The organism is Thauera aminoaromatica S2 (genome assembly GCF_000310185.1).
GTDB classification, from domain to species: Bacteria; Pseudomonadota; Gammaproteobacteria; order Burkholderiales; family Rhodocyclaceae; genus Thauera; species Thauera aminoaromatica.
The window spans coordinates 1-53,894 of sequence record NZ_AMXD01000011.1 but is presented as its reverse complement, the minus strand read 5'-3'; the positions used below and the strand labels follow the sequence as shown (position 1 = coordinate 53,894).

Sequence of the window (53,894 nt, the reverse complement as noted above, 5' to 3'; positions counted from 1 at the left end):
GCCAGCGCTGCAGCCGCCCCTGCGGCCCGAGCAGCGCACTGCCCCAGCGCGCGCCGGCGAGTGCGCCGAGCAGGCCGCCGGCCGCGTTGCCGCCGAGGTCGAGATTGCTCGCCACCCGGCTGGGCAGGTAGTTCTGCAGCGCCTCCAGGCCGAAGCTGAACAGCCCGGCGAGCAGCGCGGCGACGAGCGCCTTGCGCGTGAAGCGCCACTGCGCCGGCAGCGCCGCCGCCAGCAGCAGCCCGAGCGGCAGGTAGCCGAGGATGTTGAAGAGGAGATCTTCGAGGATGAAGTACTTCGGCCATGGCGCCCACAGCCAGTCGAACGCCGGCAAGCCGCTGTCGCGCCAGCCGGTCAGCGGATGCAGGCAGGCATAAGCGACCAGCAGCGCATAGGCGAGCGCGAACGCGGGAGCGAGGGAGGAGGGCGACCGTGCGGCCATGCGCCGCATTGTGCCAGCTGGGCCGGATCGCAGCACCCCGGGACGGGGTGTCCATGCGCTCGAGCTTTGGTGCCACGCTACAGGGTCCTCCGCAGGGGCGATGCTAGTCGCGACTCCGGCGGCGGCACTGCGACTAGCGTCCTTGCCTGCTGCACGCCTGCGATCGCGGCTTGCGCCGCTCCCACGAGAATGCGCCACGCCTCCGAGGCCTCTTCGCCGTAGCGATGCAAGTCGCGATGCCGGCGCTGGCGCGCTGGTGCCGCACCGCGCTGGTGCGCTCCGGGCGCAAATGGTGCGCGACTGCGCCTGCACGGAAGGGGCAGTGCCAGCGGAAACGGCGGAAGCCAGGCGTCGCGCGGGCTTGCACGCTTCTTGCTGACACCCGGTGTCGCCCCACTACGCTCCCTGCGAGGCCGCCGTGTCCATCCACGTCAAGCTCAACCACGTCACCCGTTACCGCTACGACCGCCCGGTCGCGCTGTCGCCGCAGGTCGTGCGCCTGCGCCCGGCGCCGCACTGCCGCACGCCCATCCATGCCTACGCGCTGAAGGTCGACCCCGCCGGCCACTTCATCAACTGGCAGCAGGACCCGCAGTCGAACTATCTCGCCCGCCTCGTCTTCCCCGACAAGGCTACCGAACTGCGCATCGAGGTCGATCTGGTGGCCGAGCTGTCGGTCATCAACCCCTTCGATTTCTTCCTCGAACCCGCGGCGGAGAAGATCCCCTTCGCCTACGAGGACGCCCTGCGCGTCGAGCTCGCGCCCTACCTGGCGAAGGCGCCGGCTGCCGCGCTGGGGCCGAAGTTCATCGACTGCCTCGAATCCATCCCGCGCGCGCCGCGGGCCAGCGTGGATTTCCTGGTCGCGCTCAACCAGCGCCTGCAGCAGGACATCCGCTACCTGGTGCGCCTGGAGCCGGGCGTGCAGACGCCGGAAGAGACGCTGACGCTGGCGAGCGGCTCGTGCCGCGACTCGGCCTGGCTGCTGGTGCAGTTGCTGCGCCACCTCGGCCTGGCGGCGCGCTTCGTGTCCGGCTACCTGATCCAGCTCGTGCCCGACGTGAAGTCGCTCGACGGCCCCTCGGGCACCGCGGTGGACTTCACCGACCTGCACGCCTGGTGCGAGGTCTATCTGCCCGGTGCCGGCTGGGTGGGCCTGGATCCGACCTCCGGCTTGTTCGCCGGCGAGGGCCACATCCCGCTCGCCTGCTCGCCCGAGCCCTCGTCGGCGGCGCCGATCACCGGCTTCACCGATGAATGCGAATGCGAGTTCGAGCACCACATGAAGGTCGAGCGCGTGTGGGAGGCGCCGCGCGTCACCAAGCCCTATACCGACGAACAGTGGGCGGCGATCGAGGTGCTGGGCCAGCGCATCGACGCCGACCTGAAGGCTCACGACGTGCGCCTCACGCAAGGCGGCGAGCCCACCTTCGTGGCACTCGACGACCGCGACGGCGCGGCCTGGAACAGCGACGCGCTCGATCCGCAGAACCGTGACGCCAGCAAGCCGAGCAAGCGCACCCTGGCCGAAAACCTGATGTTCCGCCTCAAGGACCACTATGCGCCGCACGGCCTGCTGCACTTCGGCCAGGGCAAGTGGTATCCGGGCGAGCAGTTGCCGCGCTGGTCGCTCAATTGCTACTGGCGGCGCGACGGCGAGCCGATCTGGCGCAAGCCCGAGCTGTTCGCGCGCGAGCTGTCGGGCACCGCGGTGGACGAGGCCGTGGCGGCGCGCTTCCTCGCGCGCGTCGGCGAGCGCCTCGGCGTGGATACGCAGTGGATGATGGCGGCCTTCGAGGACGCCTGGTACTACCTGTGGCGCGAGCGCCGGCTGCCGGCCAACGTCGATCCGCACGATTCGCGGGTGGACGATCCGCTCGAACGCGCGCGGCTCGCCAAGGTCTTCGACCAGGGGCTGAGGCAGGTCGTCGGGCACGTGCTGCCGCTGGTGCGCGATCACGTCGGCGCCGATCGCTGGCAGAGCGGGCCGTGGTTCCTGCGTGCCGAGCGCCTGTACCTGATCCCCGGCGATTCGCCGATCGGCTACCGCCTGCCGCTCGATTCCCAGCCCTGGGCGGGCAAGGGCGACCTGCCCTCGATCCACCCCGCCGACCCCAACCAGCCCTTCCCGACGCTGCCCGCGCACGCCGAGCTGCGCCAGCAGCTGCGGCCGACGGGCACGACGCTCGGCGCCGACAGCGGCCTCGGCTTCCCCTTCGCCGCCCACGGCGGCGGGTGGACGCCGAGCCGTGTCGAACATGCCGGCTTCCATGGGGTGCAGGGCGAGGCCGCGGTGCCGCGGCCCGGTACGTCCGCGCTGGATCGCCGCGACGAGCGCACCGACCCCGCTCGCCGTCCGGCACCCTTCGAGTCCGCCGCCTGGATCACTCGCAGCGCGCTGTGCGCCGAGCCGCGCGGCGGCCTGCTCCATCTCTTCATGCCGCCGACTGCCGCGCTGGAGGACTACCTCGAGATCGTCACCGCCATCGAGGACACCGCCGCCGAATTCAAGCTGCCGGTGGTGCTCGAAGGCTACGAGCCGCCGTCCGACCCGCGCCTGGCGCACTTCCGCATCACCCCCGACCCGGGCGTCATCGAGGTCAACATCCACCCCGCGGCGAGCTGGGACGAACTCGTCGAGCGCACCGGCACCCTCTACGAGGAGGCTCGGCAGGCGCGCCTGTCGACCGAGAAGTTCATGCTCGACGGCCGTCATACCGGCACCGGCGGTGGCAACCATTTCGTGCTCGGCGGTGCCACGCCGGGCGACTCGCCCTTCCTGCGGCGGCCCGACCTGGTGCGCAGCCTGTTGAGCTACTGGCACAACCACCCCAGCCTGTCCTACCTGTTCTCGGGGCTCTTCATCGGCCCGACCTCGCAGGCGCCGCGGGTGGACGAAGCGCGCCACGACTCGGTGCACGAGCTCGAAGTCGCCTTCCAGCAGATGCCGGAGCCGGGCATCCAGGTGCCGCCGTGGCTCATCGACCGCCTGCTGCGCAACCTGCTGATCGACGCCAGCGGCAACACCCACCGCGCCGAGTTCTGCATCGACAAGCTCTACAGCCCCGACAGCGCCACCGGGCGGCTGGGCCTGCTCGAGCTGCGCGCCTTCGAGATGCCGCCGCACGCGCGCATGAGCCTGGCCCAGCAGCTGCTGCTGCGCGCGCTGATCGCGCGCTTCTGGCAGCAGCCTTATGCCCCGGGTCGGCTGCGGCGCTGGGGTACCGAGCTGCACGACCGCTTCCTGCTGCCGCACTGGGTGGCGGAGGATTTCCGCGACGTCGTCGGCGAGCTGCGCGAATTCGGCTACCCGCTCGAGTTCGACTGGTTCGCGCCGCACTTCGAGTTCCGCTTCCCCAGGTACGGCGAGTTCGCCGCGCGCGGCGTGCGGGTCGAACTGCGCATGGCGCTCGAGCCCTGGCACGTGATGGGGGAGGAGGGGGCGCCCGGTGGCACGGTGCGCTACGTCGATTCCTCGGTGGAGCGCCTGCAGGTCAAGGTGTCCGGGCTCAACGACGACCGCCACGTGCTGACCTGCAACGGCCGCGCCGTGCCGCTGCAGCCCACCGGCACGGTGGGCGAGTTCGTCGCCGGGGTGCGCTACCGTGCCTGGCAGCCGCCGTCCTGCCTGCACCCGACCATCGGCGTGCACGCGCCGCTGGTGTTCGACCTGGTCGATGGCTGGATGCAGCGCTCGATGGGCGGCTGCGTGTATCACGTGGCGCATCCGGGCGGGCGCAACCACGAGAGCTACCCGGTGAACCCCTACGAGGCCGAAGGCCGCCGCCTGGCCCGCTTCACCACCACCGGCCACACGCCGGGCCGCGTCGCACCCGCGCCCGCCACGCGCAACGCCGATTTCCCCTTCACCCTCGACCTGCGCCGCCAGGGCTGACCCGCCATGCAGGTCCAGCCGCACCGCCCGCCCGCGCTGCTCGCCCGCTACGTCGCGCGGCCCGACCGCTACGACGAGCTCTGCCAACGCATCGGCAGCGTCGTGGTGCTGCGGCCGCACTGGCGGGACTTCTTCCACGGCCTCGCCGCCATGCCCGCCGACGAGCTGTCGGCACGGCGGGCCGCGCTCGGCCGGCAGATCCACGAGAACGGCATCACCTACAACGTGTATGCCGATCCGCGCGGCTTCGCGCGCCCGTGGGAGCTCGACCTGCTGCCCTACATGCTGCCCGCGGCGGAGTGGGCGCAGATCGAGGCCGCGGTGATCCAGCGCGCCACCCTGTTCGACCGCATCCTCGCCGACCTCTACGGCGAGCAGACCCTGCTCGAGCAGGGCCTGGTGCCGCCCGCGCTCATCTATGGCCATAGCGGCTTTCTGCGCCCGCTCGTGGGCGCGCGGCCGCCGGGCGGGCGCTTCCTGCACCTGTACGCGGTGGACCTGGCGCGTTCGCCCGACGGGCGCTGGTGGGTCGTCGCCGACCGCACCCAGGCGCCCTCGGGTGCGGGCTACGCGCTGGAGAACCGCAGCGTGGTCGCGCGCGTGCTGCCCGAGCTCTACCGCGCCGCCGGCGTCGAGCCGCTGGTGCCCTTCTTCGAGGGCTTCCGCGACGGCCTCGTCGAGCTCGCGCCGGCCGACGGCGCGGCGGCCGGGGAAGATCCCCTGATCGTGGTGCTCACGCCCGGGCCCTACAACGAGACCTACTTCGAGCACGCCTTCCTCGCCCGCGAGATGGGCTTCCCGCTCGTCGAGGGCCAGGACCTCACCGTGCGCGACGACAAGGTCTGGTTGCGCACGCTCGAGGGCCTGCGCCGGGTGCATGTGATCCTGCGCCGGGTGGACGACCTGTGGTGCGATCCGCTCGAACTGCGCGAAGACTCCGCGCTCGGCGTCGCCGGCCTGGTGGCGGCGGTGCGTGCCGGCATGGTGACGGTGGCCAACGCGCTCGGCAGCGGCATCCTCGAGACCGGGGCGTTGCTCGGCTACCTGCCGCGGCTGTGCGAGCACCTGCTCGGCAGCAAGCTGCGCATGCCCTCGGTGGCGACCTGGTGGTGCGGCGAGCCGGCGGCCTGCGAATACGCGCTGAAGCACCTGCGCGAGCTGGTGATCAAGCCGGCCTACCCCACCCTGGGTGCGCGGCCGGTGTTCTGCGGCGACCTGCCGGTGGCAGAGCTCGACGCGCTGGCAGCACGGATCGCGCTGCGGCCCTTCGACTTCGTCGCGCAGGAGATGGTCAACCTCTCGCAGGCCCCGGTGCTGGCGGACGAGGCGGGCGGCGCCGGGAACAAGGCGCCCGCGCGCGACGCGCGCGCGCTGGTCGCGCGCAACATCGGGCTGCGCGTGTTCGCGGCGGCGGGGGCGGAGGGGTTTCGCGTGCTGCCGGGCGGGCTCGTCCGGGTGGCCTCGGAGGCCGACATGCGCATCGTGTCGATGCAGCACGGCGGCGGCAGCAAGGACGCCTGGGTGCTCGGCTCGCCGGCACGGCCGCGTCCGGTGCCGCGCATCGTGCCCGGCCAGCTCGCGCCCTTTGCCGGGGGCGCGCGCGTGCTCGGCCTGTCGAGCCGGGTGGCGGAGAACTTCTTCTGGCTCGGACGCTACAGCGAGCGCGCCGACGCTGCCGCCCGCCTCGGCCGCGAGACGCTGGCGCGCCTGGGCGAGGCCGGCGAGGCCTCGTGGCTGGGCGAGGATGGCAAGGTGACCGCGGCCCTGCAGGCGCTGTGCCGGCAGCGCGGCCTGCTCGCCACCGTGGCGGGGGAGGCCGACGCGGCACCCACACCCCCCGCGCCGCTCGCTCAGGCGCTCTTCGATCCCGCCCAGCCCGGCAGCGTGGTGGCCAACCTGCGCCAGGTGCTGCGCGTCGCAGCCCTGGTGCGCGACCGCCTGTCGCCGGACAGCTGGCGCATCTACAACCGCCTGTCGGAGTTTGCCGCGGCGCCGGCTCAGGCCCCGCGCCTCGGCGAGGCGCTGCAGCGCCTGGACGAGTCGTTGCTGTCGCTGGTGACGCTGTCGGGTTTCGTCATCGAGAGCATGCCGCGCGACGCCGGCTGGCGCTTCCTGTCGATCGGGCGGCGCATCGAGCGCCTGCAGTTTCTCGCCGCCGCGCTGTCGGCGCTGCTGCTCGAGCCCTCGCAAGGCGGGCTCAAGGTGCTGCTCGCGATCACCGACGCCGAGCTGCGCTACCGCAGCCGCCACGCGCGCGGCCTCGCCCCGCAGCCGGTGGCCGAGCTGGTCATGCTCGACGGCGACAACCCGCGCGCGCTGCGCTACCAGCTCGATTCGCTCGCCGAGCACGTCGCCCTGCTGCCCGACGGCGCCGCGCTCGCCGCGCCGCTGCGCGAACGCCTGGCCGCGCTCGACGCGCTCGCGCTGTGCGACTGTTTCGTGCACGAGCTGGCCGGCGCGCGTAGCCGCGCGGCCGCACAGGCGCGCCACTGCGAGCCCCTGCGGCAGGTGCTGGACGACATCTGGCGCGGCGGCAACGAGCTCGCCGATGCGCTGGCGCGGCGCTACTTCACCCACCTCGACGCCCGCAGCCGGGCGACCGTGTCGCTGTAGGGCGGCGGCGATGGCGCTCTACGAGATCCTCCACGACACCACCTACCGCTACGACAGTGCGGTGGCGCTGTCGCAGCAGGTGGCTCACCTGCGCCCGCGCGAATGCGCCGGCCAGCGCACCCTCGCGCACCACCTGGAGATCGCGCCGGCGCCGGCCCGGCGTAGCGAGCGCAGCGACTTCTTCGGCAACCCGGTGACCGCGTTCGCGCTGCACGCGCCGCACACGGAACTCGTCGTGCGCGCACGCAGCCGCATCCGCGTCGACCCGCCGGCCTGGCCCGAGCCGGCGGCGAGTCCGCCCTGGGAGACCGCGCGCGACCACCTGCGCGACGGCCTCTCCGGCCACGCGCCGCTGCGCGCCGACGCGCGCGACGCCGGGCAGTACCGCTTCGCTTCGCCCTTCGTGGCGCTGGGCGACGAGGCGGCGCAGTACGCCGACTATGCGCTGGCGAGCTTCACCCCGGGGCGGCCGGTGCTCGACGCCTTGCTCGCGCTGTCGGCGCGCATCCACGCCGATTTTCGCTTCGATCCCGCGGCGACCAGCGTCGCCACCCCGGTGGCGGAGGTCTTCGCGGCGCGCCGTGGGGTGTGCCAGGACTTCTCCCACCTGATGATCGCCTGTCTGCGCGCGCTCGGCCTGGCTGCGCGCTACGTCTCCGGCTACCTGCTCACCGAGCCGCCGCCGGGCCAGCCGCGCCTGATCGGCGCCGACGCCTCGCACGCCTGGGTGGCGCTGTGGTGCCCGGGCGCGGGCTGGATCGACATCGATCCGACCAACGACCTGCAGCCTGGCAGCGGTCACATCACGCTGGCCTGGGGGCGGGACTACGGCGACGTGTGTCCGCTGCGCGGCGTCATTCTCGGCGGGGGCGGGCACGGCGTCGAGGTCGCGGTGACGGTGATGCCGGTGGAGGAGGGCCCGCCCCCACGGCGGGGCGGGCGCCCGGCGCGTGCCGCCGACGCACCAGATTGATGCGTCGGCGGCCACCATGGTGCGCACCAGCGCGGTGCCCGCGGACGTCGACGTGCCCGACCCCGTTGTCGGCGCGGCTTTGCGCGTTTCATGGGCTTGGCACGCTTTCTGCTGTAGGCCCTGCGAGGGAGTCGATAAACCATCCGCGCAGAGCACGCCATGAACGCCGCCAAGCCTTTCGATGAGATGCACGCCGCCGACGGCACGATCCGGACGCACTACCAGCCCTACAGCGAGTGGCTCGGGCACACCCCGCGCGAGCTGATCGCGCGCAAGCGCAAGGAGGCCGACCTGGCCTTCCACCGCGTCGGCATCACCTTCAACGTCTATGGCGCCGACGGCGGCAAGGAGCGCCTGATCCCCTTCGACCTGCTGCCGCGCATCATCCCCGGCGACGAGTGGCGCACGCTGGAGGCCGGCCTGCGCCAGCGCGTGCGCGCGCTCAACGCCTTCCTCGCCGACATCTACCACGGCCAGGAGATCCTGCGCGCCGGACGCATCCCCGCCGACCAGGTGCTGGACAACGCCCAGTTCCGCCCCGAGATGAAGGGTGTGCACGTGCCCGGCGGGCTGTACGCGATGATCGCCGGCATCGACCTGGTGCGTGCCGCGGGTGCCGACGGCAAGGGCGACTACTACGTGCTGGAGGACAACCTGCGCGTGCCCTCGGGGGTGAGCTACCTGCTGGAGAACCGCAAGATGATGATGCGGCTCTTCCCCGACCTGTTCTCGCGCTACGACGTGCAGCCGGTCGAGCACTACCCCGACCTGCTGCTCGAGACCCTGCGCGCGGTGGCGCCGGCCGGCGTGCTCGACCCCACCGCGGTGCTGCTCACCCCGGGCGCCTTCAACAGCGCCTACTTCGAGCACAGCTTCCTCGCCCAGCAGATGGGCATCGAGCTCGTCGAGGGCCAGGACCTCTTCGTCGAGGACGACACCGTGTTCATGCGCACCACCCAGGGGCCGCGGCGGGTGGATGTGATCTACCGCCGCCTCGACGACGACTTCCTCGACCCCGAGGTCTTCCGCGCCGACTCGATGCTCGGTGTGCCGGGCCTGATGTCGGCCTACCGCGCCGGCCGGGTGACGCTGGCCAACGCGGTCGGCACGGGGGTGGCGGACGACAAGTCGATCTACCCCTACGTGCCCGAGATGGTGCGCTTCTACCTCGGCGAGGAGCCGATCCTCAACAACGTCCCGACCTGGATGCTGCGCGAACCCGACGACCTCGCCTACACGCTCGCCCACCTGCCCGAGCTGGTGGTCAAGGAGGTCCATGGCGCCGGCGGCTACGGCATGCTGGTGGGGCCGGCGGCCACCAAGGCCGAGATCGAGGAGTTCCGCCAGCGCATCCTCGCCGCGCCGGAGAAGTACATCGCCCAGCCGACCTTGTCCTTGTCCACCTGCCCGACCTTCGTCGACGCCGGCATCGCGCCGCGCCACATCGACCTGCGTCCCTTCGTGCTCTCGGGCGGACGCGAGATCCGCATGGTGCCGGGCGGCCTCACCCGCGTCGCGCTCAAGGCTGGCTCGCTGGTGGTCAACTCCTCGCAGGGCGGGGGCACCAAGGACACCTGGGTGGTGGGCTGAGCCGCCTGCCGCCGCGCAATTGCCAAGGAGACCCCCCATGCTGAGCCGAACCGCAGACCACCTGTACTGGATGGCGCGCTACACCGAGCGCGCCGAGAACACCGTGCGCATGCTCGACGTGTCCTACCGCATGTCGCTGCTGCCCGGGGCCAACGGCGGCGACACCGAGAGCTGGTCCGCTATCCTCGACATCAGCGAACTGTCGGAGGCCTTCGCCCGCACCGGCAGGCCGCTCTCCGCCTGCGACGTGATCGAGTTCGTCGTGCTCGACCGCGACAACCCCTCGAGCGTGTGGAACTGCCTGCGCGCCGCGCGCGAGAATGCGCACGCGGTGCGCGGCACGCTGACCGCCGAGATGTGGGAGACCACCAACGCGACCTGGCTCGAGATCCGCGAGATGACGCCGCAGAAGCTGCGCGCCACCGACCTCGGCGAGTTCTTCGAGTGGGTGAAGTTCCGCTCCCACCTGCTGCGCGGGGTGACCTTCGGCACCATGCTGCACGACGAGGCCTTCAAGTTCGTGCGCCTGGGCACCTTCCTCGAGCGCGCCGACAACACCGCGCGCCTGCTCGACGTGAAGTACCACAGCCTGCTGCCCAAGGCCGAGGGACTCACCAGCTCGACCGACTTCTACCAGTGGGGGGCGCTGCTGCGCTCGGTGTCGGCCTTCGAGACCTACCGCCACGTGTATCGCGACGTGATCACACCCTACAAGGTGGCCGAGCTGCTGATCCTCAACGCCGACATGCCGCGCTCGCTGCACGCCTGCCTGGACGAGATCAACGGCATCCTCGGCGAGATCGCCAGCATCCACTCGGCCGAGGCCGCACGCCAGGCCGGCGAGCTGCACGCGACGCTGCACTACGGGCGCATGGACGACATCTTCGATGCCGGCCTGCATCCCTGGCTGGAGCGCTTCCTGGTGCGCATCAACCGCCTCGGCGACAGCATCGGCGAGAACTTTCTGGTTCCGGTCGCGGCATGACCGGTACGCGGCGTCTTCCGGCCCGGACCCGGGGCCGGGCCAATGAACCGACGGGATCGAACCCATGACCTACTGCGTCGCCATGTGCCTCGACGAGGGGCTGGTCTGCCTGTCCGACTCGCGCACCAACGCGGGCGTGGACCACATCAACACCTTCCGCAAGATGACCGTGTTCGAGCGTGCCGGCGACCGCGTGCTGGTGCTGATGAGCGCCGGCAACCTCGCCATCACCCAGGCGGTGATCAGCCTGCTGCGCGAGCACGCCGCGGTGCAGGACCGCGACAGCCTGTGGAACGCGCCGACCCTGTTCGAGTGCGCCCGCCTGGTCGGCGAGACCATCCGCGGCGTGCATCGCCAGGACGCCGAGGCGCTCAAGCAGTTCGGCGTGGAGTTCAACGCCAGCTTCATCCTCGCCGGGCAGATCGGCGACGAGTCGCCGCGCCTGTTCAACATCTACTCGGCCGGCAACTTCATCGAGGCCTCGATCGACACGCCGTACTTCCAGATCGGCGAGTCGAAATACGGCAAGCCGATCATCGACCGCATCGTCACCAGCAAGACCTCGCTCGACGAGGCCGCCAAGTGCGCGCTGATCTCGATGGACTCGACCATCCGCTCCAACCTGTCGGTGGGCTTGCCGCTCGACCTGCTGATCTACCGCCGCGACGAACTGCGCGTCGCCCGCCACGTCAGCGTGGATTGGGACAACCCTTATTTCGACATGATCCACAAGGAGTGGGGCGCCAGCCTGCGCCAGGTCTTCAACGCGCTGCCCGACCCCGACTGGTCGCGCTGGCCGGGGGAGGATCAGCTGCCGCCGTGCATCGGGGTGGTGTCGTCCTGATCGAAGCAGGCCTGCCAACGGCGCAGCCCTTCTGCCCTGGAATCTCAAGGCGGATGCATGAGGGGCTTTCACCACGTCGAGGGTGATCGGCCCGAGGGGGCGCGCGAGGCGATCTTCAGCCTGGCTGTAAGACCAAAGCCCGATAGTCGGCGAACGGTCGGCAGCTTACGATCAAGACACCTCCCCCCTTCATGTGCCTTCAGGAGCAATGCGATGCGTTTCCCTGCCTATTTGACGGGCATGGCCCTGGCGGCCAGTGTCCTTGCCAATCAAGCGCTGGCCGACGACAAGAAAGATCTGGGCGCCCCGTCCGGTTTCCTCAAGGACACCACCTACGCCAGTATGGAGGAGGTCCGTTCGCCGTCGGGCGAACGCGCCAGGCGCTGGGTCGCCCCGGGGATCTCGTTCGCTCAGTACGACGCCGTGATGGTGGACAAGACGGTCTTCCATCCGGCGCCGCAGCCGACGGAACAGCTGGGCATGGCCACGCTGAACCAGATCGCTGCCGCCCTCGACGAGGCCTTTCGCCGCGAATTGCAGACGGTGGTGCGCGTAGTCGACAAGCCTGGGCCCAATGTCCTGCGAATGCGTCCGGCGGTCACCGCAGCAGCGGCCAAGGACGAGGGTCTGAAGCCTTACCAGCTGCTGCCCGTCGCCTTCGTGCTGACCATGGGCCAGACCACCAAACGCGCTGTTCTGGCTCTCGAATACGAGGTGACCGACACCGCGACCGGCCAGCTCGTTGCCGCTGGCATGCGTGAAGGTGAAGGCGCCAAGCTGAAGACCGTCAAGGACACGCTGACCCTCGAGCAGATGCAACCGGCCATCGACGCCTGGGCCAAGGATGCCGCCGCCTTCATGCAGGCCGCCAAGGCTGCCAACTAGAGGGGGCGACGTGGGCGACCCGGTCGCTGCCGGCATGGCATGCGACCGGGTGGTGACGACGCAGGAGCGGACTTGACATGAGGCAACTCGCCGTCTTCATTCTTGCCCTGCTGTTGGCCCCCTGGTCGGTGGCTGGCTCCGGGTATGTCGGCAGTACCCGCTGCGTCGCCTGCCATCAGGCGGAGGCCGAGGCCTGGCGCGGCTCGCATCACGAGTTGGCGATGGCCGTGGCGGCAACCGACAAGGTCCTGGGCGACTTCAACGACGCCACCTTCACCGCGCATGGCGTGACCTCGCGCTTCTATCGCAAGGACGGCAGCTATTTCGTGCGCACCGATGGCCCGGATGGCAAGTTGCAGGACTACCGGATCAAATACACCTTCGGCTGGACGCCGTTGCAGCAGTACCTGATCGAGTTGCCCAATGGCCATGTCCAGGCGCTGGGTATCGCCTGGGATAGCCGGCCGGCGGCCGTCGGCGGCCAGCGCTGGTTCCATCTTTACCCCAATGAGCCGATGGATCACCGCCATCCGCAGCACTGGACGGCGCGCAGCCAGACCTGGAACCATCAGTGTGCCGAGTGTCACTCGACCAATCTGCAGAAGAACTACGACCTGGCGGCCGATCGTTACCGGACGACCTGGAGCGAGATCAACGTCGCCTGCGAGGCCTGTCACGGTGCCGGCGGCAAGCATGCCGACTGGGCCGCACTGCCGGCGGCAAGGCGTCCGGCGGGCGACAAGGGACTGACGGTTTCGCTGGCTGCCGCGGCCACCACCACCTGGGCCTTCGATCCGGTCAGCGGCAAGCCGCGGCCAAGCACGCCGGCCAGCGCTGCAGCGCAGGTCGAGGCCTGTGCCCGCTGCCATTCGCGGCGCGGGCCGATCTGGTCCGATGACGGCGGTGGCCGCCCGCTGGGCAACAGCCATCGCCTGGCCCTGCTCGAGGAGCGGCTGTACTTTGCCGACGGCCAGATCAAGGACGAGGTCTTCGAGTACGCCTCCTACACGCAGAGCCGGATGCATGCGGCCGGCGTCGCCTGCACCAACTGCCACGAGCCGCACAGCCTGAAGCTGCGGGCCGAGGGCAATGCCCTGTGCGCCAGCTGCCATCCGGCGGCACGCTACGACACCCCGGCGCACCACCATCACCCGGCGGGCAGCCCGGGGGCCAGTTGCACCAGCTGCCATATGCCGCAGCGGGCGTACATGGTCCATGACTGGCGCGCCGACCACAGCATCCGTGTGCCGCGTCCCGATCTCTCCGTCAGGCTGGGCACGCCGAACGCCTGTGCCGGATGCCATGCGCAGCAGGGCCACGAATGGGCGGCCCGTGCCCTTTCCCGGTGGTATCCCGAGAGCCGGATGCGCGGGCCGCATTTTGCCGAAGCCTTCCATGCGGCCGCCACCGGTGCGGCCGACGGGGCTGCCCGCTTGCTGGCGGTGGCGAGCGATCCGCAGCAGCCGGCGATTGTCCGCGGCAGCGCCGCCAGCCGCCTGGCCGGCCTGGGGACGGTGCCGCCGCCGTCCAGGCTGCAGGCCTTGCTGGCGGATCGGCAGCCGCTGGTGCGCGCCGCCTCGTTGCGCTTCCTCGAGGTGGCGGATGCGCGCACCCGCTTCGAGCAGGGCTGGAGCAGCCTGCGCGACAGCGAGCGGACGGTACGCCTCGAGGCTGTCCGGGTTCTTGCCCCGCTGCTGCGCGAGCGACTGCCGGCGGCCCAGCGGGAGGAACTGCTGCGCGGCGTGGCCGAGTACGAAGCTTCGCTTCAGGTCAACGCCGATCTGCCCGAGAGTCATGTCAGCCAGGGCCTGCTCGCCCTGTCGATGGGCGACGGCGAGCAGGCGGAGCAGGCCTACCGGACGGCACTGCGGCTGGATGCTCGTTTCGTCCCGGCCTATGTCAACCTGGCCGACCTTTACCGCCTGCAGCAGCGCGAAGGCGAGGGCGAGCACCTGCTGCGCGAGGGCATCGACAGGATCACCTTCGATGCCGACCTGCGCCATACCCTCGGCCTCAATCTGATCCGCCAGCAACGCCGCGGCGAAGCCCTGCAGTGGCTGCGCCAGGCTGCCGAAGCGGAAAGCGGCAATGCCCACTACAGCTATGTCTATGCCCTGGCCCTGCAGGGCAGTGGCGACGGGGCCGGCGCCCTGCGCATCCTGCGTCAGGCGAAATCGCAGCATCCGGGCAATCGCGATGTCCTTTTCGCCCTGGCGACGATCAGTCGCGACCAGAAGGACATGGTCAGGGCGCGCGCCTATGCCGAGGAATTGCTCGAGCGCTTCCCGGGGGACCGGCAAGCCAAGGCTTTGTGCGAGACCTTGCGGGAGCGATGAGTCTCTCGCCGCGGGCAATCGCTGCCCGCATGCCGCGCGCTACGGCGTTCTGCTGCATCAGGAAGGGAAGGGGTGATACCGATCGGCGCAAGGTTCGTGCTTGGCGCGGCTCGATTCAGGTGTGGAAGCCGGGACGGCCTGAACCGTCCCGGGGGGCTGCGTCAGAAGCGGAAGCTCACGCCCAGGTACAGGCCTTCGTTCTCCATGTCGTAGAGAAAGCCGTCGTCGTCGTAGTCGACGCTGAAATAGCGGTAACCGAAGCTGGCCGAGGTGGTTTTGGACAGATCGTAGTTGGCGCCCAGCGAGGCCTGCCAGGTGAAGTCGGCGCCGACACCGAAGCCGCCGACATCTCCATAGCCGACCAGCGTCCATTTGTCGTTCAGGCTGTGCTGGGCACGTACGCCGATGTAGGGGTCGACCCAGTCCTTGGTGGCGTCGCGCTTCACCTGCACGCCGACCGCGCCGCCGAAGACGCTGGCGTCGACATCGACATCGACGTCGAGCCTGGTGTAGCGGAGCCCGCCGAACAGGTCGACCGGTGACGGGCCCTCGAGCGCCCGGTAGGTCAGCGCGGCGGCCAGCGTGCTTTGCTTGATCCTCGCCTTGGCGTGCAGGTCCGGGGAGCCGCCGAGAACCGCCGGCGAGGCTTCGGCGCTATCGGACAGCTTCATGTAGATGGCGTCGACAAAGACGCCCCAGCGGTTCTTGCGCGCCTCCAGCTGGCCCATCAGGCCGAAGTCCAGGGTGTCCATGATGTCCGAGAACTTCATGTCGACGCTCGTCTTCGGCAGCCTGCCGGCTTGCGTGTCGCCCTTCATGCCGGTGGCCCAGAGATAGGGGGTGACGGCGACGTCCCATTCATCTGCGGCCTGGGCCGCGCCCAGCGGGCCGAGGCCCGCGAGCAGACCGGCCAGGGTCAGCGGCAGTCGGTAAGCGATCTTCCTCATCGTGTTGCTCCTGGTTTCATCATCGACCGACTGATCCGGCGCTTATTTCCTGCCCTTGAACGGACCGTCACCGGTGAGAATGACGCCGTTCTGGCTGGCATAGAGGTCCCACAGCCGGGTCAGCTCCGCGAGCTTGGCCGGCTGGCTGGACGCCAGGTCGCGTGACTCCGTCGGGTCGTCCTTCAGGTTGTACAGCTGCCATTCGCCGGTGCCGCCGGCTGCCTTCAGCAGGGACAGGGCCTTCCAGTCGCCCTGGCGCAGGGCGCGGTTGCCGAACAGCTCCCAGCCGATCCATTCGTCGGCGCTGCGGATGTCCTGCGCCTTGCCGACGAGGACAGGCTGCATCGACTTGCCGGTCAGCGGTGCCTGATCGCTTCCTCCGCGCTGCGACGGGTGGCTGACGCCGGCAAGTTCGAGGAGTGTCGGTACGACATCGGTCACGTGCAGGACGGCCCGGGTGGTCTGGCCGTCGGAGACGACGCCGGGACCGGCGGCGATCAGCGGCGAGCGGATGCCGCCCTCGGCGGTGTAGTGCTTGAAGTAGTTGAAGGGGGTCGAGCCGACCTGGGCCCAGGCGGCGCCGTAGTCACAGACGGACATCTTGCGGCCGCAGTTTTCCGGCCTGGTGTCCCAGTTCTTCTCCAGCCAGACCTTCATCGCCGGATCGACCGAGGCCGCGAGCTCGAGCAGTTCGACCGGTTCGGCGCCGTTGTCGGAGAAGAACAGCACCAGCGTGTTGTCGAGCTGGCCGTTGGCCTTCAGGTGGCCGAGGACGCGGCCGATGTGGTGGTCCATGTTGGCCACCATCGCCGCATAGACTTCCATCTTGCGGGCGGAAATCTTCTTCTGCTCGGGCGTCAGGCTGTCCCACGCGGGCACGTTGGGCATGCGCGGTGCCAGGCTGACGTCGGCGCCGACCAGTCCCATCGCCTTCATCCGCGCCAGGCGCTCGGCGCGCAGTGCATCGTAGCCCTGGTCGTAGCGTCCCTTGTACTTGTCGATCCAGTCGTCCGGCAGGGCGAAGGGGCTATGCACCGCCTGGTAGGAGAGATAGGCGAAGAAGGGCTTGCCGTCGGCCTTGTTCTCGTCGATCGACTGCGTGATGAAATCGCTGAAGGCCGCCGTCGAGAAGTGGTCGTCGGGCAGCTTGTCGAGCAGCTTGCCGTTGCGCGTGAAGGTCAGGTTCGGATGCTGGGGGTTGGGATAACCCATATCCGACCAGTGGCTGCCGCCACCCTGCATCAGGGTGAAGTCGCGCTCGAAGCCCTGGTCGGCCGGCCACTGTCCCTTCTCCTCGCCGAGGTGCCATTTGCCGGCCATGTAGGTGTGGTAGCCGGAATCGCGCAACAGGGTGGCGATGCTGGTCACGCGCTGGTTCAGATGGCCTTCGTAGCCGGGCTTGCCCTTCTGCTGCGGCCCCGTGTACTCGGACATGACGCCAAAGCCGGCGACGTGGTTGTCGGTGCCGGTGAGCAGCATCGAGCGGGTCGGCGAGCAGGTCGGGGCGACGTAGAAATTGGTCGCGCTCAGGCCGCGCTGGGCCAGCGCGTCGATGTTCGGGGTCTCGATCTCGCCGCCGAAGGCGCCGACATCGGAATAGCCCATGTCGTCGGCAACGATCAGCAGGATATTGGGTTTCTTGGCCGGCTCGGCAGCACTGGCCTGGGGGGCGCCATGCAACAAGCCGAGGCCGGCTGCCATCAGCATCCCGGCGCAGGCGGCGAGTTTCCGCCAGCGACTGCCCGGGGACGGGTTGGGGGTGTTGCGGGGAATGGTCATTGTTTTCTCCTTCCGTCGAAGACGGTCCGGGGTGGACCGATGCGCCGGAGAGCGCACACGCGCTCCACCCGGCATGGAGGAGAAGGTTATGCGCCGGGGCTGGGGCGAGAAATCAGACCTTGGTCTTACCGCCGGACGAGCCGGCGATCCGTCCGCCAGCAGCCCGGGCGGCGATTGGCAGGGTTCACGCGACAGGCACCACGAAGTGGAAGACCGCGCCGCCGTCCTGCCGGTTTTCAGCCCAGAGCCGGCCGCCGTGAGCCTGGATGATGGTCCGGCAGATCGACAGGCCCAAGCCCAAGCCCTTGGCCTTGGTGGTGACGAAGGGCTCGAAGATGCGCTCCATGTCCTCGGCGCCGATGCCGCTGCCGCGGTCGGCCACGGAGACGATGACGTTGCCGGCCTCGCATACGGTGCGGACGGTCAGCGCCGGCAGCGCGTCGACGGCCTCGATGGCATCGCAGGCGTTGTTCAGCAGGTTCAGGAGGACCTGCTGCAATTGCACCTCGTCGCCATAGACAGGAGGCAGGTCCGGCGACAACTCGAGCTTGATGGTGATCCCGCGGGAAACGCGGTCGCTGTTGGTCAGCCGCAGGACCTCGCTGACCACCTCGTTGAGGTCGAGCCACTGCCGCGTCGAGTCGTCCTTCTTTAGCAACCGCCGCAGGCGCCGGATGATGTCGCCGGCACGGCGGTCGGCCTTGACGATGTCGTCGAGGATGGGGCCGATCTCGTCGGCGCTCACCACGCCGCGGGCGATGAACAGCTGGGCCGCCTGGGCATTGCTGAGGATCGAGGTCAGCGGCTGGTTCAGCTCATGGGCGAGAGCGCCGGAAAGCTCGCCCAGCATGGCGACGCGCGACAGGTGCGCGAGTTCGTCGCGCTGGCGGTTGGCCAGTCTCTCGATCTCGTCCTGGCGCTGCTCCGCCAGCTTGCGCTCGGTGGCATCGAGGACGACGCCGAGCAGCTTGGTCGGCTTGCCGCTGGCGCTGTATTCGGCCTGCCCCCAGGCGTGCATCCAGCGGGTGTCGCCGGAGGGCAGGACGATGCGGTATTCCTTCTCGTAGCGGCGATGGTTGGCGAGGGCATCGTGGACGGCGGTAACGACTGCGGCTCTCTCCTCGGGATGGATGCGCTGGCTGAACCTGTCGAAGTCCACGCGCTCGCCGGGCAGAAAGGAAAACATCGCATAGCCGGTGTCGTTGGCCCAGAAGACGTCGCGCTCGATGTCCCATTCCCAGAGCCCGAGGCGCGCGGCATGGACGGCCAGCTCCATCCGCTGTTCGCTCTCGCGCAGCTGGATGGCCAGGTGCACCGAGCGGAAGACATCGAAGCCCAGCTGATAGGACATGACCAGGACGATGCCGAGAAAGCTGATGCTGATCAGATATGGCGAGGATGCCAGTCCGGCGTGCAGCAGCGTGGCATGGCCCGCGGCGATGAGGAAGAACAGGATGGTGCCGCCACCGACCAAAAGGGCGCGCCGCCGGGTCAGAGCGTCGCCGCGGCGCCAGGCGGAATGGGTTGCGTCGGCGAGAAAGAGGACCAGCAGGATGTCGGCGAGGTTGTTGACCAGCCAGTGGAAGGGCCCCGGGACGCCGACCGGCATGGCGATGCTGTCGCCGAACATGGTCGCCTGTTGCTGGAGCTCGGTGATCTCCGAATAGACGACATTGGCCCCGAACAGGAAGTTGAGCGGGATGCCGAGCAGCCGCAGGCCGCAGACGCTCCAGAACAGCCAGTCGCGGCCTGCGCGCAGGTGCCAGCGGATGAACGCGGCCAGGAGGATGACCCCGATCGGGACCACGACCATCATCCAGCGCAGGGTGTCGCCGTAGGCCTCGGGCGTCGTCGCCCGCATCAGCGACCACTCGCCGAACGTGTAAAACCAGACGCAGACGGCGAACAGGGCGAAAGCCAGGTAATCGCGCTGGGCCCGAAGGTGAATCCAGATGAAGAAAAAGATGACCGCCAGCGTCAAGCTGGTGGCGGCCATCATCGGCCAGATTACGTCGATCAGGTTCAAGCCCGGCATGTCCCGGAATGTAACGCCAAGCGGGTGGCCTACCAAGCCTGTTCCGGACTATCGGCGGGCCGCCGGGTCTCCCGTCACCCACTTGATGGCATCGAGCAGTGCCAGGCCATCTACCGGCTTGTGAAAGAAGAAGCGGGCGCCCAGCTGGCGGGCCAGGCGAACGGTCTCCTCGTCGTCGCGGGCAGAGATGGCGATCAAGGGAATATCGGCAAGTCGCGCCCGCAGTCTTTCCTGCGGCTTGATGCCGAGTCTGCCGGTGGGCGTGATGTCGATCAGGACGCAGTCGGGAACGGCCTGATGCAGGTGGGTCAGCAGGGACTCGCCGTCGGCAAAGCTCAGCGACGAGTGGCCGGCGGAACGCATCAGCCGTGCCAGCCCGCATCTGACCATCTCGTCGTCATCGACGATGTGAATGCTCAGGGCGTTCGAACCATCGCGCATGCATGAGCTCCTGCCGGCCCGGTGATCGATCCTCCGCAGTCAACGCCACCCGATGTAGGCCACACCAATGCCGCCGATGACCTGGTTCTCGCTGCCGCGCTGGTCGACCAGGGGGCTGTCGGCGGCATCGCCGGTGATCCGACCGTAGCGCAGGCCGGCGCCGAGCACCCATTCCTTGCTCAGGTAAAGGGCTGTTCCCAGGTTTATGTAGGCCTCGTGTACGCCGCTGTCTGCCTTGTAGGCCGGGAGGGGCGCGCTGCCCACGTTGTCCGCATTGATGCCGAAGTAGTGATCGTTGTGCTTGCGGTTGCCGTACATGAAGCCGGCGCCGACATGCACGTCCACGGCGCGGTGCACCTGGCGCCAGTAGCGGGCCGAGAGCCTTGCGCGCAGGCCGTCGCTTTCGCCGCCGGCATCCTGCAGCAGCATGCCGCCGACGATCAGGCGATTGCGCGGGTTGGCGGCATCGACCCAGGCGATGTCGCCGAAGACGCCGAGTTCGACGGTGCCGTCGATGTCCCTCATCTGGCGGACCACGTCGTCCTCGACGTCGCTGTCCCGGCCGAAGTGGTAGTTGATCACCGGCCCGAAGCGATATTTCTGGCTGTCGACCAGGTTGAGGCTCAATTCGTTGGCGAACAGTTGCACGTAGCGCTGCTGGCCGGCGAAGGTGTAGCGGGCGTAGGGGGCGACGCCGCCGCTGCGATCGTCCGAGCCCTTGTAATCCGGGACGCTGCCGGCGCCCAAGCCAATGAAGGCAGGCGTTTGCTCGAGTTCGAGAAAGCCTTGCGCCCGTGCTGCGGTGATGTTGCCGGTAACCATCGTCACGAACGCGGCCAGGCCAACAAGCAGCTTGCCGGAATGTCGCATCATGTCTCTCCAGGAGGTCAGGGAGAACCGATGGTAGGCGGGCCGCCGCCCGACCGTAATCGCCTCTTGGTCTTATTGGCTTTGGCGCAGTTCGGGTAACCGGGGGGCGGTTCCCGCCTGCGCCAGGGGTGAAACAAACGGGGCTAGCGCTGGAGGGGCGGGTCGCCGCCACCGGCTGGCGCTCTGTCGTCGGCGCGGTCCAACAGGTGGACCAGTGCAGCCACGGATTGGACCTCCATTTTTTCCATGACTCGCCCGCGGTGAATCTTGACGGTCTTTTCGGCGATGCCCAGTTCCGCTGCAATCTGCTTGTTGAGGCGGCCCAGAACGACCAGTTCCATGACTTCGCGCTCGCGGGCCGAGAGGCGATCCAGGCGCATGGCGATGCCGAGTTGTTCCCGTCGGCGCGCCTGATCGCTGTCGTGACGTCGCAGGGCGATCTCGATGGCGGCAAAGAGCGTATCGTTTTCCACCGGCTTGAGCAGGAAATCGACGGCGCCGCGCTTCATTGCCTGGACGGTCGTGGGCACGTCTCCCTTTCCGGTGAGGAAGATGACCGGCATGTCGATGCCGCGTGCGAGCATCGTTTCGTGCAAGCGCGGACCTGTCATTTCCGGCATGTCGACATCGAGCAATACACAAGCTGTACCGGCGCAGGCGGGGCGCTCGAGGAAGTCGCCTGCCGAAGCGAAGGTCTCGACTTGCCAGCCGGCGGCGCGCAGCAGCCGTGACAGACTGGTACGGACGTCCTCATCGTCATCGATGACGAATATCGTGGGTGCTGCGGACATGTCCGGTTTCTCTGCTTCCATGATCATTAAACCGGCCCTCGAATATCTTTGCCGTGCAGCGTAGGCTGCGGCCGAATGTTTGGAGCAGGAGCGAGTTTCCTCTCGCAGGCCGGTGACGCGCTCCATGATGATTCCGACTTCTGCAATGGCGTGTTGTGATCGCGGATGGGCGGCTCCAAGCGTGATGTGGTCTTGAAGTCGTGGTTCAGGCACGCGGCCGGGTTGGGCGCGGGCGCGTAAGGAGGCAAAGGGAAAGGCCCGCTCCGATCTGCGCCAATCCGACTGCGTCGAGTCTGGAGGGGGGCATCCGCAGCACCCTCCTGCGTAGCGTCTACCGGTCCTCACACCCCAATTTTCGCGCATCGACATTTTCTATGCGAACAATCTATCAGATCCAGTCCAAACGGGTGTTCAACGGGGCGGCAGCGTCTGTTGCCCAGGCCTGGGGCTGGCCGTAGAGGCAAAGGACCACCTGCCGGGCCTTGTCTGCGCAGGCATCCTGGCCTGTGAGCGTGAGGCTGGTCCGACCCGCGTGCTCGGTGCGCTGGCCGGCCGAGGATATCGACGAGGGCCGGCGGGTGATGGCCTCGGGCCGCGCCTATGGGCTTGCCGGGCGAGGATCAGGCGTCGTCGTGCATCGGAGTGGCGTCCCGAGCCTGTCGTCGAGTACACAGCGCATGCGCCTCGTCCGCGCTCAGGCTGCGGCCGGGCCAGGGCACGAGCCCGGGCACGCGCTCGCGGTAGCGCGCGTAGGCTTTGCCGTGGAAGGCAAGCAGCTTGCGCTCTTCGAGCAGCGAGCCCAGCCACAGGTAGAGCGTGATGCACAGCGCGCTCGTCAGCCGCGCCTCGTCCATGTCGCGCGTCCACAGGATCAGCAGGCCGAGGCTGTACCAGGGATGACGGACGTGGCGGTGCAGCGGCGACAGCGTCAGGCCCCCGGGATCCTCGGCGGCGTGCTCGCGTGTGCGCCACTGCGTGCTGCCGTAGAACACGCCCATGTCGTAGTAGCGCGTCGACCACAGGAAGCCGGCCGCCGCCGCCACCGCCAACCCGTTCGCCAGCCAGGCCCAGCCGCCCTGCCAGGACCACAGCAGCGGCCCGCGCCAGGCGAAGGTGAGCCACAGCGGCGGCAGCAGCAGGACCACCGCGAGCAGGTTGAAGGCTAGCCGGTAGGCCGGCGCCAGCCGCGGCCAGTGCGCCGCCACCACGCGCTTGAGCCGCAGCGAGGCGAGCAGGGAGTGCAGCGCGGCGTAAGCCAGCCAGCACAGTACGAGGCTGGCGATCTGGGTGCCGGAAAGGCTCATCGACGGGGCTCCCCGAAGGAAGGCAAGTGCATGATTCTGGAACGTTTCCAAAAGGACTTGCATTGTTTTTTGTTGCAGTGCACCATAATGCCGCAAGGTCTATCACGCCGAGTCGGCACCCAGGTGTCGTCCACCGCAAGGAGTACACCATGAACGTCTCGCCCGAGAAAATGCTTTCCGCCTTCCGCAACACCGCGGAGGTCCGTATCCACGAACTCGCCACCGCGAGCGACGGCCTGCTCTCCGGGGTCGAGCACCTGACCGCGCTCAACCTCAACACCGGCCGCGCGCTGCTCGACGAAACCATCGCCTTCACCCAGGCGGCCGCCGCGGCGCGCGAGCCGCGCACCCTGGTCGAACTCCAGATCGGCTCGATCACCCCGGTGCTGCGTCACGGCCACGCCTGGTTTACCACCGCGGGCACGGTCGCCGCCCAGGCCCAGGCCGACGCGCTGCGCCTGTTCGAGGCCGGCATGTCGCAATGGCTGCAGGGTGTGATCCTCACCCTCGAACTGCTCAACCGCAGCGCCCCCGCAGGCTCCGCGCTCGCGGTGCACGCCCTGCGCTCCGTGGTCGCCAATGCCTCGACCGCCTACGACGGCGTCACCCGTGCTGCCGCCCACGCCAGCTCCACCGCGCGCACCCACGTCGACCAGGCCGCCAGCGCCGCGCTCGAAGCCCTCGACCGCGGCACCAGCGCCACGGTCTCGCTCATCCGCAGCGCGGCCTGAGCGAGGCGGACCCGCCGGAGCGGGGACCTGGCAGTGGAGGCGGGGGAATCCACCCGCCGTGGAACGCAGGAAGGCCGGCTCGGAAGAGCTGGCCTTTTTGGCGAGCAACCGCACCGCCGAAGGGTGCGCCGGCATCGGTGGCGAGTCCTTCGAGATGCGCGACATCCGCCGCACGGTGGAGACCATGCTTGCCGGCCTGGGTATCCGCAAGGACACCCGCGCGCAACCGCTATCTGGGAACGGGCGGTGTGCGCAAGCTGCGATGGCGGCGCGGAGGGCAGGGCAAGAGCGGAGGCGTGCGCGTCATCTATTGCTTCCACAACGAGGACATGCCTCCTCTGTACCTGCTGACGCTCTTCGCAAAGGGCGACCGCGCGAATCTGACCAGGGCCGAACGAAACGAACTTGCCGACCTGCTCGTCAGGGCATGGAGGAACCGAAAGACATGAGCACCGCATTCGAGAGCATCAAGCGTGGTCTGCAAGAGGCCATCGAGCACGCCGAGGGACATCCCGCTCCGGGCGCCCGCATTCACCCCCGCGCCCGGTGGATGTGAAAGCCCTGCGTGCCAGGGTGGGCATGACGCAAGAGCAGTTCGCTGCCCGCTTCGGATTCTCGACGGCAACGCTTCGCCATTGGGAGCGAGGCGACCGCACGCCGCACGGCCCCGCGCTGGTGCTGCTGAGCGTCATCGAGCGCAACCCCGCCGCCGTCATCGAGGCACTGAGCGGGACGGCCTTTTGCTTCGCAGCGACCTGATTGCTCGCCTGGTGGCCGCCGAACGGCAACCAAACGTCCGAAAAGCAAAAAGGCCAGTTCTCTCGAACTGGCCCAAGTGCTTGAATTTGTTGGTGGGGGCACTAGGACTCGAACCTAGGACCAATTGATTAAGAGTCACATTTTATGTTCATCCTAATCAACGCCAGCCCCCAGGGAATGCGCTAAAAACTGAACGCAAGCCATTGTTTTGGATGAAGATGAGAGAGTAGCGTGGTTGATTCATGTTGATGGATGTTGCTAGAATCTGGCTACACCGTGGCTACACGGACCCGCTGTGTAGCCAAACTAGCCGGAGTTGCCAGCATGCAACGCGAGCGCCTGACCCCCGAGCGAATCCGCCGCTTCACCTGCCCCGAGGGCACAAAACAGGCTTTCTTGTGGGATGAGACAGCGCCCCGCCTTGCCGTGCGTGCGACCGCTGGCGCGAAGTCGTTTGTTTTCGAGGCCAAGCTAGACCGCCGCACCATCCGCGTGACAATTGGCGACGTGCGGGCCTGGAACCTCGATGACGCCCGCACCGAAGCGCGCCGACTGCAAACCGAGATTGACCAAGGCAATGACCCGCGCGAACAGAAGCGCGAGCGCATCGCTGCCGCCGAGGCCAAGCGCGCCGCAGCAGAAGCCGCCAAAGCCGAAGCCGACCGACAGGCCCGCTACACCCTGCGCGCCCTGTGCGATGCCTACCTGAGCGCCCTAGAGCGCGCCGGTAAGGGCAAGAGCGCAGCCGGAGCCCGGAGCCTGTTCAAGTGCCATATAGACCAGGACACCGCGAACAAGCCCGCGCGAACCGTGACAGCGCACGAGGTAGCCGCGCTGGTGCGCAAGGTGAGGGAAGCCGGCAAAGAGCGCGCCGCCGGAGTCCTGCGCAGCTACCTGAGCGCCGCATTCAATGCCGCCAAGCGCGCGCCCTTCGATTCCGCCCTTCCTGCGGACCTGATTGCCTTTGGCATCGAACACAACCCCGTCGACGCCATCCCGGCAATTGCCGTGCAACGAGGCGACCGCACCCTATCCGCTGGCGAGCTGCGCGCGTACATCGGGCACCTGCTGCGCATCGGGCACGAGACCGGCCCCGAGCTTGTCGACGTGGCTTTGCTGCTGGCGCTGTATGCGGGAGGGCAACGCATGGCCCAACTGTTGCGCGCCAAGGTGGGAGACTTCGACCAGGACACCGCAACGCTTCGCCTGTGGGATGGCAAGGGCAAGCGCACGCAACCGCGCGAACACCTGTTGCCGCTGGCACCGCACGCCGCCGGGATGGTGGCCGCCCTTGTGGAGCGCGCCAAGGCCCGAGAGACCGACCGCGCCAAGCAAGAAGGCAGAGCGCCCGACATGGCCGGCCTGTGGCTTTTCTCGACGCATGGCCGCGTGGCAATGAACCCCGAGACGGTAAGCAACCGCGCCGCCGAAGTCTGCGCCGGCATCGGTGGCGAGCCCTTCAACGTGCGCGACATTCGCCGCACCGTGGAGACGATGCTAGCCGGCCTGGGCATCAGCAAGGACACCCGCGCGCAACTGCTGAGTCATGGAATCAGCGGAGTGCAGGCCGCGCACTACGACCGGCACGCATACACCGACGAGAAGCGCGCCGCGCTGGTGGCCTGGGAGGCAAGGTTAGCCGCCATCCGCCAAGCCGAGAAGCAACCCGCGAACGTGCGACACCTGCGCGCTGCGTGAGCAATCACAGACGGTAGGCTGAACCGTTCCATTGGATTACACTCCAACCATGCAAACCGTTGCCGAACTGCCGGAGTACATCCGCACCGCTGCGAAGCTGATGAGCGAGGAAGAGCGGCAGGACATCATCCGCTATCTGGCAGAACACCCGAAAGACGGCGACCTGATGGAAGGCACGGGAGGCGTGCGCAAGTTGCGATGGAGGCGCGGTGGACAAGGCAAGAGCGGAGGCGTGCGCGTCATCTACTACTTCCACAACGAGGACATGCCGCTGTACCTGCTGACGCTCTTCGCAAAGGGCGACCGCGCCAACCTGACCAAGGCCGAACGAAACGAGCTTGCCGACCTGACCGACCTACTTGTCAGGGCATGGAGGAACCGAAAGACATGAGCACCGCATTCGAGAGCATCAAGCGTGGCCTGCAAGAGGCCATCGAACACGCCGAAGGACACCCCGCGCCGGGCACCCGCATTCACCGCCCGCGCCCGGTGGACGTGAAAGCCCTGCGCGCCAAGGTGGGCATGACGCAAGAGCAGTTCGCCGCGCGCTTCGGATTCTCGACGGCGACCCTTCGCCATTGGGAGCGAGGCGACCGCACCCCGCACGGTCCCGCGCTGGTGCTGCTGAACGTCATCGAGCGCAACCCCGCCGCCGTCATCGAGGCCCTGAGAGCCTGACCGATGACTGAGCTTGCCGCCCTGAAGGCCCGCATTCTGGCGAACCCCGAGGCCCGCGCCGAGTACGACGCGCAAGCGCCGGAGTTCGAGCTTGCCCGCGAACTCATCGCTGCCCGGACCCGCGCTGGCCTGACTCAATCCGAGCTTGCCGAGCGCATGCACACGACGCAATCGACCATCGCCCGCCTGGAGAGTGGCCGCACCATGCCGAGCATGCGCACGCTGGCCCGTTATGCCGAGGCGACCGGAAGCCGCGCCGTGGTGCGCCTGGAACGCACCGCCTGACCGAGCATGCCGCCCCTACCTCGACGGAGGGAAAAGCCGGAGACCATCGCCGGCCTGGGGCGGCACCCTTTACCGATGGTGCGCACGATGGAGCGCGAAATGAACTGTGTCGTCATCATCGCTGGACGCGAGGCGCTGCCCGTCAGGGCAATTCCGTTTGTGACTGGATGGCAGTCATTTTCACCAGATGCAGTAGCAGAGGGACTGGCGCACCGACTTGAAAGCGGAAAGCTTGAAGGGGTGACGGCGTACCACATTGCCAGTGACGGGAGCATTTCCGCGATGCTGCCGAAGGAGTGGGATGGACCGGCGCGAGCGCTTGATGCGCTGTCGGCGAGGCTCGACGAAATGGAGGGCGATTCATATCCAGCATGGCGCGAGCAGTCCATTCTGGAGCTTCCGTCGCACTGCTTCGTTTGGCGCGACGAGCTTGAGAAAAGCGTTACCGGCTGGTGGCGAGTGCTTTACATCGTCGGTGAGCGCCCTGGCGACAAAGAGCTGAACTTCACTCCGAGAATCCCGCCGAATTTGGAGGATGCGGTACGAGAAGGCATGCCGAAGGGCGGCTCAGCCGCTCGACACGATACCGCGGCCGAAGCTGAGCCAAAGGTAGATGACACCATCCGAGATGATGACGCCGAGCTGGCTGCCCTGTTCGACCCTGTGCGGGTGCCAACCCTGGAGGCGCTATTTCCCGATGGCGGGAAGTGGGCGAAATATGCCGAGCGCGCTCCTCGGAATGGCCTGATTGAGGCGCGAGAAGGACGCGGCACCTTCAACCCCTACCGCGCCGCGCGCTGGTGGCTGGAACGGCAAGCGCCCGCCGGCTGGAAGTGGGAGCGGTGCGCGCGAGTCCTGGCAAACAACCTACCGCACCGCTCACGCGACTGTGGGCACCTGCTGACAGGCAATTTCGACTAGTCGCCATTTTTCCGCCCGCGATTGTGGCGACTGAGGCGCGAAACCGCCGGAAAGTCGCCACGCTTTCGCCACTATTCCGCCTGAATTTCGCCATGCAACGCCGGGAAATACCGTGGTTTCGTCACCAACGACGGAGTCCCCGCGATGCAAGCCCAAGCCATCCCGACCACCTGCCGAACCTATAGCACCGAGCAGGCCGCCGCCGCCCTTCACATCAAGCCGCAAACCCTGCGCGCTGCTGTTTGCCGCGCCGGGCACTATGCCGGCATCCGCCCGCACAAACTGCCTTCCCGCTTCCTGGCGTGGCCTGCCGAGGCTATCGAGCGCCTGCTCACCGGCGAGGTGGCGTAACATGAAAAACGCCCCCGACAGCACAGCAGCCGAGAGCGCCCTAGCACCGCCTGGCCGGCGACAATTAACCTGACCGGTCGACGACAACTATCCTGGCCGGTTGGATCTGCAGCCGGGAAGGTCCGGAAGCGAGGGATAGAGTGCTCTTCTGACGACAGGCGTTGGGAGGCGCTCGGTGCCCGGCAAGAAGATCACGGACCAACAAGTGCGCAAATACAAGGAAGCAAGAAGGCAGGCGACGCAGCAGATCGCGGCGGCCCGGATGGGCATCAGCGTGCGCTCAGCACGGCGCATCGAGCAGGCTGACGGGTTGCCGTCGCAGCGCGGACCGAGGACATGGCGGACGCGCGCCGATCCGTTGGCGGACGTCTGGGAGCAGGAGCTGGTGCCCTTGCTCGAGCGCGAACCCGGGCTGCAGGGCCGAACCCTGCTCGAGGAGTTGCAGCGCCGTCACGGTGAGGTGTTCGGCGATGGGGTGCTGCGCACCCTGCAGCGGCGGATCCGCATGTGGCGCGCCGAGCACGGACACGAGAAGGAGGTGTTCTTCTCGCAAGCCAATCCGCCGGGCCGTTTGGCGCTGTCGGACTTCACCGTGTGTGACGAACTCAGGATCACGGTGGGCGGCGAACACTTCGCGCATCGCCTATACCAGTTCGCGCTGGCGTACTCGGGCTGGCGCCATGCTGAACTCGTGTGCGGCGGCGAGAGCTTCGCCGCCCTGGCGCAGGGTCTGCAGAATGCCCTGTGGGCCCTGGGTGGGGTGCCCGAAGAACACCGTACCGACAGCCTGTCGGCCGCCTTCAACAACCTGGCCGAAGCGGAAACGCTCACGCGCCGCTACGAAGATCTGTGCCGGCACTATGGCCTGCGTCCGAGCCGGAACAATCTGGGCCAGTCGCACGAGAACGGCGCCATTGAATCGCGCCAAGGCAGCCTCAAGGGCGCGCTCGAGCAGGCGCTGCTGCTGCGTGGGCACCGCGAGTTCGCCACCACAGCCGACTATCAGCGGTTCGTCGCAGAGGTCGTCACACGCCTGAACCGGCGCATCCAGACGCGGCTGGCCGAAGAGCGCAGCCAGCTCGCTGAGCTCCCCATGCGCCGGACCAGCGAGTACGAGGAGATCGAGGCGCGCGTGACCAAGTTCAGCACCGTCAGCATCCGCCGCGTGCTCTACAGCGTGCCCTCGCGCCTGATCGGCCATCGGCTCCAGTTTCGCCTCTACCCCGAGCGCCTCGAGGGCTGGCTGGGCGGGGTGTGCGTGTTCGAGAGCGCGCGCGGAGCGGTGCCGGCAGGCAAGCGGCGCGGCAAGCAGCTCGACTACCGGCACTTGCTGCCCGCGCTCAAGCGCAAACCCGGCGCCTTTGCCCGTTGGGCGCTGCGCGACGACATGTTCCCCCGCGCCGAGTACCGGCAGACCTGGGAGCGCTTGGTCGAGACCTTGCCCGAGCGCCAGGCCTGCAAGCTCATGGTGGGGCTGCTTGATCTGGCCGCACGCGGCGCGTGCGAGGTCCAACTCGCGCAGATCCTCGGGGGTTTGCTGCAGGCGGGCACCTTGCCCGATCTCGAAGGACTCGAGGCGCGCTTTGCGCCGCGCCAGACGCCCATGCCGGCGGTCACTGTGTCGTTGCCCGCGCTGTCGGTCTACGACACGCTGTACGAGGTGGCGGCATGAGCGTCATCGAGACGGCGACGCTGCCCATGATGCTCACCGAGCTGCGGCTGCCCACCATCAAGCGGCTGTGGTCGGCGCTGGCCGAGCAGTCGAACCGCGAAGGCTGGCCGGCCGAGCGGTTTCTGGCCGCCCTGTGCGAGCACGAGATGCACGAGCGCGAGACGCGCCGCATCGACCGCCATCGAGCCGAGTCCGCCTTGCCGCCGGACAAGCGCCTGTCGGCCTTCGACTTCACGGCCGTGCCGACGGTCTCCAAGGCGCACGTCACCGCGCTGGCCGAGGGCGACAGCTGGCTCGAACAAGGCGCGAACATCCTGCTCTTCGGACCACCGGGTGTTGGCAAGACGCACCTGATCGCCAGTATCGGCCACGCCCTCATCGAACGTGGCTACCGCGTGCTCTTCACCCGCACGAGCGATCTGGTGCAGCGCCTGCAGGCCGCCCGGCGCGATCTGCGCTTGCCGGCCGAGCTGGCCAAACTCGACCGCTTCGACCTGCTGATCTGCGACGACTTCAGCTACGTCCGCCGCGACCAGGGCGAGACCTCGGTGCTCTTCGAGCTCATCGCCGAGCGCTACGAGCGCAGAAGCCTGGCCATCACTGCGAATCAGCCGTTCTCGGAGTGGGGCCACGTCTTTGCCGAACCGGCCATGACGCTGGCCACCGTCGACCGGCTCGTGCATCACGCCACGCTCTTCGAGATGAACGTGGAAAGCTTCCGCCGCCGCGTTGCTCAGAAGGGGCTCGCCCCTTCTGAGCAACGCACCCTCAACACCTCAAAGCCGAAAGGCTGAACCCCTCATGCCTCGCTTCCACCGGCCAGGATAATTGACGTCGACCGGCCAAGGTAATTGACGCTGGGCACACCGCCCCGATTCGACACCGACAATCCGCGCCATCAGCGCGTCTTGGCTTTGCTGCTGCAACGCCCCGCGAAGCGCGAAGAGGTCGACCGCGCAGCCGGTGCATCGAACGGCCCCGAGCTGGTGGCAGAACTGCGCCGCCGTGGTCTTGAATTGCCGTGCGAGCGCGTGGAAGCCATCGACCGCGACGGCCGCCCCTGCCGTCCCGGTGTGTATCACGCGACCCCCGCTGACCGCCGGAAAATTGCCGCGTGGCTGCGCAGCCGCAGTTCCGGACGCATCGCGCCCGAGCTTGCCGGCTGGCTTGCGCTTGGTGCAGTTTCGGTGCTGTTGCTGATGGGCGCATGACTCATGGGCCGCGAACGCACCAAGAGCGGCATCAAGGGTCGATTCCTAGCCCTGCCGCATACCGTCATGGACGCCGCGGCCTTCATCAACTTGAGCGCCCCGGCAACCCGTCTGCTGCTGGACATCGCGCGCCAGTACGTCGGCACCAACAACGGACAACTGCTCTGCACCTTGTCCGTGCTGAAGAGGCGTGGATGGAGCAGCAACGACACACTGATACGCGCGCGCAGGGACCTGGAGTCTGCAGGATTCATCCAGCAAACCCGACTGCCGATGATGCCCCGCAGAGCAGCTTGGTATGGCATCACCTGGAGACCGCTGGACTACGTACCCGAGATGGACATCAAGCCGTTCGAGTTCGTGGTCAATGCCTACCTGCTGACGCCCGAGGAAATCAAAACGCGGCACCGTCTCCCGGTGGCATCAAGCGCCTGATAGCACCGTCTGCCGGTGGCATGGATGAGCTGATGCCACCGTCTGCCGGTGCAGTAGGGCACGAAAAGTCCATTTTGATGCCACCGTCTCCCGGTAGCTATTTAGATGTAGCCATATCCAGCGGAAAAAGAGCAGCGCATCAGGGCGAGTCAAACGACCCGCTCGACACCCATCGCCGGCATCAAGGCCGCCGCGCAGGTCATTGTCGCCTCGCTAGACAATCATCGCCGTCCGCTGCCGGTGCTGCTGCACTACGCCAGCAAGACATCAACCGGTTCTGGCCACAAAGTGGGCCCGCGCACCGCGAACAGTGCCGGCCTGCTACTAGCATGCTGCGAGCAGAGTGTTTGCACGGTGGCGGCGTGTCTCTCGGATGATTGGGGAACTGATGGCCGGCAGCAGCCAGCAGTTTGCCGCGGTCGAGATAGGGCATGAAGCCGCGCGCCTAAATGTTGCACTGGCTGCACAGGTGAGCGAGGTATGCCGCGAACTTCGCCCGTACCAAGATGCTGAATATGCCACTTCAGAAAACCTTAGTTCTGATGGCAGGGGGATGAGTTTCCCGAGTCCCTAAAAGGCCGCTTTGCGACCAGTACGCACGCGCGTGAAGTGGTTTTGAGGCACCAACCCGGAGCATTCCGCGCGCGCGAGGACCAGAGTTTTCCGAGTCCCTAAAAGACGCCCGAATTCCGCGCCGGCTTTCGTTGTCTGCGCGGGCGAGCATCGGCGGTTACCGGCTCGGTTACCGGAAAAACGGACGGTATCCAGCGAGGTATCCATAGGGTGCCCAAGGGAAAGCCGGCGTGCCGTGAGACGGGCAAGGGAGGCGGCGAGGCTACCCGGCAGGTACGAAACGGTGCGCTCCAATTGCCCAGCGCTGATTCACCTGCAAGAGGTGCGCCCCGCGTCACCTAAAACGCAAGCAGCGCGCCTACCCACGTGGCGATATGTATCTTGCAGCCTTGCACGAGTCAAAATGCGTATGATGAAACCGAGTTGTGGGATGAGGCCGGGCTGCCAACCATACTGTGCTATGCCGGTGTCGCGGTGCGGCATGAGGAGGTCGTGCGCAGCAACCAGCATCCTGAGATGCGGACTCATAGGGGCACTACACAAGTGAACGATGACCGTTTTTTTGAGCAGGCTCTGCAGGAGGTGCGCAGCCAGAAGGTTGTTCTCGCACTTTGGGCCAGAGCGCTTTCCGATGTTGATGGTGACAAGGCTAAGACCGTCGCAGGGTATATCAAGCTGCGCGTTCAGCAACTCAAACTGGAGACTCCGTCCGACCTAGCCCCCACGTCTGCACCAAAAATCGCCCCACCGAGCGCGGATGCTATCGGTGATGCGTTGGAGGAGCCGGTACAGGCCAAGCCTTGGAAGCGGTTCGTAGCGAGACTCGTCGACTTCATGTGGGAGGCGCCTTTAGTTGGTGCAACGGTCGGTTACCTCGGCTCAAACGATGCGAGTGTCAATAACTGGCTGCAGGAATCAGACGCCATGGTGCTTGGCGTTTTGCTCACCCCGCTAGTTCTCGCTTTTGATGCTTTCGTCGTCGCGATGTTCTCCAACTCGCCCGGAAAGGCGCTTCTGGGGTTGCGTGTCGTCGACAAGTCCATGAGGGCCTTGCCGGCCATAGACCATCTCGCAAGGAATATGCGTCTATGGGTGAGCGGCCTCGCTCTTGGGCTTCCGGCTCTCAACCTCTTTGCCATGGCCTATCAGGGCGACAAGGTGAGGAAAGAGGGCTGTGCGACCTACGACCGTGCGTCGGAAACTCAGGTTGTCGAAAAGCGGGTTGGGCTTCTTCGGGGGCTCGCCGCTGCCCTGTTTCTTGTTCTTCTTGTTTCTATCAACGCTGTTCTTTTTCAAGTAAATACAGGCCAATCGAGCGCCTTAATGGCGAGAAATGACGATTGGCAGCTATTGGTGCGTGCTCTGCAAGGCATGGTCCGTAACGGGACGATTGATACGGTTGTTGGGCAGCACCTCGAACGTGACCAAGTATCGGGTGGCATGTGGCCCAGCGACGACGTTTTGTCCATTGAGAACGGTTCAACTTGGTGGATTGAGGATGGCTCATTCTTCATTCACATCCCGAACCCCTCTGTTTATAACATTCGAACAGTCAGATTTCACTTTGAGCCGCGGGTCTGCGCCAGCTCCTCAAACCATGAGACATTCCATGTTCAACTTGGACGCTCCGTGGCTCCTGGAGAGAGCGTTGTTGCGACTTTCAGCATACTGCCGTGGCAAATTTTCGCTGAGGGAAATCAGAATTGTCTCGTAATTGCCGGAATTTGGGATTAACCGAAGTTCTCACACCTGCTGTCTCAAAACGCGCGAAGAGCGGGCTTTCTTGAGTCCCTAAAGTCTGATTGGTGAATCGTACGCGCGCGTGTGAAGTGGTTTTGAGGCTCCAGCCCGGAGTATTCCGCCCGCCGGGGTGCAAACGCCAGGGAGCAGAATTCTCGCCTGTCCGACCAGTAGAAACTTGACGCTGCGCTATCTCTGCGGTGCAGATTGCCGAGAAGTTGCTGAGAAAAGCTGAGATTCGTGACGCCGTTGCCGGGTGTTCCGCGCGCGCGCAGGAGTCGGTATCCAGCCGGCTGGTATCCACGGGTATCCAACGAATACCCGGCACCAGGGGGGTGCGCACGAAGCACCAACGCTGGCAGCTTCGAGCCTTCAGTCCTTCGGACGACGAGGAAGTCTGTGAACTTCTGTCCAATCACCCTTGAAGCCGCCGCTGACATCGTTGCCGGTGCTCGGTCGACCGCTGAGAAACTCTGGAATGTCGAACTCCGGTTCGCTGCGGCGCATTTTTGCGCTTCCGCAGGATGTGCAGGACGAGATAGCCAAGGACTGCGGTCCCAACGAGCGCCCAAAGTGGGTGTATCACAAGGGCGTTGCATATCTGGTGGCTGATGCTCATGGCTCGACTGTTGAAATGGAGGCAGACGATTCTGAACGAGGCAGCCCGAATGTCGGGTGTGGGGGTCAATCACACTCGTAGCCACGCTCCAAATATTTGGAGATGCGGGCGTTGCTCCAGTTGTTGGCCGCCGTCAGCATTTCAGCCGCTAGGTAATCCTCCACGTCTTGCTGAACTACCGGGTAGCTCTCGCGCGTATCGTCTGGCTCGCAATCCCAATCGTCGCCTTGCGGAGTGAGCAGCCAGAGCGCGTCCAGTTCGTAGGGCTGCAACTCGCTAACACGGCACTCGATGAAGGTGCTCATCGTTTCCTCGTACGCTTCCCAATCGAAGGAGCGTTCTTTCTGCTCTTGGACGCAAATCTCGTCCCAAACATTCGCCAGACCGGAGTCCTCCCCTGACAACAGGTGCTCGCGCATTCCCTGAAGGTCGCGGATGCACGCGCCGACGATGCGTTTTTTTAAGGCTTCCGCAAGGTCACTTGCGATGCGGTATTCGGAGAGCTTCCTTGCCATATCAGGTCCCAACCCTAAGCGATGTAGCATCTTCAACCAATGCCGTTTCAAGCATGGGTGCATGTGCTTGACGACCCGGCTCCGATGGCCCGGAGCACCCGCCCGCCGGCTACGCTGTAACCACGATGGCGACCTCTGCCGCCACCAGGGTTGCGCGCGCCTGTCGAACTGCCAGGGGAGACCAGTGTCGCCCATGGCCCTTTATGGTGCGCCTGGAGAGCATCGCCGCCGACCTTCTGTCGCGTGACGACCCGGACCCGAGCAAGCGCCGGGTAGGAAACCCGCCGCCCTCTGGTGCGAGAGGCCCGCGCGCATCCTGCGCCAGCGAGGCCGGCCGGGTGGCTACACCGCCCGGATTTGGCTACACCGCGGCTACACAGGGCCCAAAAGCAAAAAGGCCAGTTCGCGAGAACTGGCCTAAGTGCTTGAATTTCTTGGTGGGGGCACTAGGACTCGAACCTAGGACCAATTGATTAAGAGTCAACTGCTCTACCAACTGAGCTATACCCCCGTGCCTTGCGGCGGATCGGATTGGCGCCCGATCGAAGAGCGCGCATCATACGCGCAGGTGTGGCGCAGTGCAACAGATTTTTCGTCCGGCGCAGGCGCGGAACCCGGCCACCGCGCTTGCGCCTTCTGGCACTCCCCTGGAAAGGCCATGCTTCGGAAGGCCCGGCAGCGCTCAGCCCAGGATGCGCCCTGCGCGGCGACGCGTGCCGACGCCGGGGAGGGCGCCGAGGCCGCGCGAGCCGTGGGCGTGGCAGATCGCGCAGGCGAGCGCGTCGGCGGCGTCGGGGCCGGGGCTGGCGTCGAGCGCGAGCAGGCGCTGCACCATGTGCTGCACCTGTTCCTTGTGCGCCTTGCCGTAGCCGACCACCGACTGCTTGACCTGCAGTGCGGTGTATTCGGCCACCGGCAGGTCGCAGGCCACCGCGCCGCAGATCACCGCGCCGCGGGCCTGGCCGAGCAGCAGGGTGGATTGCGGATTCACGTTGACGAAGACCTTCTCGACCGCGACCACATCCGGCCGGTAGGTGTCGACGATCTCGCGCACGCCGTCGAGCAGGGTCTTGAGGCGGGCGGGGAGTTCTCCGTCCCGGGTCCTGATGCAGCCGCTGGCGACGTAGCGCAGCTGGGTGCCGAGCTGGTCCACCAGGCCGAAGCCGGTGATGCGCAGCCCGGGGTCGAGGCCGAGGATGCGGGTGGCGACGTGCGTGCTTGCGGCAGCGCTCAAATCTTCACCGCGGTCCCGCTCACGCACACCATCAGCATGCCGTTGTCCTGGCCGAGGACCTCGTAGTCGACGTCGATGCCGATCACCGCGTTGGCGCCGAGCTTCTGCGCGGCTTCCTCCATCTCTTCCATGGCGATGCGGCGGGCGTCGGCCAGCGTGCGCTCGTAGCTGCCCGCGCGGCCGCCGACCACGTTGCGGATCGAGGCGAACATGTCCTTGAACAGGTTGGCACCGATGATGGCCTCGCCATTGACCACGCCGAGGTACTGGCGGATCGGCTGGCCGTCGAGGCTCGAGGTGGTGGTCATCAGCATGGCATGCTCCTGCGGAGTGGGAGGAGCCCCGATTCTAGCCCTTGCGCGCCAGCCATACACCCGAGACGGCGATGGCCATGCCGGCGATGGCGAGTGCGGATAGCTTCTCGTCGAACATCGCCCAGGCGATCAGCGCCGTGGTCGGCGGCGTCAGGTAGAACAGGCTCGCCACGTTCACCGCGCTGCCGCTGCGGATCAGCAGGTTGAGCAGGCTGATCGCGCCGATCGACAGCACCAGCACCAGCCAGCCGAGCGCGAAGACGAAGTCGCCGGTCCACTCGATCCGCATCGTCTCGGTCTGGCTGGCGATCAGTGCGGTGATCGCCAGACTGGGCAGGAACTGCATCACCGAACCGGTGCGCAGGTCGAAGCGCGGGCAGAAGCGCTTCTGGTACAGGGTGCCGGCGGTGATGCCGAGCAGCGCGGCCAGCGCGGGGACGAGCATGTGGATCAGCGCGCCGCCATCGACGCCATCCACGTTCGCCTTGCTGCCCACCACCAGCGCGACGCCGCCGAAGCCGAGCGCGAGCCCGGCCCACTGCCGCGCCGATACCCGCTCGCCGAGCAGCGCGCCGGCCAGTGCGGCGGTGAGCAGCGGCTGCATGCCCACCACCAGCGCCGATATGCCCGCCGGCAGCCCGCGGTGGATCGACATGAACACGCCACCCAGGTACAGCGCCTGCACCAGCACGCCGGTGACGCCGATATGCAGCGCCTCGCGCGGGCTGGCCGGCCAGGGCGCGCGCATCGCCAGCGCGAGCAGGCTCATCAGAGCGATCACCAGCACGTAGCGGCTGCTCAGGAAGGTGAGTGGCTCGGCGTAGGGCAGGCCGAACTTGGCGCCGATGAAGCCGGTGCTCCACAGCAGCACGAACAGCAGCGGCGTCAGGCGGGTGAGCAGGGGCGGAGTCGGCATCGCGGTGGGTCCGTGAAAAACAAAAAGCGGCGCCGGGCGCCGCTTTCCTGGGGGCAGTCGGGAGAGCTTACTCGTCGAATTCGGCGGAGGTGTACACCTCCTGCACGTCGTCCAGGCCTTCGAGCGCGTCGAGCAGCTTCTGCATGCGCGCGGCCTCGTCGCCGGCGAGCTCGATGACGTTCTCGGGCTTCATCGTGACCTCGCCGAACTCGGCGGTGAAGCCGGCCTTCTCGAGCGCTTCCTTGATGGTGGTGAACTCCCACGGGCCCGTGATGACCTCGATCGAGCCGTCGTCGTTGGTGACGACGTCTTCGGCGCCGGCTTCGAGCGCGGCTTCCATCAGCGCGTCCTCGCTGGTGCCGGGGGCGAACAGGAGCTGGCCGCAGTGCTTGAACTGGAAGGACACGCAGCCGTCCGTGCCCATGTTGCCGCCGTACTTGGAGAAGGCGTGGCGCACGTCGGCCACGGTGCGGGTCTTGTTGTCGGTGAGGCAGTCGACCATCACCGCCGAGCCGCCGATGCCGTAGCCCTCGTAGCGGATCTCCTCGTAGCTCACGCCCTCGAGCTCGCCGGTGCCCTTCTTGATCGCGTTGTCGATCTTGTCCTTGGGCATGTTGACGCCCTTGGCCTTGTCGACCGCCAGGCGCAGGCGCGGGTTGAAGCCGGGATCACCTCCGCCCATCTTGGCGGCGACGGTGATCTCCTTCGCCAGCTTGGAGAACGCCGCACCGCGCTTTTCGTCCTGACGACCCTTGCGGTGCTGGATGTTGGCCCATTTCGAGTGACCCGCCATATTGGAACCTCTGTGCTGCCCGAGCGATTGAAGAGGCGCGCATTATAGCGCCCGCTCCGTGTGCGCGCCTCGGGTGCAGCGGGCGCCACCGCGACGTAGGAGCGACGCAAGTCGCGATCGGAGGTTTCTGCGGCGCTGGCGCGGATTTCATGCGCTGCAATCGCGACTTGCGTCGCTCCCACGAAGAACCACCGCGCCTGCGGGGGCCATGGGAGGCCGCGGGCGGGGCTGCTAAACTCGGTGCATTCCGAACCGAATCCCGAGGAGCATGAAATGGCCGACCCGATGCTGATCGCGCGAGCGCACGACAAGGACCAGTTCAAGGACATCTGCCTGCTGCCGCGCCTGTCCAACCGCCACGGCCTCATCACCGGTGCCACCGGCACCGGCAAGACGGTGACCCTGCAGAAGCTCGCCGAATCCTTCGCCCATATCGGCGTGCCGGTGTTCGTCGCCGACATCAAGGGTGACCTCTCCGGCATCGGCGCCGCGGGCGTCAGGTCCGACAAGCTGATGCAGCGCCTGGCCGCAATCGGCATCGACGACTACACCCCGCGTGCCAACACGGTGGTGTTCTGGGACGTGTTCGGCGAGCAGGGCCATCCGGTGCGCGCCACCATCTCCGACATGGGCCCGCTCTTGATCGCGCGCCTGCTCAACCTCAACGACACCCAGACCGGCGTGCTCACGCTGGTGTTCAAGATCGCCGACGACAACGGCATGCTGCTGCTCGACCTCAAGGACCTGCGCGCGATGGTCCAGTACGTGGGCGAGAACGCGAAGAGCTTCACCACCGAGTACGGCAACATCTCCAGCGCCTCGATCGGTGCCATCCAGCGCAACCTGCTGGCGCTGGAAGAGCAGGGCGGCGACGTGTTCTTCGGCGAGCCGATGCTCGACATCGCCGACCTGATGCAGACCGACGCCGATGGCCGCGGCGTGATCAACGTGCTCGCCGCGGACAAGCTCTACCACTCGCCCAAGCTCTACTCCACCTTCCTGCTGTGGATGCTGTCCGAGCTCTTCGAGCAGCTGCCCGAGGTCGGCGACCCCGACAAGCCGAAGATGGTGTTCTTCTTCGACGAGGCCCACCTGCTGTTCAACGACGCGCCCAAGGCGCTGATCGAGAAGATCGAGCAGGTGGTGCGCCTGATCCGCTCCAAGGGCGTGGGCGTGTATTTCGTCACCCAGAACCCGCTCGACGTGCCCGACACCGTGCTCGGCCAGCTCGGCAACCGCGTCCAGCACGCGCTGCGCGCCTTCACCCCGCGCGACCAGAAGGCGGTGAAGACCGCCGCCGACACCATGCGCCCCAACCCGGCCTTCGACGCCGTGGCGGCGATCACCGAGCTCGGCGTGGGCGAGGCGCTGATCTCCTTCCTCGACGAAAAAGGCCGGCCGCAGATCACCGAGCGCTGCAACGTCATCGCGCCCGATTCGCGCCTCGGTCCGCTCGAGCCCGGCGAGCGCCGGGCGGCGATCGCCGGCTCGGTGATCTACGGCCACTACGAGAAGGCGGTCGACCGCGAATCCGCCTACGAGCTGCTCAAGGCCAGCGCCGCGACCAAGGCCGCGGTCGAGGCAGGCCGCGCGGCGGCGAAGGAGGTCGGCGGCGAGGATACCGGCAGTGTGGTCAGCGACATCCTCTTCGGCGCCACCGGCCCGCGTGGCGGCAAGCGCGACGGACTGGTGCAGATCGCCGCCAAGACGGTCACGCGCACCATCGGCAGCAGCCTGGGGCGGCAGATCGTGCGCGGGATATTGGGCTCGCTGCTGGGCGGCAAGCGCTGAAGGGGATAGGAGGGAGACTGCATCCCTTCCGGCGGCCGCGCGGGCAAGCGCCGCGCGCCGCGGTGTCCATTACCGGATCGCGACTTGCGTCGCTCCTACAGGCGCCTTCGGGAGCGCGGCGGTCTCGTAGGAGCGACGCAAGTCGCGATCCCGCGCTTCAGCGCTGCCGCGGCCGATTCGCGCCGCGCGCAGGCCGGTTCCCGACGCCTCACGGAAAGCACCGCATCTGCCCCTGCACCACCACGCAGCTGCGGTTGCGGCCGGCTTGCTTGGCGCGGTAGAGGGCGCGATCGGCGGCATTGACGAGCGCGTCGGTCTCGGTCATGCCGACCTCGCGGGTGGCCACGCCGATGCTCACCGAGGTCTGTATTTCCGTTTCGCCGGCCTGGATGCGCAGGCGCTCGACCATGCGGCGCAGGCGCTCGGCGGCCTGGACCGCCGCCTTGAGGTCGGTGTTCGGGCAGATCACGAGGAATTCCTCGCCACCCATGCGGCACATGCTGTCGTCCTTGCGCGCCGAGTGCTGGATGGCCTGGGCGACGTCGCGCAGCACGGTGTCGCCCACCGCGTGGCCGTGGCTGTCGTTGATGCGCTTGAAGTGGTCGATGTCGAGCATCATCACCGACAGCGGCTGTTCGAAGCGGCTGGAGGCGGCCCAGGCCTTGGCGAGCGCGTTCATGCCCGAGCGGCGGTTGGGCAGGTTGGTGAGCAGGTCGGTCATCGCCGCGTGGGCGAGGCGGCGGTTGCTGATCGCCAGCTCGGCCGCGAACTGCTTGAGCTGGGCACGGTCGCGCTCCCACGCCTCGAGCAGCTGCACGTAGTGCCGGGCGGCGCGCAGACGCGCGCGCAGGGTGCGCACGTTGACCGGCTTCACCAGGAAATCGTCCACCCCGGCCTCGAAGGCCTCGCTCACCTCGTCCTCGTTTTCATGCCCGGTGAGCATGATCAGGTACATGGTCTGCCCCCACTCGGTCGCGCGCAGCGCACGCGCGAGGTCCAGCCCGTCCATGCCCGGCATCATCCAGTCGGTGACGACGATCTGCGGCTGGGTCTCGACCGCCAGCGCAAGCGCCTCGCGACCGTTGTTGGCGCACACCACCGCGTGGCCGAGCGCCCCGGACAGCACGCCCTCCATCATGCAGCGCGTGGTGGGGTCGTCGTCGACCAGCAGCACGCGCAGCGCCGCCGCGCCATCGCTCTTCTCGTCGCGCATCGCGTGCGCCGCCGACATGTGCGCGAACGAGGGCAGCGCCGAGGCCGGCACGCGCAGCAGCTCGCCCCAAGTGCGCCACTGCTGCACCAGGTCGTCCACCGTGGCGCCGAGCTGTTCGGCGTCGAGGCCGATCCTGCCCCCGAGCAGCAGCAACTCGGCCGTGCAGGCGTTGCGTTCGCTCTCGCCGGCGAGACCGAGGTCGGCGATGCGGCGCGCAAGGTAGAAGAGATGTACCAGCTGGTAGGGCCGTGAGCCGCGCGAGAAGCCGGAGCTTTCCGGGTCCTCGTGGTGGTAGATCGGCTCGATCAGCGCGCCGGGGATGCCCCACTCGCCGAGCAGCGCGGCGGTGAGCTCGTTGTGATCGGTCTGCAGGTGCTCCTGCTCGAGCGCCACCAGGCTGCGCGCGGCGCCGTCCTGGCCGTCGAGCAGGCGGCCGTACTCGACCGGATAGACGGTGGCGAGCGAGAGCCGGCCCACCTGGGCGAGCAGGCCGCAGGCGAAGAGCTCCTCGCTCGAGCCGACCCCCGTCATGTTGCTGAACCTCTGCATCGCCAGCCCCATCAGCAGCGAATGCGACCAGAAGCTTTGGTAGTCGAACTGTCCGCAGGGCCCGTTCTGGTACTGGTCCACCAGCGAGAAGCCGAGCGCGAGGTTGCGCACCGTGCCCATGCCCAGGCGCATGATCGCCTCGGTGACCGAGGCCACCGGCCGTCCGCCACCGTGCGCCGCCGAGTTGGCCTGGCGGATCAGGCGGCTCGCCAGCGCCGGGTCGGTCTGCGCGATGCGCGCCACTTCGGCGATCGTGGCGTCGTCCTTGCGGCACAGTTCGAGGATCGCCAGCGCGACGCCTTTCGGACTGGGGAGTTCGCCGTTCAGGGGAATGTGTTCGAGGGTTTTCATCGGGGGTACGGCCGGGCGCGGGACCAGCCTGATAAGATACCCGATTCGGGCGTCAGCCAATATGCAGGAATGGAGTGGGGAGCTGAAAAGGTCGTGGATCCTCGTCGGTTGAAGCTGGCCGTGCTGGGCCTCGGCGTGCTGCTCGCGTTCCCGTCCGAGGCTGGCGCCGCGCAGGACGACCTGACCGCGCTGCCCTTCGAGGAGTTGCTGCTGCGCGATTTCGTGTCCGCGTCGCGGCTCGCACGCCAGGTGAGCGACTCGCCCGCGGCGGTGGCGATCGTCACCGCCGACGACATCCGCGCCTACGGCTACCGTACGCTGGCCGACGTCATCAACGGCATGCGCGGCCTGTACACCACCGACGAGCGCACCTACCACTACATGGGCGGGCGCAGCTTCGGCGACGTCGAGGACTACGCCGGCCGCGTGATGCTGCTGATCGACGGCTACGCGGTGCAGGACAACCTCTTCGACCAGGCCTACATCGACGAATCCGGCCTGATCGACCTGGAACTGGTCGATCGCGTCGAGTACGTGCCGGGAACCGGCTCGGTGACCTACGGCAACAATGCGCTGCTCGGCATCCTCAACGTCGTCACCCGGCGCGGGCGAGACTTCGACGGCGCACGCGTGTCCGCCGAGATCTCCAGCCGCGGCGCCAGCCGCCAGCGCGCCGCCTGGGGCAAGCGCCTCGAGAGCGGCGCCGAGGTCCTGCTCTCGGCCTCCACGCTCGACGTCGACGGGCGCAACCTGTACTTCCCCGCCTACGACACGCCCGCGACCAACTTCGGCGTGGCCGAGGGGCTCGACGGCGAGCGTAACCAGCGCGTGTTCGGAAAGCTGTCGTGGTCGGGCTGGACCGTTCAGGCGGCGTGGGTGGAGCGCGAGAAGAGCGTACCCACGAACCCCTCCGCATACACCGCCTTCAACACGCCGTTCCCGACGCGCGACGAGAGCGCCTTCCTCGGGGTGCGCCACGAGACCGACCTCGGTCTGCAGCTGTATTCCTCGTCCAGTCTGATGTTAGGACGCTACGCCTACTGGAACCAGCGCGAATACGCCCTCGACGAGGACGGCGAGTACGACGACGGCGAGAAGTACGGCGTGCGCGACTACCACGGCGCGTGGTGGCGCTTCGACCAGAAGTTCGTCGGGCGCTGGTTCGTCGACCACACGCTGGTGTTCGGCGCGGAGCTGCGCGACGACCACCGCCAGTCCTTCCACCGCCGCTTCCTCTCGCCCGCTGGCGAAGTCACGGATCGTGACGACGGCGAGCTTTCGCGCCGCACCTTCAGTCTCTACGTCGCCGACGACTACCGGCTGAACCAGCAGTGGACGCTCAACCTGGGCGTGCGTCACGACGACGCCGACGATCTCGACGGCAACCTCAGCCCGCGTGCCGCGTTGATCTGGCAGCAGGATCCGGCGACGACCTGGAAGGCTTCGTACAGCGAGGCCTTCAAGATGCCCAACGCCAACGACCGCTGGACGTCCGACGACACGGCCGTCCCCGAGTACGTCGCCGCCACCGAGCTCGTGCTGCAGCGTCAGCTCGCGCCGCACACGCGCTTCACCGGCTCCCTGTACCGCTACCGGCGCAGCGACCTGCCGATCGAGAACGCGGACGGGGACGAGGTTCCCGAGGGAAGCAGCCGCGCGCGCGGCGTCGAGACCGAGATCGAGCATGTCTGGGAGCGCGGGGCGCGTGCGCGCGCCAGCGTGGCCTGGCAGCGCTCGCGCGATGTGTACGGGCGCGACGCGGTCAACTCGCCCGACCTGCTCGGCAAGCTCGCCTTCACCTTCCTGCTGCCGGGCGAGGCGCTGCGTGCCGGCCTCGAGACGCAATATCTCGGCCCGCGCCTGACCCGCGAGCGGCGCATGCTGGGCGGGGTGACGCTTTCCAATCTGACCCTGTCCACCGAGCGCGACTGGCATGGCCTGTCGGCCTCGCTGAGCGTGCGCAACCTGTTCGATCGTGACTACGAGACCGTGTCGGGCTTCGACTGGCGGCCCGGTGACGTGGCACAGGACGGCCTGCGCATGGACGGGCGCAGCGTCTGGCTGCAGGTCGGGTACGCGCTATGAGCGCACGCAACCTGTTTTTCGGGCTCGCGCTGGCGACTTCGCAGGGCGTGCTCGCACAGGCGTTGCCCGAGTTCGACCTCAAGGCCACCTACGCCTACAACTTCGCCGTGCTCACGCAGTGGCCGCCGGCGACGCGCGCGAGCTTCAACTTCTGCGTCTATGGGGACGACGGCGTGGCCGAGGCGATGCGCCGGCTGCAGGGCAAGTCCGTGCATGGGCGCAGCGTGGCGGTGGCGCGGCTTGGTGCGCTGACCGCGATCCGTGACTGCGACCTGCTTTACGTCGGCAGGGACGAGGCGCCCAGCCTGCCACACATCGCAGCCTTGCTCGGCGATGCGCCGGTGCTGACCGTGACCGACGCAACGCAGCCGCAACCGGTCGCGGTGGTGATCGTGCCCGAGGGCCGGCGCCTCGCCTTCGAGATCGATGTCGAGCGCAGCCGCCGTGCCGGGCTCAAGCCCAGCGCGGCGCTGCTCGGGCTCGCGCGCAACCTGCGCCAGCCGCTCAACTGAAGTCGATGCGGAACTGGGTGCCGCGCGCCGGCGGCCACCTGCGCGAGGCCAGCGCTTCGAGCTCCGCGGCCGGCACCGCGCGGCTGAACAGGTAGCCCTGCAGGCTGTCGGCCTCGAGCTCGCCGAGCAGCTCGGCCTGCGCCGCGGTCTCGACGCCCTCGGCCGTGATGCGGAAGCCCAGGTGACGTGCGAGCGCGACGATCGCGCGCACGATCGCGTGGTTGTCGACGTCGTCGGGCAGGCCGCTGACGAAGCTGCGGTCGATCTTCAGCTTGTCCAGCGGCAGGCGCTTGAGGCAGCTCAGTGACGAGTACCCGGTGCCGAAGTCGTCGAGTGCGATGCCGATCCCAAGCGTGCGCAGTGCGGCCAGCGTGGCATGGGTGTCGGCATCGTCGGCCATCAGCGCACTCTCGGTGATCTCGAGCTCCAGCCGTTCGGCGGGCAGGTCACTGTCGGCGAGGGCCTCGCGGATCCTGTCGAGCAGCCCGCTGGCGCGGAACTGCACCGGCGACAGATTGACCGCGACGCGCAGGTCGAGCCCGCGGCGCTGCCATTGTGCTGCGTCATGGCAGGCGCGACGCAGCACCCAGGAGCCGATGGCGTCGATCAGGCCGCATTCCTCGGCGAAGGGGATGAACTCGAGCGGTGGCACCAGCCTGCCGTCGGGCGTCTGCCAGCGCACCAGGGCCTCGACGGTGGCGATACTGCCGTCGCGCACCTCCACCTGCGGCTGGTACATCAGCACGAGCTCGTCGTGGGCGAGCGCGCGGCGAAGCCCGGCCTCGAGTTCCACGCGATGCACCGCCTCCGCGGTCAGCGCAGGGTTGTAGTAGCGGCAGCCGTTGCGTCCGTTGGCCTTGGCGTCGTACATCGCGATGTCGGCGTGCTTGATCAGCGTGGCGGCGTCCTCGCCGTCGTCCGGGAAGACGGCGATGCCGACGCTGGTGGTGACGCAGAGCTCCTGGCCCTCGATCGCGAATGGAGCGCATATGCTGGCGCGGATGCGCTCGGCGATCGCCAGCGCGTCGTCCGGTCGGGAGATCGTCGGCAGCAGCACGGTGAATTCGTCGCCGCCGAGGCGAGCGAATTCGGCCGTGCCCATGCGATCAGTGTCGTGCGCCACGATGTCGCCCGGGCGGGTGATCGCACGCAGGCGCTCGGCGGCCTGCTGCAGCAGGGCGTCCCCTGCAGCGTGGCCGAGGGTGTCGTTGATGCTCTTGAAACGGTCCAGATCAAGGAAGAGCACGGCCAGGCGCCACTTGTTCTGAAGGGCGCGGCGGATCTCGCGCTCGAGCCGCTCCAGGAAGCTGCGCCGGTTCGCCAGCCCGGTCAGGCTGTCGAAATAGGCGAGGTGGTGGATGCGGGTCTCATACTCCTTGCGCTCGGTGATGTCGCGCAGCAGGCAGAGGGCCTCGCCGTCGTCGATTACGCTCACCCGTGCTTCCTGGTGGCAGGGGCGTCCGGTCCGACACGCGAGAGGAAAATCCACCGTGCTCGGCTGCTGGCTGCGGCGGGCCTCGTCGAGCGCTTGCGCGAGCAGCGTCGCCACCTCGTGCGGATAGGCTTCGGCCAGGGTCTGGCCGACCGCCGGCATGCAGCAGCTGGGCACGCCGGTCGGGGCTGCGCGCAGCTCGACGATGCGGTCGGCCGCGTCGAGGCGCAGCAGGGTGTCGGGGAAGGCGTCGAGCATGGCCGCGTTGCGCGCGTTGGCCATGCGCAGCGCGGTGGCGGCGCGGGTGGCGCGCAACACGTAGCGGACGCGGTGGCCAAGAAGCGGCCAGCTGATCGGCTTGGCGACGAAGTCGGTCGCGCCGGCCTCGAAGGCGGCCTCGATCGATGCGGTGTCGTCCATGCCGGTGACCATCACGATCGGCAGCGCGTCGCCACAGCGGCGGCGCAGCTCGCGGCAGACCGCGTAGCCGTCCAGGCGCGGCATTTCCACGTCGAGCAGCACCATGTCGAAGGTGGCGCGCGCGAAGGCCTGCAAGGCCTCCTCGCCATCCTCGGCAACGGCGACCTCGAAGCCGCTCTTGCCGAGCGCGGCTTGCATCAGCAGGCGTGCGGTCGGATCGTCGTCGGCGACCAGGATGCGAGTCGAGCTCATCGACCGAACTCCTCGATCAGGGCATGGATGGCGTCGAGCGTGCGCGCATGCTCGGTGCGCAGCGCGGCGAGGCCGGCGCGCGCGTCGTCGATCCGGCCGTCCTTGCCGAGGCTCTCGAAGTCCTTGAGGAGGGCCGCGAGGCGTCTGGCGCCGACGTTCCCCGCGCTCGACTTGAGGCTGTGCGCGGCGCGACGCAGTCCCGCGGCGTCGCCGGCGGCGGTGGCGCGCTCGATCTCGGCGAAGGGGGGGGCGCTGCTCTCGGCATAGACGCGGAGGATGCGCGCGGCGAGTGCCATGCCGCCGTCGGAGTCGAGCTCGCGGAACTGCTCGATGAAGGTCCGATCGATCGCCGCCTCTGTCACCTCGGTCGCCTCGGCTTCGGTCGCGGCGTCGCAAGGCGTCGCCGGCGCGCTCGCGGGCGTTGCCGCCATCCAGCGCTGCAGGGTGGATTGGAGCTGCTCGAGCGCGTAGGGCTTGGCGAGAAAATCGTCCATGCCCGCCGCCAGGCAGCGTTCGCGGTTGCCTTCCATGACGTTGGCGGTGAGCGCGACGATCGGTACGCGCGGTGCGTGCTCCGATGCGCGGATTGCCGCGCTCGCCTCGTAGCCGTCCAGCACCGGCATGTGGCAGTCCATCAGGATCAGGTCGAAGGCTTCGGTCGCAGCCAGCTTCACTGCCTCTTCGCCGTCGTTGGCGACACGAACCGCGATGCCGAGCTTGGCGAGCATTGCGAGGCCGACCTGCTGGTTCACCGGGTTGTCCTCGGCCAGCAGCACGCGCCCGCCGCGCGTCGGTCGCCACTCGTCCGCAACTGCGGTGGCCGCTGGCACTGCGTCCACAGCGCGCAATGCGCTGCATAGAACCTCGAACAGCTCGGCCTGGCGGATCGGCTTGTGCACGCAGCGCAGGATGCCGGCGCGTTCGCGCTCGCGCACGCTGGCGCTGGAGTAGCTCGATGTCAGCACCACCAGGCGCACGCCGGCGAGCGCCGGGTTGGCGCGGATCGCGGTGGCCAGCTGCAAGCCGTCCATGTGCGGCATGTGCATGTCGAGTACGGCGAGCTCGAAACCCTCGCCGGCCGTGGCGGCGCGTGCGAGTCGATCCAGTGCGCCCGCGCCGTCGGCAGAGCATTCCACCTGCATGCCCCAGCCGTGGAGCTGGCGCAGCAGGATCTCGCGGTTGGTGGCATTGTCATCCACGACGAGGGCGTGCACACGCTCGAGCGCGACGTCGCAGCGCAGGGCTTCGGCGGTGCTTTGCCCCGCCGGCAGGCACAGGTCGATATGGAAGCAGGCGCCCGCTCCGGGCCGGCTGTCGACACCGATCTCGCCGCCCATCAGGCCCACCAGGCGGCGGCAGATCGCCAGGCCGAGGCCGGTGCCGCCAAACTGGCGGGTGGTGGAGCCGTCGAGCTGGGAGAACTGCTCGAAGATCTTCTGCTGCGCATGGGGCGGGATGCCGATCCCGGTGTCCTCGACGCTGATGCGCAGGCGATAGCCGTCAGTGCCCTCGCCGAGCAGACGGGCACGCACCACGACCTCGCCACGCTCGGTGAACTTGATCGCATTGTTGGCCAGGTTGCCGACGATCTGGCGCAGGCGGAAGGGGTCGCCGCGCACGCAGCGCCGCACCTCGGGGGGCAGGTCGGCGATCAGCTCCAGGCGCTTCTTCTCGGCTGGCTGGGCGAACATCGCCAGCGTGTCCTCGAGCAGGTCGCCGAGCTCGAACTCCACCGCTTCGAGCTCGAGGTGGCCGGATTCGATCTTCGAGAAGTCGAGGATGTCGTTGATGATGCCCAGCAGGTGGCGACCGGAGTTCTCGACCGCCTCGGCGAAGTGGCGTTGCTCGTGGTTGAGGCCGCTGTCGAGGAGCAGCTCGGTCATGCCGAGCACCCCGTTCATCGGCGTGCGGATCTCGTGGCTCATGGTCGCGAGGAAGTCGCTCTTGGCCTGGCTGGCAGCCTCTGCGGCCTCCTTGGCGCGCAGGAGCTCCTCGGTGCGTGTGGCGACCTCGTCCTCGAGGTGGTCGCGATGGCTTGCCAGGCGTGCATCGCGCTCGGCGATCTGGCCGAGCATGCGGTTGAAGCCACTGGCGAGGGAATCGAGCTCGATGATACGGCTGGGTTCGGCGCGCGCGCTGTAGTCCTCGGTGTGGGCGACGCGCTCCATCAGCGCAGACAGGGTCGACAGTGGCTGCAACACCGCGCGGTTGAGCCGGCGCAGCGTGTGGGTGGCGAGCAGCAGCGCGATCGCCGCGGCGAGCACCGTAATCGAGCCGTGGGCGAGCACCTGGAGGTAGAGCGGACGCAGATCGAGGTCGAGGTCGAGCACCCCGACCACGTTCCCGCCCTCGACGATCGGCTGGGTCAGGTGCAGTGTCTCGAAGCTGAAGTGCGCGTGCTCGGCCGAAAAGTCCACCGTCTCCCGGCCTTGTTCGATGAACTTGCCGTAACGCGCAAAAGGGGCTCCGGATACATCGAAGATCGCTGCGCCGCGTACGTCCGGCAGGCGCTCCAGGGTCGCGAGCACGCGCGTGGCGGCGTCGTGGTCGAGGAACATCAGGCCGGCGGCGGCATTGTCGGCAAGCACCCGCGCCATCACCCGAGTATTGCTCTCGAGCGCGAGCGTGCTGATCAAGAAGCTACCGAGGGTGATCGCCACCGCGAGCATCGCCACCGCGGCGCCGAGCGCGCGCTGGCTTACGCGGCGCAGCTTTTCGCCGAGGGTGATGCGGTTGTCGTCTTCGTCGTGGGACATCTTCATCGCTTGATTTCGGTGGCCAGATTGAGGAGCTTCGAGCTGAGCCCGAGCCCCTGGCGGCGGGCCGCCGCGAGGTTGACAGAAAAGCGGATCTGACCTGCGCTGCTGTCCATGTTCAACACCACGCCGCTCGCCAGGGCGCCCGGGCTGTCGGCCACGGTGAGGACGGGCTGGCCGTCCACGCCGTCGAGCACCCGGCCCAGGTTGCCGATCATCTGTCGGGGGACGAACACGAGCTGGCAGTCCACGAGGGCGTCGACGCTGCCCACACGCCGTACGCGCACGCTGCGTTCGCCCACCTTGCGGTCCATGAGCGCGTCGAGATGCGAGCCGAACGGGTCGCCACCATAGACGCAGATCGACAGGGTTTCACCTCCGCCCTCCGGCCAGAAGGTGAAGGCGGCGAAGTTGAACAGGAAGGATGCCTTGACCCTGTACTCTTCGGCGGTGATGTCGCCCGCATGTGCGAGGTTCGCCACGCCAGCCAGCAGCGCCCCGAGGATGAACGCTCGCAGCCGGCGTCGTGGCGGGCGGATGGAAAGTGAGAGCATGCTGGGTCAGAAGCGGTAGTCGAACTTGACCCGCAGGCTGCGGCCGTCCTGGGCGATGCGGTCCATGGTGTGGATGGGCGCGCCGCCACTCGGATGGGCGTAGTCTTCGTCGAACAGGTTCATCACACTCAGTGACACCTCGGCGCCCTGGATCCAGCGCTCGGCCACCAGGTGCAGGTTCGAACGCCAGTACGCGTCGACCGTGTTGCCCGCCGGGCTGCGGCGCTTGCTGTCGTAGGCGAACTCCACGCCCATGCGCAGTGGCAGATTTGCCAGCGGAGTGGAGAAGTTCATCCGGCCGAGCATGCGCGGCGAGTTCTCCACGCGCTCGCCCGCCGCGCCGGTGGCGTGCTGGAAGGACAGGTTGCCGCGCAGGCGGGCGCCGTTGCGCCAGGTGTGGTCGGCGGAGAGCTCCAGGCCACGGCTCTCGACGCTGCCGACGGCCTGATATTGGCCGACGCTATCGGCGTCGGCGACAAAATTGATCAGGTCGTCGATCTTCCAGCGGTAGAGGGAGGCGCGCAGGTGCAGGTTGGCCGAGGCGATATGGTCGAGCACCAGCTCGGTGGTTTCGACCACTTCGCCACCCAGGCTCGGGTTGGCGCGTTGGCAGGCCCCGATCGTGCCATCCTCGATGAGGTAGGCATCGTCGTAGTACATCTGGTAGGCGTTGGGCGCGCGGTGGGCACGACCGTACAGCAGCTTGAGCGTGTTGTGCTTGCCGGCATTCCAGATCAGGCCAGCGCGCGGGCTGAACTCGGTGCCGGTGAGGTCATTGTGGTCGGCGCGCAGGCCGAGCGTGCTGGCGAAAGCGTCGGTGATCTGCCATTCGTCCTGCACGAAGAGTCCCGCGCGGTAACCGTCACGGCGGTCGCGCAGGAGGTAGCCGATGTCCGGATGGACGATGTTCTGGTCGATGCGCTGGTTGCGCTGGTATTCCGTACCCAACAGGAGCGTATGGCCGGCCACGGCGGTCGACACGAGCTGCAGCTCGGCGCCGTGCCAGGCGGCGGAGGCGGGGTACTCGTAGCCCTCGCCGTCATACATCAGGGTGCTCTCGTAGCGGTAGTCGCCGGCGAAGGCGCGCGCCGACAGCGACAAGGTGTCGGTGAGCGTGGCACCGTAGCCGAGGTGGGCGACGGTGTAGCGGTCGCCCTGGAAGGTGCCCGAGGTGAAGGCGTCGGTGCCGAACACGCCGGTGGGGTCGTCCTTGCGGCGGTCGCCGTGCGCGAGCCCGAAGGACCACGGGCCGCGGCTCGCGCTGAGGTTGAACTCCTGGTCGCGCTCGCCGTCCTGGCCGCGCACCGTAGCGCTGTCGCCATTGCCGAAGTCCATCCACAGGTCGTCGCCGTCGCTGCGCAGGACGGTGGCCGAGACCATCAGCTCGAGCTCGTTGTCGAGGCGCTTGCCCCAGCTCGCCCGCGCCTTGCGCGTCGCCTGCGGCCACTGCCACGAAGCCGAGAACTCTCCTCCGTCGAGTGCCGCACCCTTGCGGGTGATCACATTGACGACGCCGAACATGGCGTTCTGGCCATAGATCGCGCCGCCCGGGCCGGGGATGAATTCGATGCGCTCGACCAGGTCCATGTCGAGCGGCAGCATGCGACCGAAAGGGGCGCCGTCGTACATCGGCTCGTTGACGCGCACGCCGTCGATGGTGACCAGCACGCGCGTCATGTAGTCGCCGGCGAGACCGAAGCCGCGCACGCCGACGTAGGAATACTGGCGGTCGTAGGTGGTATGCACGCCGGGGAGGGTGGCGAGCGCCTCGTCGAGCGTGCGCCAGCCGAAGCTGCGGATCTCGTCGCGGGTGATCGCGGTGACGGCGGCGGCAACGCGGTCCTTCGTCTGCTCGTATTTTGAGGCGCCGACCACCGCGACCCGCTCGTACTCTGCCGCGCTCTCCACCGGAAGCGCAATCAACTGCTCCAGGCTCAGATCAGGGGGCGCCTCGGCTGCCGCGGCGAAGGGCAGCGCGAGGGCGCCGGTCAACAGCAGCCGGGCCAGTTGGCGCCGGGCAGATATGCAGAGGTCCGCGCCAGCCACGCACCGATCAATGCCTTGGGCAGGACCGGAGGAGAAAGGCGCGAAATACATGGTGGCGGATCCTGGCCGCCAGCACGAGGCGTGGGGCGGAAGAAGATGTGCTGATCGAAGGACTATACGGCATACGCCACAGGGGCTTGAGCCGCATACGTCACACCCACCTTACGATCCCGTCCAGGATTGCCGGGAGATCAGGCAGTCAGCCCCAGCCGCCGGCAGATCTCGGTGGTCGGGCCGGCCATGTTCATGCTGTAGAAATGCAGGCCGGGCGCGCCCGCGGCGAGCAGCTTCTCGCACAGCCGGGTGACCACGTCGAGGCCGAAGGCGCGGATCGCGTCGCTGTCGTCGCCGTAGCTCTCGAAGGTCTTGCGCATCCAGCGCGGGATCTCGGCGCCGCAGGCATCCGAGAAGCGCGCCAGCTTGCTGAAGCTGCCGATCGGCATGATGCCGGGCACGATCGGCACGTCGACGCCCATCCTGCGCACCGCGTCGACGAAGTTCAGGTAGGCGTCGAGGTTGTAGAAATACTGCGTGATCGCCGAGTCGGCGCCGGCCTCGACCTTGCGCTTGAAGGCGGCGAGGTCGTCCTTCGGGCTCTTCGCCTGCGGGTGCCACTCGGGGTAGGCTGCGACCTCGATGCGGAAGCGGTCGCCCGTCTCGCTGCGGATGAACTCGACGAGCTCGCTGGCGTAGCGGAACTCGCCCGCCGCGCCGGCGCCCGAGGGCAGATCGCCGCGCAGCGCGACGATGCGGCGGATGCCGGCGGCGGCGTATTCCTGCAGGATCTCGCGGATGCTGTCGCGCGACGAGCCCACGCAGGACAGGTGTGGCGCGGCCTCGTGGCCGGCAGCGGCGATCTCCTTCACGGTCGCGAAGGTGCGCTCGCGGGTGGAGCCGCCGGCGCCGTAGGTCACCGAGAAGAAGGCCGGCTCGAGCGCGGCGAGCTTCTCCCGGGTGGCATGCAGCTTCTCGGCGCCCTCGGCCGTGGTGGGCGGGAAGAACTCGATGGAGATTTCGGGTTTCATGGTTCGCTTCGGTGGGTGTCGCCGCCCGACCTGCGGATGGCGTGGAAGAAGAATTCGCGGTTGCCGTCGCCGCCGGTGATCGGCGAGTCGAACCAGTCGAGGATGACGAGGCCGGCGGCGTCCGCTGCGGCGCGCAGGCGGGCCTCGACCTCGGTGTAGCGCGCGGGGTCGCGCACGATGCCGCCCTTGCCCAGGCCTTGCGGGCCGACCTCGAACTGCGGCTTGACCAGCGCCAGCACGTGGCCGGCGGGTGCGAGCAGCGCGGCCCACTGCGGCAGCAGCAGGGCGAGCGAGATGAAGCTGGCGTCGCACACCAGCAGGTCGAAGCCGTGCGGCGGGTAGTGTCCGCCGAGCGCGGCGGCGTCGAGCTGGCGGGCGTTGACGCCCTCCAGGGTGACGCAGCGCCCATCGGCGCGCAGGCGCGGATGGAGCTGGTCGTGGCCGACCTCCACCCCGACCACCCTCGCTGCGCCGGCCTGCAACAGGCAGTCGGTGAAGCCGCCGGTGGATTGGCCGATGTCGAGGCAGGTGGCGCCGCGTACGTCCAGCCCGCTGCGCGCGAGCGCGCCTTCGAGCTTGAGCGCGCCGCGCGAGACGAAGCGGTCGCTGTCGGCGGGGGTGACGGCGAGCCGTGCGTCGGGCGGCAATTCCAGCGCCGGCTTGGCGACCGGCTGGCCCTCGTGGCTCACCCGCCCGGCCTCGATCAGCGCGCGCGCCGCGGTGCGCGAGGCCGCCA

46 protein-coding genes and 2 tRNA genes are annotated in these 53,894 nt (G+C 67.8%); 25 read left to right on the top strand and 23 right to left on the bottom strand.

Annotation, left to right across the window (positions count from 1 at the left end):
- On the bottom strand, positions 1-439 hold a 439-nt coding region (locus C665_RS03630), incomplete at its 3' end, for a VanZ family protein (RefSeq protein WP_004300313.1).
- 418 nt (positions 440-857) lie between these two features.
- Here C665_RS03630 and C665_RS03625 point away from each other — a divergent pair.
- The 8 genes from C665_RS03625 to C665_RS03590 all read left to right on the top strand — a co-directional run bounded on the left by C665_RS03625 (position 858) and on the right by C665_RS03590 (position 14,560).
- Complete coding sequence (locus tag C665_RS03625; RefSeq protein WP_004300311.1) at positions 858-4,334, top strand: transglutaminase family protein; 3,477 nt, start codon at positions 858-860, stop codon at positions 4,332-4,334.
- Between the two features lie 6 nt (positions 4,335-4,340).
- On the top strand, positions 4,341-6,947 hold the full coding sequence (locus tag C665_RS03620; RefSeq protein ID WP_004300309.1) for a circularly permuted type 2 ATP-grasp protein: 2,607 nt from the start codon (positions 4,341-4,343) through the stop codon (positions 6,945-6,947).
- Positions 6,948-6,957: 10 nt separating this feature from the next.
- Positions 6,958-7,920 carry a transglutaminase family protein gene (locus C665_RS03615; protein ID WP_004300307.1) on the top strand — a complete coding sequence of 321 codons (963 nt, stop codon included), beginning with the start codon at positions 6,958-6,960 and terminating at the stop codon, positions 7,918-7,920.
- Positions 7,921-8,079: 159 nt separating this feature from the next.
- Entirely contained in the window at positions 8,080-9,510 is a 1,431-nt protein-coding gene (locus C665_RS03610; RefSeq protein WP_004300305.1) for a circularly permuted type 2 ATP-grasp protein, read from the top strand.
- Positions 9,511-9,547: 37 nt separating this feature from the next.
- The gene (locus tag C665_RS03605) at positions 9,548-10,495 is read left to right on the top strand and encodes an alpha-E domain-containing protein (RefSeq protein ID WP_004300303.1); all 948 of its coding nucleotides are present in this window, start codon (positions 9,548-9,550) and stop codon (positions 10,493-10,495) included.
- 64 nt (positions 10,496-10,559) lie between these two features.
- Complete coding sequence (locus C665_RS03600; RefSeq protein ID WP_004300301.1) at positions 10,560-11,339, top strand: proteasome-type protease; 780 nt, start codon at positions 10,560-10,562, stop codon at positions 11,337-11,339.
- 213 nt (positions 11,340-11,552) lie between these two features.
- Positions 11,553-12,224, top strand: a complete 672-nt coding sequence (locus tag C665_RS03595) for a DUF3313 domain-containing protein (RefSeq protein ID WP_004300300.1) — start codon at positions 11,553-11,555, stop codon at positions 12,222-12,224.
- A 77-nt stretch (positions 12,225-12,301) separates the two neighbouring features.
- The gene (locus tag C665_RS03590) at positions 12,302-14,560 is read left to right on the top strand and encodes a tetratricopeptide repeat protein (protein ID WP_004300298.1); all 2,259 of its coding nucleotides are present in this window, start codon (positions 12,302-12,304) and stop codon (positions 14,558-14,560) included.
- 161 nt (positions 14,561-14,721) lie between these two features.
- Here C665_RS03590 and C665_RS03585 read toward each other — a convergent pair whose 3' ends face one another.
- The 7 genes from C665_RS03585 to C665_RS03555 all read right to left on the bottom strand — a co-directional run bounded on the left by C665_RS03585 (position 14,722) and on the right by C665_RS03555 (position 22,727).
- Positions 14,722-15,507: a porin family protein gene (locus tag C665_RS03585; RefSeq protein WP_004300296.1), complete on the bottom strand. Its 786-nt coding sequence runs from the start codon at positions 15,505-15,507 to the stop codon at positions 14,722-14,724.
- Between the two features lie 42 nt (positions 15,508-15,549).
- Positions 15,550-17,286, bottom strand: coding sequence for an arylsulfatase (locus tag C665_RS03580; protein ID WP_040828436.1), 1,737 nt, complete (start codon positions 17,284-17,286; stop codon positions 15,550-15,552).
- Between the two features lie 184 nt (positions 17,287-17,470).
- The gene (locus C665_RS03575) at positions 17,471-19,321 is read right to left on the bottom strand and encodes an ATP-binding protein (RefSeq protein WP_004300292.1); all 1,851 of its coding nucleotides are present in this window, start codon (positions 19,319-19,321) and stop codon (positions 17,471-17,473) included.
- Positions 19,322-19,369: 48 nt separating this feature from the next.
- Entirely contained in the window at positions 19,370-19,762 is a 393-nt protein-coding gene (locus C665_RS03570; RefSeq protein ID WP_004300290.1) for a response regulator transcription factor, read from the bottom strand.
- A 39-nt stretch (positions 19,763-19,801) separates the two neighbouring features.
- On the bottom strand, positions 19,802-20,635 hold the full coding sequence (locus C665_RS03565; protein WP_004300288.1) for a MipA/OmpV family protein: 834 nt from the start codon (positions 20,633-20,635) through the stop codon (positions 19,802-19,804).
- A gap of 140 nt (positions 20,636-20,775) precedes the next feature.
- Positions 20,776-21,444 carry a response regulator transcription factor gene (locus tag C665_RS03560; protein WP_245537134.1) on the bottom strand — a complete coding sequence of 223 codons (669 nt, stop codon included), beginning with the start codon at positions 21,442-21,444 and terminating at the stop codon, positions 20,776-20,778.
- Between the two features lie 599 nt (positions 21,445-22,043).
- Entirely contained in the window at positions 22,044-22,727 is a 684-nt protein-coding gene (locus C665_RS03555; RefSeq protein WP_004300283.1) for a methyltransferase family protein, read from the bottom strand.
- Positions 22,728-22,876: 149 nt separating this feature from the next.
- Here C665_RS03555 and C665_RS03550 point away from each other — a divergent pair, with 149 nt between their 5' ends.
- From C665_RS03550 to C665_RS21050, 3 genes are all read left to right on the top strand, one after another.
- Positions 22,877-23,458, top strand: coding sequence for a phasin family protein (locus C665_RS03550; RefSeq protein WP_004300281.1), 582 nt, complete (start codon positions 22,877-22,879; stop codon positions 23,456-23,458).
- A gap of 188 nt (positions 23,459-23,646) precedes the next feature.
- On the top strand, positions 23,647-23,907 hold the full coding sequence (locus tag C665_RS20020) for a type II toxin-antitoxin system RelE/ParE family toxin (protein ID WP_245537133.1): 261 nt from the start codon (positions 23,647-23,649) through the stop codon (positions 23,905-23,907).
- Between the two features lie 130 nt (positions 23,908-24,037).
- Positions 24,038-24,217, top strand: a complete 180-nt coding sequence (locus C665_RS21050; RefSeq protein ID WP_004300275.1) for a helix-turn-helix domain-containing protein — start codon at positions 24,038-24,040, stop codon at positions 24,215-24,217.
- A gap of 90 nt (positions 24,218-24,307) precedes the next feature.
- Here C665_RS21050 and C665_RS03540 read toward each other — a convergent pair.
- Positions 24,308-24,389, bottom strand: a tRNA-OTHER gene (locus tag C665_RS03540).
- Between the two features lie 152 nt (positions 24,390-24,541).
- Here C665_RS03540 and C665_RS03535 point away from each other — a divergent pair.
- From C665_RS03535 to C665_RS20010, 11 genes are all read left to right on the top strand, one after another.
- A complete protein-coding gene (locus tag C665_RS03535; RefSeq protein ID WP_004300273.1) occupies positions 24,542-25,915 on the top strand; it encodes a tyrosine-type recombinase/integrase in 1,374 nt (457 codons plus the stop codon).
- Between the two features lie 49 nt (positions 25,916-25,964).
- Complete coding sequence (locus C665_RS03530) at positions 25,965-26,306, top strand: type II toxin-antitoxin system RelE/ParE family toxin (protein WP_004300272.1); 342 nt, start codon at positions 25,965-25,967, stop codon at positions 26,304-26,306.
- Positions 26,303-26,593, top strand: a complete 291-nt coding sequence (locus tag C665_RS03525; protein WP_004300270.1) for a helix-turn-helix domain-containing protein — start codon at positions 26,303-26,305, stop codon at positions 26,591-26,593. Before C665_RS03530 ends, C665_RS03525 begins: the two co-directional genes overlap by 4 nt.
- A gap of 3 nt (positions 26,594-26,596) precedes the next feature.
- Positions 26,597-26,878 carry a helix-turn-helix domain-containing protein gene (locus C665_RS03520; RefSeq protein WP_004300268.1) on the top strand — a complete coding sequence of 94 codons (282 nt, stop codon included), beginning with the start codon at positions 26,597-26,599 and terminating at the stop codon, positions 26,876-26,878.
- A 99-nt stretch (positions 26,879-26,977) separates the two neighbouring features.
- Positions 26,978-27,799 (top strand): hypothetical protein, encoded by an 822-nt coding sequence (locus C665_RS20590; RefSeq protein WP_157277012.1) that lies wholly within the window; start codon positions 26,978-26,980, stop codon positions 27,797-27,799.
- 144 nt (positions 27,800-27,943) lie between these two features.
- Positions 27,944-28,150, top strand: a complete 207-nt coding sequence (locus C665_RS03515; RefSeq protein ID WP_004300266.1) for a hypothetical protein — start codon at positions 27,944-27,946, stop codon at positions 28,148-28,150.
- Between the two features lie 175 nt (positions 28,151-28,325).
- The gene (istA, locus tag C665_RS03510; RefSeq protein ID WP_040828304.1) at positions 28,326-29,822 is read left to right on the top strand and encodes an IS21 family transposase; all 1,497 of its coding nucleotides are present in this window, start codon (positions 28,326-28,328) and stop codon (positions 29,820-29,822) included.
- Entirely contained in the window at positions 29,819-30,616 is a 798-nt protein-coding gene (gene istB, locus C665_RS03505) for an IS21-like element helper ATPase IstB (protein WP_004298999.1), read from the top strand. Before istA ends, istB begins: the two co-directional genes overlap by 4 nt.
- Positions 30,617-30,673: 57 nt before the next feature.
- Entirely contained in the window at positions 30,674-31,033 is a 360-nt protein-coding gene (locus C665_RS03500) for a hypothetical protein (RefSeq protein ID WP_004300263.1), read from the top strand.
- Between the two features lie 3 nt (positions 31,034-31,036).
- Complete coding sequence (locus C665_RS03495; protein ID WP_004300261.1) at positions 31,037-31,468, top strand: hypothetical protein; 432 nt, start codon at positions 31,037-31,039, stop codon at positions 31,466-31,468.
- 1,116 nt (positions 31,469-32,584) lie between these two features.
- Positions 32,585-33,775 carry an RDD family protein gene (locus C665_RS20010; RefSeq protein ID WP_157277011.1) on the top strand — a complete coding sequence of 397 codons (1,191 nt, stop codon included), beginning with the start codon at positions 32,585-32,587 and terminating at the stop codon, positions 33,773-33,775.
- Positions 33,776-34,153: 378 nt separating this feature from the next.
- Here C665_RS20010 and C665_RS21265 read toward each other — a convergent pair whose 3' ends face one another.
- The 7 genes from C665_RS21265 to C665_RS03465 form a co-directional block, all read right to left on the bottom strand.
- Entirely contained in the window at positions 34,154-34,288 is a 135-nt protein-coding gene (locus C665_RS21265) for a hypothetical protein (RefSeq protein ID WP_281054721.1), read from the bottom strand.
- 177 nt (positions 34,289-34,465) lie between these two features.
- On the bottom strand, positions 34,466-34,915 hold the full coding sequence (locus C665_RS19830) for a hypothetical protein (protein ID WP_004300258.1): 450 nt from the start codon (positions 34,913-34,915) through the stop codon (positions 34,466-34,468).
- Positions 34,916-35,350: 435 nt separating this feature from the next.
- A tRNA-Lys gene (locus tag C665_RS03485) sits at positions 35,351-35,426 on the bottom strand.
- Between the two features lie 171 nt (positions 35,427-35,597).
- Positions 35,598-36,149 (bottom strand): crossover junction endodeoxyribonuclease RuvC, encoded by a 552-nt coding sequence (gene ruvC / locus C665_RS03480; protein WP_004300257.1) that lies wholly within the window; start codon positions 36,147-36,149, stop codon positions 35,598-35,600.
- On the bottom strand, positions 36,146-36,463 hold the full coding sequence (locus tag C665_RS03475) for a heavy metal-binding domain-containing protein (protein ID WP_004300255.1): 318 nt from the start codon (positions 36,461-36,463) through the stop codon (positions 36,146-36,148). The genes ruvC and C665_RS03475 overlap by 4 nt, the downstream gene beginning before the upstream one ends.
- Before the next feature lie 34 nt (positions 36,464-36,497).
- The gene (locus C665_RS03470) at positions 36,498-37,379 is read right to left on the bottom strand and encodes a DMT family transporter (protein WP_004300252.1); all 882 of its coding nucleotides are present in this window, start codon (positions 37,377-37,379) and stop codon (positions 36,498-36,500) included.
- A gap of 67 nt (positions 37,380-37,446) precedes the next feature.
- Entirely contained in the window at positions 37,447-38,172 is a 726-nt protein-coding gene (locus C665_RS03465; RefSeq protein WP_004300250.1) for a YebC/PmpR family DNA-binding transcriptional regulator, read from the bottom strand.
- A gap of 273 nt (positions 38,173-38,445) precedes the next feature.
- On the opposite strand from C665_RS03465, the gene C665_RS03460 reads away from it, so the two are divergent.
- Entirely contained in the window at positions 38,446-39,963 is a 1,518-nt protein-coding gene (locus tag C665_RS03460) for a helicase HerA-like C-terminal domain-containing protein (RefSeq protein ID WP_004300247.1), read from the top strand.
- 208 nt (positions 39,964-40,171) lie between these two features.
- Here C665_RS03460 and C665_RS03455 read toward each other — a convergent pair whose 3' ends face one another.
- Positions 40,172-42,076: a GGDEF domain-containing response regulator gene (locus C665_RS03455; protein WP_004300245.1), complete on the bottom strand. Its 1,905-nt coding sequence runs from the start codon at positions 42,074-42,076 to the stop codon at positions 40,172-40,174.
- A 69-nt stretch (positions 42,077-42,145) separates the two neighbouring features.
- On the opposite strand from C665_RS03455, the gene C665_RS03450 reads away from it, so the two are divergent.
- Together C665_RS03450 and C665_RS03445 are read left to right on the top strand one after the other, a co-directional pair.
- Positions 42,146-44,161: a TonB-dependent receptor plug domain-containing protein gene (locus C665_RS03450; protein ID WP_040828432.1), complete on the top strand. Its 2,016-nt coding sequence runs from the start codon at positions 42,146-42,148 to the stop codon at positions 44,159-44,161.
- Positions 44,158-44,673 carry a YfiR family protein gene (locus tag C665_RS03445; protein ID WP_004300241.1) on the top strand — a complete coding sequence of 172 codons (516 nt, stop codon included), beginning with the start codon at positions 44,158-44,160 and terminating at the stop codon, positions 44,671-44,673. Before C665_RS03450 ends, C665_RS03445 begins: the two co-directional genes overlap by 4 nt.
- Here the strand turns inward: C665_RS03445 and C665_RS03440 are convergent.
- The 6 genes from C665_RS03440 to C665_RS03415 form a co-directional block, all read right to left on the bottom strand.
- The gene (locus tag C665_RS03440; RefSeq protein ID WP_004300239.1) at positions 44,666-46,777 is read right to left on the bottom strand and encodes a putative bifunctional diguanylate cyclase/phosphodiesterase; all 2,112 of its coding nucleotides are present in this window, start codon (positions 46,775-46,777) and stop codon (positions 44,666-44,668) included. The two genes, C665_RS03445 and C665_RS03440, sit on opposite strands and share 8 nt — an antisense overlap.
- Positions 46,774-49,539 carry a response regulator gene (locus C665_RS03435; RefSeq protein ID WP_004300238.1) on the bottom strand — a complete coding sequence of 922 codons (2,766 nt, stop codon included), beginning with the start codon at positions 49,537-49,539 and terminating at the stop codon, positions 46,774-46,776. Before C665_RS03435 ends, C665_RS03440 begins: the two co-directional genes overlap by 4 nt.
- On the bottom strand, positions 49,536-50,087 hold the full coding sequence (locus C665_RS03430; protein ID WP_012586174.1) for a YfiR family protein: 552 nt from the start codon (positions 50,085-50,087) through the stop codon (positions 49,536-49,538). The genes C665_RS03435 and C665_RS03430 overlap by 4 nt, the downstream gene beginning before the upstream one ends.
- A gap of 6 nt (positions 50,088-50,093) precedes the next feature.
- Positions 50,094-52,079, bottom strand: a complete 1,986-nt coding sequence (locus tag C665_RS03425) for a TonB-dependent receptor plug domain-containing protein (RefSeq protein ID WP_004300235.1) — start codon at positions 52,077-52,079, stop codon at positions 50,094-50,096.
- A gap of 245 nt (positions 52,080-52,324) precedes the next feature.
- Positions 52,325-53,158: a methylenetetrahydrofolate reductase [NAD(P)H] gene (gene metF, locus C665_RS03420; RefSeq protein WP_004300233.1), complete on the bottom strand. Its 834-nt coding sequence runs from the start codon at positions 53,156-53,158 to the stop codon at positions 52,325-52,327.
- A partial coding sequence (locus tag C665_RS03415) for a TlyA family RNA methyltransferase (protein WP_004300231.1) occupies positions 53,155-53,894 on the bottom strand: 740 nt, incomplete at its 5' end. The genes C665_RS03415 and metF, both read right to left, overlap by 4 nt.

Bases quoted from the DNA above. Each gene is read 5' to 3' on its own strand.
- C665_RS03620 (WP_004300309.1), top strand. From the start codon at position 4,341: ATGCAGGTCCAGCCGCACCGCCCGCCCGCGCTGCTCGCCCGCTACGTC.
- C665_RS03615 (WP_004300307.1), top strand. From the start codon at position 6,958: ATGGCGCTCTACGAGATCCTCCACGACACCACCTACCGCTACGACAGT.
- C665_RS03610 (WP_004300305.1), top strand. From the start codon at position 8,080: ATGAACGCCGCCAAGCCTTTCGATGAGATGCACGCCGCCGACGGCACG.
- C665_RS03605 (WP_004300303.1), top strand. From the start codon at position 9,548: ATGCTGAGCCGAACCGCAGACCACCTGTACTGGATGGCGCGCTACACC.
- C665_RS03600 (WP_004300301.1), top strand. From the start codon at position 10,560: ATGACCTACTGCGTCGCCATGTGCCTCGACGAGGGGCTGGTCTGCCTG.
- C665_RS03595 (WP_004300300.1), top strand. From the start codon at position 11,553: ATGCGTTTCCCTGCCTATTTGACGGGCATGGCCCTGGCGGCCAGTGTC.
- C665_RS03590 (WP_004300298.1), top strand. From the start codon at position 12,302: ATGAGGCAACTCGCCGTCTTCATTCTTGCCCTGCTGTTGGCCCCCTGG.
- C665_RS03585 (WP_004300296.1), bottom strand. From the start codon at position 15,507: ATGAGGAAGATCGCTTACCGACTGCCGCTGACCCTGGCCGGTCTGCTC.
- C665_RS03580 (WP_040828436.1), bottom strand. From the start codon at position 17,286: ATGACCATTCCCCGCAACACCCCCAACCCGTCCCCGGGCAGTCGCTGG.
- C665_RS03575 (WP_004300292.1), bottom strand. From the start codon at position 19,321: ATGCCGGGCTTGAACCTGATCGACGTAATCTGGCCGATGATGGCCGCC.
- C665_RS03570 (WP_004300290.1), bottom strand. From the start codon at position 19,762: ATGCGCGATGGTTCGAACGCCCTGAGCATTCACATCGTCGATGACGAC.
- C665_RS03565 (WP_004300288.1), bottom strand. From the start codon at position 20,635: ATGATGCGACATTCCGGCAAGCTGCTTGTTGGCCTGGCCGCGTTCGTG.
- C665_RS03560 (WP_245537134.1), bottom strand. From the start codon at position 21,444: ATGGAAGCAGAGAAACCGGACATGTCCGCAGCACCCACGATATTCGTC.
- C665_RS03555 (WP_004300283.1), bottom strand. From the start codon at position 22,727: ATGAGCCTTTCCGGCACCCAGATCGCCAGCCTCGTACTGTGCTGGCTG.
- C665_RS03550 (WP_004300281.1), top strand. From the start codon at position 22,877: ATGAACGTCTCGCCCGAGAAAATGCTTTCCGCCTTCCGCAACACCGCG.
- C665_RS21050 (WP_004300275.1), top strand. From the start codon at position 24,038: ATGACGCAAGAGCAGTTCGCTGCCCGCTTCGGATTCTCGACGGCAACG.
- C665_RS03535 (WP_004300273.1), top strand. From the start codon at position 24,542: ATGCAACGCGAGCGCCTGACCCCCGAGCGAATCCGCCGCTTCACCTGC.
- C665_RS03530 (WP_004300272.1), top strand. From the start codon at position 25,965: ATGCAAACCGTTGCCGAACTGCCGGAGTACATCCGCACCGCTGCGAAG.
- C665_RS03525 (WP_004300270.1), top strand. From the start codon at position 26,303: ATGAGCACCGCATTCGAGAGCATCAAGCGTGGCCTGCAAGAGGCCATC.
- C665_RS03520 (WP_004300268.1), top strand. From the start codon at position 26,597: ATGACTGAGCTTGCCGCCCTGAAGGCCCGCATTCTGGCGAACCCCGAG.
- C665_RS20590 (WP_157277012.1), top strand. From the start codon at position 26,978: ATGAACTGTGTCGTCATCATCGCTGGACGCGAGGCGCTGCCCGTCAGG.
- C665_RS03515 (WP_004300266.1), top strand. From the start codon at position 27,944: ATGCAAGCCCAAGCCATCCCGACCACCTGCCGAACCTATAGCACCGAG.
- istB (WP_004298999.1), top strand. From the start codon at position 29,819: ATGAGCGTCATCGAGACGGCGACGCTGCCCATGATGCTCACCGAGCTG.
- C665_RS03495 (WP_004300261.1), top strand. From the start codon at position 31,037: ATGGGCCGCGAACGCACCAAGAGCGGCATCAAGGGTCGATTCCTAGCC.
- C665_RS21265 (WP_281054721.1), bottom strand. From the start codon at position 34,288: ATGCGCCGCAGCGAACCGGAGTTCGACATTCCAGAGTTTCTCAGCGGT.
- C665_RS19830 (WP_004300258.1), bottom strand. From the start codon at position 34,915: ATGGCAAGGAAGCTCTCCGAATACCGCATCGCAAGTGACCTTGCGGAA.
- C665_RS03475 (WP_004300255.1), bottom strand. From the start codon at position 36,463: ATGCTGATGACCACCACCTCGAGCCTCGACGGCCAGCCGATCCGCCAG.
- C665_RS03470 (WP_004300252.1), bottom strand. From the start codon at position 37,379: ATGCCGACTCCGCCCCTGCTCACCCGCCTGACGCCGCTGCTGTTCGTG.
- C665_RS03465 (WP_004300250.1), bottom strand. From the start codon at position 38,172: ATGGCGGGTCACTCGAAATGGGCCAACATCCAGCACCGCAAGGGTCGT.
- C665_RS03460 (WP_004300247.1), top strand. From the start codon at position 38,446: ATGGCCGACCCGATGCTGATCGCGCGAGCGCACGACAAGGACCAGTTC.
- C665_RS03455 (WP_004300245.1), bottom strand. From the start codon at position 42,076: ATGAAAACCCTCGAACACATTCCCCTGAACGGCGAACTCCCCAGTCCG.
- C665_RS03450 (WP_040828432.1), top strand. From the start codon at position 42,146: ATGGAGTGGGGAGCTGAAAAGGTCGTGGATCCTCGTCGGTTGAAGCTG.
- C665_RS03445 (WP_004300241.1), top strand. From the start codon at position 44,158: ATGAGCGCACGCAACCTGTTTTTCGGGCTCGCGCTGGCGACTTCGCAG.
- C665_RS03440 (WP_004300239.1), bottom strand. From the start codon at position 46,777: ATGAGCTCGACTCGCATCCTGGTCGCCGACGACGATCCGACCGCACGC.
- C665_RS03435 (WP_004300238.1), bottom strand. From the start codon at position 49,539: ATGAAGATGTCCCACGACGAAGACGACAACCGCATCACCCTCGGCGAA.
- C665_RS03430 (WP_012586174.1), bottom strand. From the start codon at position 50,087: ATGCTCTCACTTTCCATCCGCCCGCCACGACGCCGGCTGCGAGCGTTC.
- metF (WP_004300233.1), bottom strand. From the start codon at position 53,158: ATGAAACCCGAAATCTCCATCGAGTTCTTCCCGCCCACCACGGCCGAG.